Source organism: Roseivivax marinus (genome assembly GCF_900109705.1).
Lineage (GTDB): Bacteria > Pseudomonadota > Alphaproteobacteria > Rhodobacterales > Rhodobacteraceae > Roseivivax > Roseivivax marinus.
Window position 1 is genome coordinate 109,833 of sequence record NZ_FOAI01000008.1, and the last position, 56,046, is coordinate 165,878.

The following is a 56,046-nucleotide window of genomic DNA, read 5'->3' on the forward strand; positions in this document are numbered from 1 at the left end:
GCGAGGTTGTCTTCCACGTCGACTTCGAGTTCAAGAACGCGATGCTGCGTTCGATCATCGGTGTGGTGTTCAACGACGCCATGCAGCGCATCGTCCGCGCTTTTGAGCGCCGGGCCGACGCGCTCTACGGGCCGCGCCGCTGATCCTCCTTCGCTAACCCTTCGTTCGGAAATCCCGCCCCGCGCCCCATGCGCGCCGGAATCGCGCGCGATCCGACCTGTGCGGGGGCGCAACCGAACGGGGGTGAACGACGATGTCACCGATGAGCAAGGCCGGGACGGGACCGGTCACGAGGCCTTCGCCGCAGGTGGAGACCGGCGCGATCCAGCGCCATGACCGGAACATGAAAGCGAGCGAGGCCGCGGCCTCCGAGCGGCGGCGGGACACGCAGGCGATTGTCGCGGCCCATGCCGGCGAGGGCGCGGCGTCGAGCGCCTACCGCATGGCGCAGATCCTCGGGATGCCGCCCGAGCATGTCTCGATGCTGAAGCCGAAGGGCTGAGCTCGGCGCGGCGACCGGTCAGTCCGCCTCGACACCGAGCGCGGAGGCGAGAAGCCCCAGGGCATGATCCCGCGCCGCTTCGCGGACCTGCGCGCGGCCGAGCGCGCCGAATTCGACCGTCTCGGTCGTCACGCCCACCGGGCCGGCAAGCCCGAAGCAGACGCGCCCCTCGGGCTTCGTCTCGGACCCGCCGGGGCCTGCGATCCCGCTGATCGACACCGCGATGTCGGCCCGCGCCGCGTCGCGCGCGCCGACAGCCATCTCGTGGACGACCGGTTCGGACACAGCGCCGTTCGCCTCCAGGGTGGCCGGTGAAACGCCCAGCATCTCGGCCTTCGCAGCGTTGGAGTAGGTGACGAAGCCGCGCTCGAAGACGGCCGAGCTGCCCGCCACGTCCGTCAGCGCCGCCGCGACCATGCCGCCGGTGCAGGACTCGGCGGTGGTCACCGTCAGTCCGCGGGCCGTGGCGGCCTTGCGGATCGCCTCTGCGAGGTTCGCGCTCACATGAACACCACGTGCCAGACGGCGCCGAGAAAGAACGTCGCCAGCGCCGCGAAGGCGCCCGCCACCAGGTCGTCGAGCATCACGCCCCAGGCTCCGCCCATGCGGTCGGCCCGGCCCACCAGCCAAGGCTTCCAGATGTCGAAGAGGCGGAAGAAGACAAATCCCGCGACCCAGCCCGGCCACAGCGCGAGAACGTCCACGCCCGCGAAGCTCGCCCCGTAAGCCACTGGAAACAGGGCGATCCACTGGCCCGCCACCTCGTCGATGACGATTTCACCCGGGTCCTTCTCAGCCGACCCGGCAGTCGCCGCGCGGATCACCGGGACGCCCCCCAGGGCCACGAGGACGGTCGCGAGAGAGGTCAGCCAGACGTCCCCCGCGACGTAGAGGCACCAGAACAGCGGCAGCGCCGCCAGCGATCCCCATGTGCCGGGGGCGGGGCGGATGAGCCCCACGCCGAACAATGTCGCGACGAACCGGCTCATGCCGACACCAGCGCGCACGTGGCCAGCGCGGCGATGCCCTCGGACCGGCCGGTGAAGCCCAGCCGCTCGGAGGTCGTGGCCTTGACCGACAGCCGGTCGAGGTCGCAGCCCACGATCCCGGCCATGACCTTGCGCATCCGTGCCGCGTGGGGACCGATCTTGGGGGCCTCGCAGACGATGGTCACGTCGATATTGGAGATGCTGTAGCCGCGCGCCTGCGCCATTTCGGCCGCGTGACGCAGGAAGACGTGGCTCTCTGCGCCCTTCCATTGCGGGTCCGAGGGCGGAAAATGCGTGCCGATGTCGCCCTCGGCGAGCGCGCCGTAGATGGCGTCCGTCGCGGCGTGCATCGCCACGTCGGCGTCCGAATGACCGACGAGTCCCGCGTCGTGCGCCACGTGCACGCCGCAGAGCGTCACCCCGTCGCCCGGCCCGAAGGCGTGGACGTCAAATCCGTTGCCGAAGCGTATGTCCATCCATGGTCTCCAGAATGCGTGCGGCACGGTCGAAATCGTCCGGGCCGGTAATCTTCAGATTGTCCTCGGCGCCCGCGACGATCGCCACGTCGATGCCGGCCATGCGCGCGACCTCCACGTCGTCGGCGGCGCCGCCGGGGTGCGCGAGATGCGCGTCGAGGATCGCGCGAAAGCGGAAGCCCTGCGGGGTCTGCGCGCGGAACAGCCCCTCGCGTCGTGCCGTTCCGCCGACTCGGCCCTCGGGCGTCGCCTGCCAGAGGGCGTCGGTCACCGGAAGGCCCGGCGCGGCGCCCGGCACGGTCTCCAGCGCTGCGACCACCCGGTCGATGACCGCACGGGGCACGCAAGGACGTGCGACGTCGTGGATCAGCACCACGTCCGGGGCCGCAGCCGTCAGCGCCTCGAGACCCGCGCGCACCGATGCCGCACGGTCCGCCCCCCCAGCGATCAGGCGGACGGGCAGGGCGCCGATGGCCTCCTCCGCCGCCGCGCGATCATCGGGGTGGATCACGAGCGCGATCTCGTCCATGTGGGAAAACCGCGACAGGGTCCATTCGGTCACCGTGCGTCCGGCCACCGGGCGCCACTGCTTGGGCAGGTCGCCCCCGGCGCGCGTGCCGCGTCCGGCGGCGACGATGAGGGCGGCCTGTCGCATCACGGATCCCGCTGTCGTCGTTCGCCATTTCTGTAGGCGCTGGCCCGCGGGGGTGCAATGCGAGGCGGCGATATGATTAAAAATTGGGCGTTCGCCAAGAAAGCGGTCGCTTATGCCCCGCCGGAGAATTGAATGCCGCCCGAACGCGCGGTAGCGGAAACTTAATGCACAAGGAATGATTGCTTGAGCGCCACCCTCGACACCCTCCGCCTGAACGATCCGGTGCTGCTCGCGCCGCTCGCCGGCATCACCGACCTACCGTTCCGCACGCTCGTGTCGCGGTTCGGAGCAGGGCTCGTGGTGTCGGAGATGATAGCGAGCCAGGAGATGGTCGAAGGCAAGTGGGCCGTGCGCGAGAAGGCCGAGTTGGGCCTCGGCGCGGCGCGGACATCGGTGCAGCTCGCGGGGCGGGATCCCCACTGGATGGCCGAGGCCGCACGCATGGTCGAGGCGAACGGCGCCGCGATCATCGACATCAACATGGGCTGCCCGGCCAAGAAGGTGGTCGGCGGCTATTCGGGTTCGGCGCTGCTGCGCGATCTCGACCACGCCCAGCGGCTGATCGAGGCGGTGGCCGGTGCGGTATCCGTGCCGGTCACCCTCAAGACGCGGCTCGGATGGGACGCCGATTGCCTGAACGCCCCGGACCTCGCGCGACGCGCGGAAGGCGCGGGCGTCGCGATGATCGTGATCCACGGCCGGACCCGCTGCCAGTTCTACAAGGGCCGGGCCGATTGGGCTGCGATCCGGAACGTGAAGGATGCCGTGCAAATCCCAGTCATTGCGAACGGAGATATCGTAGACGCGGCTTCTGCCCGGACCGCCCTCGCAACCTCGGGCGCGGATGGCGTGATGATCGGCCGCGGCGCGCAGGGCCGCCCATGGGAACTGGCGCGCGTCGCCGCGGCGCTCTGCGGCCGACCGGTTCCGGACGCACCCGAAGGAAACGAATTTCTGGACGTGGTATCAGAGCATTACGAAGCGATGCTAAGCTTTTATGGCGCCGATCTCGGCATCCGCGTCGCACGCAAGCACCTGGGCTGGTACATGGACGGCCGCGGTGTGTCGGGCGATCTGCGCCGCCGGATCCTGACCGAACGCGCCCCGTTGGAGGTCCGCGCCATGCTGCCCGACGCGCTTCTCGTGCCCGAGAGGGCCGCAGCATGAACGAAGCCACCGAGGGCGCGATCTGGTCGTCGCTGCCGATCCCGGCCATCCTCATCGACGCGCGCGACCGCATCGCGGACATGAACCCGGCGGCCGAGGACTTCATGAACAACTCGGCCAAATGGCTGCTTGGCCAGCCGGTGTGGGACAGGCTTGCCGTGGATGCGCCGCTGGAAGGAAGCCTCGAACGCGCTCGGGCGCAGGGCACGCCGCTCTTCGTCAACGACGTGGACGTGGGTACCGGCGCGCGGCCGCCGCTCGTGGCCTCGCTGCACATCGCGCCGGTCTCGGGCAGCCCGGGCTGGATGGTCATGCTGATTTCGCCGCGCGAACTGGCGGGCCGGATGACCCAGAGCCATTCGGTGAAGTCCGCGGCCAAGTCCGCCATCGGCATGGCCGAGATGCTGGCCCACGAGATCAAGAATCCGCTCGCCGGGATCGCAGGGGCGGCGCAACTGCTGTCGATGAACCTCGGCAAGGAGGACCTCGAGCTTACCGACCTGATCGTCGCCGAGACCCGGCGGATCGTGAAGCTTCTCGAGCAGGTCGAGCAGTTCGGGAATCTCTCGCCACCCGAGAAGCGCGCCGTGAACCTGCACGACGTCCTGGACCGGGCGCGGCGTTCGGCGCAGCTGGGCTTTGGCGCTCACATGAAGTTCGTCGAGGACTACGACCCCTCGCTACCGTTGGCCTGGGGCGACCCGGACCAGATGCTTCAGGTTGTGCTGAACCTAGTGAAGAACGCCTCGGAAGCCGCTGATCCGAAAGCCGGTGGAACGATCCGCTTGCGGACGTTCTACGAACACAGCTTCCGCCTGCGCCGGGCCGACGGCACCGGCCAGGTGGTGCCGCTTCAGGTCGAGATCGTCGACGACGGTCCCGGCCTGCCGCCCGATATCAAGGGCGACATCTTCGATCCGTTCGTCTCGGGCAAGGAGAATGGCACGGGGCTCGGCCTCGCGCTGGTCTCCAAGATCGTGTCCGACCACGACGGCTGGATCGCCGTAGATTCTGTGCCGGGACAGACGCGCTTTCGCATTTCGCTGCCGCGCGCCCCCCGCGATGCCAAGGAGACTGACTGATGGACGGCACGGTTCTTGTCGCCGACGACGACCGCACGATCCGCACGGTGCTGACGCAAGCACTGACCCGTGCGGGCTGCAAGGTTCACGCGACCTCGTCACTGACCACGCTGATGCGCTGGGTCGGCGAGGGAAAGGGCGACGTGGTGATCTCGGACGTGGTCATGCCGGACGGCAACGGCCTGGAAATGCTGCCGAAGATCCAGCATGACCGGCCCGATCTGCCGGTCATCGTGATCTCGGCCCAGAACACGATCATGACGGCGATCCAGGCGGCCGAGGCGGAGGCCTACGACTACCTGCCGAAGCCTTTCGATCTGCCGGACCTTATGAAGCGTACCGCCCGGGCGCTGGAGAACCGCAACCGCGCCCCCCGGCGCGAGGAACCCGCCCTTGGCGCCGACGCCCCGGACGAGTTGCCGCTTGTCGGCAAGACGCCGGCAATGCAGGCGCTGTACCGGCTCGTCGCGAAAGTGATGAACACGGATTTGCCGGTGCTGGTCTGTGGTGAAAGCGGGACCGGCAAGTCATTGATCGCGAAAACCATTCACGATTTCTCGGACCGCCGCACGCTGCCCTTCATCACCGCCACCGCGGCGGACCTGTCCGACATCGAGGGTCCGGCGCGGGTTCTGGCGCGCGTCAAGGGCGGCACGCTTCTGATCGACGAGATCGCCGACATCGACGAAGAGGTGCAGGCCCGGATCGTGCGGATGATGGATGGCCCCGGCGATCACGTGCCACGCTTCATGGCGACCTCGCAGACCGACCTCGCCCACGCGATGGAGGAGGGCAGGGTGCGCCGGGATCTCTACTACCGTCTGTCCGGCGCCACGATTCTCGTGCCGTCGCTGCGGGAACGGGTGGAGGACATCGCGCTCCTGACCGACCATTTCCTCGCTCGTGTGGAACGGGAGGGCGGACCGAAGCGCTGGCTGTCCGACGACGCGGCCGAGCTTTTCCGCGCCTATTCCTGGCCGGGCAACGTGCGCCAGCTCGAGAACTCGGTGCGGCGCCTGTCGTTGACCAGCCGCGCCGACGAGATCACCCGCAACGAGGTCGAAGCGGTTCTGGGGAACCAGCCCGAGACCGGCCCGATCCTCAAGGGCGGAGATGCCGAGAAGCTGTCGACCTCGGTCGCGCGGCACCTGCGGCGCTACTTCGACCTGCACGGCGCGATGCTGCCACCGCCGGGGCTTTACGCGCGTATCCTGCGCGAGGTGGAGGCGCCGCTGATCGAGATCGCGCTCGATGCCACGGGCGGAAACCAGGCCAAGTGCGCCGACCTTCTGGGCATCAACCGGAATACGCTTCGCAAGAAAATCACCGATCTCGATATTCGCGTGACACGACGCCGGAAGTTGATGTAAAACCGCAACAGAACCGTGGCCCCATCGCTTCAGGCGATGGAGAGACCACAACATAAGGCGGTTGGCCGCGTCACGCGGCCCAAAAGGGCGGGGGTGGTTGTGGCCACTCGGGCACGAGGTATCGACTGGTCGCGTCTCAGCAGACTGCGCCGCAAGCGGCGCGTGCAGAACGCGGCGACCATGGGACTGGTCCTTCTGGGCCCCGTTCTCGCCATCGCGACCTACGCGGTGCTGGGGCCGCTGGACCACGGGTCGGCCCAGTCGACGCCGCTGCGCCTGATCCTTCTGGCCGATCTGGTCTACGTCCTGCTGCTGGCGGCGCTGGTGCTGAACCGGGTGGCCAAGATGGTCTCGGCCCGGCGCGCCCAATCCGCCGGCTCGCGCCTGCACCTGCGGCTGACCGGGGTCTTCGCGCTGATGGCGCTGCTCCCGACGATCACGGTGGCGGTGTTCGGCGTCCTCACGATCAACTTTGGCCTGGAGACGTGGTTCTCGACCCGTGTGCAGAACGTGGTCGGCGCATCGCTGGAAGCCGCCGAGAGCTATGAAAGCGAACACCGCGCCGACCTCGCGCAGGATGCTCGCGCGCTGGCCCAGTTCCTCGACGCCAACCGGCGGGCCGCGCCGCTCCTGGCAGAGGACGGATTGCGACAACTTCTGGCCTCGGGACAAACGCAGATCCAGCGCGGCCTGTCCGAGGCTTACATTATCGACGGTGCAGGCGAGATCGTGGCGCGCGGGGAGGAATCCTACCGGTTCTACTACGAAGAGCCGGACGCGACCCAGTTCTCGGCTGCCGAGGCAGACGGCATCGCGCTGATCCCCGACTGGGACAATGACGAGTTCCGAGCGCTGGTCCCTCTGGAGGCGTTCTTCGACCGCTACCTTTACGTGACGCGGGCAGTGGACGGCGGAATCCTCAACCTGCTCGACAACACGCAGGAGACTGCACGTTTCTACCAGCAACAGGAAAGCGAGCGGGGCCGGAGGCTGTTCGACTTCGCTCTGCTCTACCTCGGCTTCGCGGTCCTGCTGATCCTCGCGGCCACCTGGCTGGGCCTGTGGTTCGCAGAGCGCCTGGCCCGTCCCGTGGGACGGCTCGCCGGGGCCGCGCAGCAGGTGGGCAACGGCGATCTGGACGTGCAGGTGAAGGAGGACGAGGGCGATGACGAGATCGCCATGCTCGGCCGCTACTTCAACCAGATGACTCGCCAGCTGAAGGGCCAGCGCGACCGGCTGCTGGAGAACACCCGCCAGATCGAGCGGCGCCAGCGCCTCTTCGACTCGGTGCTGTCGTCGGTCACCTCCGGCGTGGCGGGGCTGGATTCTCGCGGTCGCGTGTCCTTCGTGAACCGCTCGGCCGAACGGCTGCTCGAGTGGCAGGAGGAGAACGAGAATCTCCCGATCCACGTGGCGGTGCCCGAGTTCGGCGCGCTTTTCGACCGCCTGCAGGACACCGGCGCCGAGGTCGTTCAGGAAGAGGTGAAGGTCAGTCGAGAGGGCCGGCTCGAGCATCTGCTGGTTCGCATGGCGACCCGGCGGCGCGAGAGCGGCAGCCTCGAGGGATACGTGATCGCCTTCGACGACGTGACCGACCTCGTCTCGGCGCAGCGTCTCGCGGCCTGGGGCGACGTCGCCCGTCGCATCGCCCACGAGATCAAGAACCCGTTGACGCCGATCCAGCTTTCGGCCGAGCGCATCAACCGGCGCTATCGCCGCGGTCTCGACGAAGAAGATGCGGCGCGACTCGACCAGCTGACCGAGGTGATCGTGCGCCAGACCAACGACCTGCGCCGGATCGTCGACGAGTTCTCCAAGTTCGCGCGGATGCCCGAACCGCAGCGGCGCGACGAGGACCTCGTGGCTCTCCTGCGCGGCACGGCGCTGCTGCAGGAAAGCGGCCAGCCGGACGTGAGCTTCGACATCGAGTTGCCCGACACGGAGGTCTCCGCGTCGCTCGACGGCACGATGATAAGCCAGGCGCTGACCAACCTCATCAAGAACGCGGGCGAGGCCATCGAGAGTCTGACCGAGCGCGGCGACGCCCCCGAGGGCCACGTCCCCACGATTCGCGTTGCCATGAGCATCGACGAGGGCATGGCCGAGATCCGGATCATCGACAACGGCGTGGGCCTTCCCGAGGACCGCGCGCGGCTCTTCGAGCCCTACGTGACGACCCGCGACAAGGGCACCGGCCTCGGCCTGCCCATCGTCAAGAAGATCATCGAGGAACACGGCGGCACCCTGTCGCTGGAAGACGCGCCCGCGCCGGTGACCGGCCAGCGGGGCGCGATGGCTCTGGTGCGTCTGCCTGTGGACCCGTCGGCATCCCCGACGGCGCGGGCCGCCGAGCGAGAAGAAGAAACGGTTTGAGCAGAGGAGACGGGCGATGGGCGACATCCTGATCGTCGACGACGAACGCGACATCCGAGAGCTGATCGGTGACATCCTGGAGGACGAGGGATTCACCACCCGTCTGGCCGGGAACTCCGGCGAGGCGATGGCCGAGATCAATGGCGAACCGCCGGCGCTCATCATCCTCGACATCTGGCTGAAGGACAGCAAGATGGACGGGATCGACATCCTCAAGACGGTGAAGCGCGACAACCCGGACATTCCGGTGGTCATCATCTCGGGACACGGCAACATCGAGATCGCGGTGGCCGCGATCAAGCAGGGCGCCTACGACTTCATCGAGAAGCCGTTCAACATCGACCAGCTCCTGGTGGTGATCCGCCGTGCGATGGAGACCGCGCGCCTGCGCCGCGAGAACCACTCTCTGAAGCGGCGAGAGACCCAGGCGGCCGAGATGATTGGCGACAGCCACGCCTTCCGCGCCCTGGCGAGCCAGCTCGACAAGGTCACGCGCTCGAACGGGCGGGTGATGCTGACCGGTCCCGCGGGCGCCGGCAAGGAAGTCGCCGCCCGCTACATCCACGCCCGTTCGAACCGGGCGCAGGGGCCGTTCATCACGGTGAACTGCGCAGGCGTCACGCCCGAGACGATGGAAGAGACGCTGTTCGGCCGCGAAACCGCCGAACGCGGGGTGGAGCCGGGCCTTCTGGAGCAGGGCCACGGCGGCATCGTCTACTTCGACGAGGTTGCGGACATGCCGCACGGCACTCAGTCCAAGATCCTTCGCGTGCTGGTCGACCAGCAGTTCCAGCGTGTTGGCGGCTCGGACAAGGTGCGGGTGGACCTGCGCGTGATCTCATCCACCAACCGCGACCTCGAGGCCGAAATCGCCGCAGGCCGCTTCCGGCAGGAGCTCTTTCACCGCCTGAACGTGGTGCCGATCGCGGTGCCGTCGCTCGAGGACCGGCGCGACGACATTCCCCGCCTTGCGCGGCACTTCGTCGAGCAATGCCACAAGACCCAGGGCCTGCCGATGCGCGAGTTCAGCGAAGACGCGGTGGCGCTACTGCAGACGATGGTGTGGCCGGGCAACGTCCGTCAGCTCAAGAACCTCGTGGAGCGGGTGCTGATCCTCGGGGAAGGCTCCGACGACATCGAGGCCCGCGAGTTGCCGCAGGACGGTCCGCGCGACACCGAGGAGGGCCGGGTGGTCCTGTCCGGCACGCTGGCCACCCTTCCGCTGCGCGAGGCCCGCGAGGCGTTCGAGCGCGAATACCTGCTGACCCAGATCAACCGCTTTGGCGGAAACATCTCGCGCACGGCGAGCTTCGTCGGCATGGAGCGCTCGGCGCTGCACCGCAAGCTGAAGTCGCTGGGCGTCGTGACCTCTGCGAAGGGTGGCGCGCGTCTGGCGCAGGTGGACGAAGAAGAGGACGAGGCCGAACGGCAGGTCGGCTGAACCGCCAGCCGCCGGTCCATGCGGGGCGGGCGGTGGCGCCTAAGCCTCCGTGCGGTCGGACGCGCCGTTGCGACGGTGCCCGGGGATCTCGGGGTGCCGCTCGCCCGGTGCTTCCCCTTCGGGCGTCCGGGCCGCCGCAGTGCCTTCACCACTCGTGTCCGCCGCCGCCCGAGATTGACCATCGTCGGGCAAGCTGTCAGACCACTCAGCCGGAACCCCTCGAAAAGGCGATCCATGAAGGTCATCATCTGCGGCGCGGGCCAGGTCGGCTGGCAGATCGCCCGCCACCTCTCGGGCGAACGCAACGACGTCACCGTCGTCGACAACAACCCCGATCTCGTGCGGCGCGCGACCGACACGCTAGACGTGCAGGGGATCGCGGGCTTCGCGTCCTATCCCGACGTGCTCGAACGGGCCGGCGCCAAGGACGCCGACATGGTGATCGCGGCGACCTATTCCGACGAGGTCAACATGGTCACCTGCCAGGTGGCCCACTCGGTCTTTGCCGTGCCGCGCAAGATCGCGCGGCTGCGGGCCAAGTCCTACCTGACGGCGATCTACTCGGACCTCTACCGCCGCGACCACATGCCCATCGACGTGGTGATCTCGCCCGAGCGAGAGGTGGCGGATGCCGCGCTTCAGCGGCTGGCGATCCCGGCGGCCTTCGACACCGAAACATTCCTCGGCGGTCACGCCAAGCTGCTCGGGCTGACCATCGACGCGGGCTGTCCGATCGTGAACACGCCGCTGCGGCAACTCACCGACCTGTTCTCGACGCTGCGCGCGGTCGTGGTGGGTGTCAGCCGGGACGGGCGGCTCTTCGCGCCCGAGGCACGCGACCAGCTCTTCCCGGGCGACTCGGCCTATTTCATGTGCCACCGCGACGACGTGCGCCGCCTGCTCGAGATCCTCGGAAAGTCCATGCGGCAGCAGGAACGCGTCGTTCTCGTCGGCGGCGGCAATGTCGGCCTCATGGTCGCGCGCGAGTTGGAGGGCCGCGAAGAGCGCATCCGCGCCAAGGTCATCGAGAAGAACCGCAAGTGCGCCGAACGCGCGGCGGAGGCGCTGGAGAAGACCATCGTGCTCAACGGCGACGGCCTCGACGCGAGCCTGCTGTCCGAGGCCAATATCGAACGCGCCGACGCCGTGCTGTGCGTCACCGACGACGACAAGACCAACATGCTCGCGGCCGTGCGCGCCAAGGCCGCCGGGGCGAAGATGGCGATCACGCTCATCAACGACCCGACGCTGGTGCCGCTCATGGGCCCGCTTGGCATCGACGCCTTCATCAACCCGCGCGCCACCACGGTCAGCTCGATCCTGCGTCACATCCGCCACGGGCGGGTGCGGGCGGTCTATTCCATCGGTGACGGCGAGGCCGAGGTGATCGAGGCCGAGGTTCTGTCGACCTCGCCGATCTCGGGCACGCGGATCCGCGACATCGACTTCCCCGAGGGCGTTCTGGTCGGCGCCGTGCTGCGCGGCGAGAAGGTGATGAAGATCACCGGCGGCCTGCGCATCGAGGAGGGCGATCTGATCGTGATGTTCGCGATGTCCAAGGACGTCCCCGAGGTGGAGCGGCTGCTCCAGGTCTCGATCGACTTCTTCTGATCCATGCGCGCCATCACCGCCCTGCCGCTGCTTCTTCTGCTTACGGGGCTGTTCTCGGCCTCGATGATGGTGCCCGCCGCCGTGGCCCTGTCGCAGGAGGCGTTCCACGACGCGCGCAGCTTCTTCTACTCGGGGCTGACGGGCATGGTCGTGGTGGCGCTGATCGGCGTTGCGGTCGCCGGTCGCGCGCACAACCGCAACCCCATGCGGCAGCTGTTGGCGCTGGCGGTCGGCTACCTGATGCTGCCCGCGATCCTCGCCGTGCCGTTCCACGAGGCGGTAAGCAACACCACCTTCGTGAACGCCTATGTCGAGATGACGTCGAGCCTGACCACCACCGGCGCCACGCTCTTCGCGCCGGGGCGACTGTCGATGGCCGAGCACCTGTGGCGCGCGCAGGTCGGCTGGATGGGCGGCGCGCTTCTGTGGGTCTCGGCGGCTGCGATCCTCGCCCCCCTGACCCTGGGCGGCTTCGAGGTGACAGCGGCGAGCGAGCCCGGTCAGACCCCGGCGCCGGGGGCGGCCCACCGTGACCATGCCGACCCGCGCCAGCGCCTGACCCGCGCGGCGGTCGCGCTCCTGCCGATCTACATCGGCCTGACCGTGATCCTCTGGACGCTGCTCTACGCCAGTGGCGACGATGCCTTCGTGGCGCTCTGCCATGCCATGGCGACGCTCGCCACCTCGGGCATCTCGCCGGTGGGCGGGCTGTCGGGCGGCGAAGCGGGCATCGCGGGCGAGATCGCGGTTCTGGGCTTCATGCTTTTCGGCCTGTCTCGCCTGACCTTTTCGAACGACACCAGCGCGGCGCGGCGCGCCGGTCTGCTCTACGATCCCGAGTTCCGGCTCGGCCTCATCATCGTGGTAGGGGTTCCGACGCTGCTTTTCCTGCGCCACTGGCTCGCCTCGTTCGACGTGGGCGAGGAAGAGGACTTTCTCGCCGCTGCCCGCGCGTTCTGGGGCGGGCTCTTCACCACCCTGTCCTTCCTGACGACCACAGGCTTCGAAAGCGGTGAGTGGCTTCGGGCGCAGGGCTGGTCGGGCCTCGAGACCCCGGGGCTGATCCTCATGGGCCTCGCGATCCTTGGGGGAGGCGTCGCAACGACCGCCGGCGGCGTGAAGCTCTTGCGGGTGTTCATCCTCTATCTAGCCGGTCGACGGGAGCTCGAGAAGCTGATCCACCCCAACTCGATCGGACGCTCGGGCCTTCTGAGCCGGCGCACCCGCCGTGAGGGCGCCTTCATCGCGTGGGTGTTCTTCATGATCTTCGCGGTGACGCTCATGGCCACTGTGCTGGGTCTCGCCGCCACGGGCCTTCGGTTCGAGCCCGCCTTCGTCGTGGCCATCGCGGCGCTGACGAACACCGGGCCGCTGGTCGTCTTTGCGACCGAGATGCCGGTGGTGATCGCGCAGTACGGCGTCCCGGCCAAGATGATATTTTCCATCGCCATGGTGCTTGGTCGGCTCGAGGTGCTGGCGCTTGTCGTCATGGTCACGCCGGACCTGTGGCGCGACTGAATAATCGGAACATGGTTCCCGATGCGTTCCAGATTCCCCCTTTAAGTCCGCCCGGGCTCACGACATACTCCCCCGGAGCGAGGTGACTGCCGCCAGAAGGCGTCAAAAAGAAAAAAGGCATTCTTAAATGGCTTCCGACAGACAGAACCTTCAGGACGCATTTCTCAATCACGTCCGCAAGACCAAGGTTCCGGTGACGATTTTCCTGATCAACGGGGTGAAGCTCCAGGGCGTGATTACCTGGTTCGACAATTTCTGCGTCCTGCTGCGCCGCGACGGCCAGTCGCAACTGGTCTACAAGCACGCGATTTCGACGATCATGCCCGCGCAGCCGATCAATCTGTACGATTCCAGCGAATCGAACGGGGACTCGTGAACGAGACCGAAGAGGTTCCGACCCGCGCCTGGGTCCTTCATCCCGACATCAAGAGCGACCGGGACCGCCGCGATCCGGCGGTGGCCCTCGACGAGGCCGTGGCGCTCGCCGCGGCCCTGCCGGGGATCGAGGTCGTCGGCTCCGAGATCGTGCCGCTGCCGCAGCCGCACCCGAACGCACTGTTCGGGTCGGGCAAGATCGAGGAACTGGGTGCCCGGCTCAAGGCCGAAGAGGTCGAACTGGTTCTTGTGGACGGCCCCGTCACGCCGGTGCAGCAGCGAAACCTCGAGCGGGACTGGAAGGTCAAGCTGCTCGACCGCACGGGCCTGATACTCGAGATCTTCTCGGACCGGGCCGCCACGCGTGAGGGCGTCTTGCAGGTCGAGATGGCGCACCTGTCGTACCAGCGCACGCGCTTGGTGCGGGCGTGGACCCACCTCGAACGTCAGCGGGGCGGGCTCGGCTTCGTCGGCGGCCCCGGCGAGACCCAGATCGAAGCGGACCGCCGCGCCATCGACGAACAGCTCGTTCGCCTGCGCCGGCAACTCGAGAAGGTGGTGAAGACCCGCGCGCTGCACCGCAAGGCGCGGGCCAAGGTGCCTTATCCCATCGTCGCGCTGGTGGGCTACACCAACGCCGGCAAGTCGACGCTGTTCAACCGGCTCACCGGGGCCGAGGTGATGGCCAAGGACATGCTTTTCGCGACGCTCGACCCGACCATGCGGGGCGTGAAGCTGGAAAACGGTCCCGAGGTCATCCTGTCGGACACGGTGGGTTTCATCTCGGACCTGCCGACCGAACTGGTCGCGGCCTTCCGCGCCACGCTGGAAGAGGTGCTCGAGGCGGACCTGATCGTGCACGTCCGCGACATCTCGCACCCCAACGCGCAGGAGCAGGCCGACGACGTGCATGCAATCCTCGCCTCGTTGGGCGTGGCCGAAAGCACGCCGCAGATCGAGGTCTGGAACAAGATCGACCAGCTGCCCCCGGACGCGCACGAGGCAGCACTCACGCGGGCCGAGCGGGTGGACTCGATCTATGCCCTCTCGGCGTGGACCGGCGAGGGAATGGAGCCGCTTCTGAATGGCATCGCGCGGGCGATCGAGGGCGAGAAGATGCACACCGATCTCCACCTCGGCTTCGACGAGGGCCGCAAGCGCGCGTGGCTGTTCGAGCGCGGCCTGATCGTGGACGAGAGCCAGACCGAGGAGGGCTACGACCTCTCGGTGCGCTGGACCGCCAAGGAAGCCGCGCAGTTCGACAAGGTCTGAACGCGGGTGGCGCCCGGCCTTGGCCGGCGCCCCCCGCGCCCCCATATCTGGCGCGCCACGATCAACGGAGTGGGCGCTATGGGTTACGTGAAGACCGCCATGCTGATGGCCGCGATGACGGCCTTGTTCCTCGGCATCGGCTACCTGCTGGGCGGAAGCGGCGGCGCGGTGATCGCGTTCGTGGTCGCGGCCGGCATGAACGCATGGACATGGTGGAACTCGGACAAGGCGGTGCTTCGAATGCACAACGCCCGTCCGGTGGGCGCACAGGATCCCTCGGGACTGTCCGCGATGGTCCGCGATCTCGCCTCGAACGCCGGGATGCCGATGCCCGCGGTCTACGTGATCGACACGCCGCAACCCAACGCTTTCGCCACCGGGCGCAACCCGGCGAACGCCGCCGTCGCCGTGACCACCGGGCTCATGCGCTCGCTCAGTCGTGAGGAGTTATCGGGTGTGGTCGCGCACGAGCTGGCCCACATCCGCAACCACGACACCGCGATCATGACGGTGACCGCGACCTTCGCCGGTGCCATCTCGATGCTGGCGAACTTCGCGCTGTTCTTCGGCGGGCGGCGCGAGGGCGGCCTCGGCATCCTCGGCACGCTGGCGATGATGATCGTGGCGCCGCTGGCCGCCGCGCTGGTGCAGATGGCGATCAGCCGGACGCGGGAATACGCCGCCGACAAAGCCGGATCCGAGATTTGCGGCAACCCGATGTGGCTGGCGTCGGCGCTGGCCCGGATCCAGGAGGGCGCCGCTCGGATCGACAACGACACCGCCGAGCGGAACCCGGCGACGGCACACATGTTCATCATCAATCCGCTGCACGCCCACAAGCACGACAGCCTGTTCTCGACCCATCCGGCGACCGAAAACCGCATCGCCGCGCTGCGTGAGCTGGCCGGGCAGGATGCTGCGACGCCAGCGCGGCGCGAGCCCCCGCGCACGCCCGAGATGCGTGCGAGCAACGTTCCCAACACGCGGGGGCGGTCGTCGTCGGGGTCCGGCCCGTCTGGCCCCTGGGGCTGAGGCACGCCCGGCGTGCCCGACCCGTCGGGGCACTGTCCGATTAACCAATGAAAAAGGCGCGCGAGGTTGCCCCCGCGCGCCTTTGTTAGTTGGATCGGACCGCGATCAGGCGATGTCGAAGCGATCCGCGTTCATCACCTTGGTCCAGGCCTTCACGAAGTCCGCAACGAAGGTCGCCTTCGCGTCCTGTGCGCCGTAGACCTCGGCCAGCGCCCGCAGCTGCGAGTTCGAGCCGAACACCAGGTCGACCCGCGAGCCGGTCCACTTGGCCTCGCCGGTCGCCCGGTCGTGGCCTTCGAAGACACGGTCGTCCTCGATCGCTTTCCACTCCGTACCCATGTCGAGCAGGTTGACGAAGTAGTCGTTGGTCAACTGGCCCGGACGGTCGGTGAAGACGCCGTGCGCCGTACCGCCGTGGTTCGCACCAAGAGCCCGCATACCGCCCACGAGCACCGTCATCTCGGGCGCGGTCAGCGTCAGCAGCTGGGCCCGGTCGATGAGCAGCTTCTCGGTCGGAACGGTGTAGTCCGCCTTCACGTAGTTGCGGAAACCGTCCGCCTGCGGCTCGAGAGGCTCGAAGCTTTCGGCATCGGTCATCTCCTGCGTGGCGTCGGTGCGGCCGGGGGTGAACGGCACAAGCACGTTCTGACCGGCATCCTTCGCGGCCTTCTCCACCCCGGCGTTGCCGCCGAGCACGATCAGGTCGGCCAGCGACACCTTCTTGCCATCGGCCGCAGCCGCGTCGAAGTCCGCCTTGATGCCCTCGTAGACCTTCAGCACCTTGGCGAGCTGTTCGGGCTCGTTGACCTCCCAGTCCTTCTGGGGCGCCAGCCGGATCCGCGCGCCGTTGGCACCGCCGCGCTTGTCCGAGCCGCGGAAGGTCGCCGCCGCGGACCACGCGGTGTAGACGAGTTCGCGCACCGACAGGCCGCTGTCGAGGATCTTCGACTTGAGGTCGGCCACGTCGCGATCATCGACCAGCGGGTGGTCGACGGCCGGAACCGGATCCTGCCAGATCAGGTCCTCGGACGGGACTTCCTTGCCGAGGTAGCGAACCTTGGGGCCCATGTCGCGGTGGGTCAGCTTGAACCACGCGCGGGCGAAGGCGTCTGCGAACTCTTCGGGGTTCTTGTGGAACCGCTCCGAGATCTCGCGGTAGGACGGATCGACCTTCATCGCCATGTCGGCGGTGGTCATCATCGGCACGACCTTCTCGTCCGAGCCGTCCACCTGCGGTGCCTTGTCTTCGTCGCGGATGTTCACCGGGGTCCACTGGTGTGCGCCCGCGGGCGATTTGGTCAGCTCCCACTCGTAGCCCAGGAGCATGTCGAAGTAGCTCATGTCCCAGGTGGTGGGCGTCGGCGTCCACGGACCCTCGAGGCCCGACGTGATCGCGTGCTTGCCCTTGCCGCTCTCGAAGGTCGAGGTCCAGCCGAAGCCCATGGCCTCGATGCTGCCGCCCTCGGGCTCGGAACCGACATGCGCCGCGTCACCCGCGCCGTGGGTCTTGCCGAAGGTGTGGCCGCCCGCGGTCAGCGCGACGGTTTCCTCGTCGTTCATCGCCATCCGGGCGAAGGTCTCGCGGATGTCGTTCGCCGACGCCTGCGGATCCGGATGCCCGTCCGGGCCTTCGGGGTTCACATAGATCAGACCCATCTGGACAGCCGCCAGCGGGTTCTCGAGCGCCCGGCCCTCGGCGTAGCGCGTGCCCTCCTTGTCGGAGGTGGCGAGCCATTCCTGCTCGGAGCCCCAGTAGATGTCCTCTTCCGGCTCCCAGATGTCCTCGCGACCGCCGCCGAAGCCGAAGGTCTTGAAGCCCATGGTCTCGAGCGCGACGTTGCCGGTGAGGATGAACAGGTCCGCCCACGACAGTGCGCGGCCGTACTTCTGCTTCACGGGCCACAGCAGGCGGCGGGCTTTGTCGAGGTTGCCGTTGTCCGGCCAGGAGTTCAGCGGAGCAAAGCGCTGGCTGCCCGAGGACGACCCGCCGCGGCCGTCACCGGTGCGGTAGGTGCCCGCCGAGTGCCACGCCATGCGGATCATGAACGGGCCATAGTTGCCGTAATCGGCCGGCCACCAGTCCTGGCTGTCCTTGAGGGTGTGGGCGATGTCCGCCTTCACCGCGTCGAGGTCGAGCGCCTTGAACGCCTCGGCATAGTCGAACTCCTCGCCCATCGGATCGCCGAGCGGCGAATTCTGGTGGAGGATCTTGAGGTTGAGCTGGTTCGGCCACCAATCCTTGTTGGTGCGCGCCTTGAAGGTCGTGTGCGCGAAGTTTCCGTGAATGACCGGGCAACCGCCGTTTCCGGGCTGATCGTTTCCGTCCATCGTCCTCTCCTTTGAAAGTCGCATGTCGACGCGTGGCTGCGCCGACTCTGGTGACAGGATAGCAGGCGCAGGCGATAGGGAAAAATTGCAAAAGCAGATCGGACCGATTGGCGGATATTATCAAGGTAGTCGCCGAGGTGGCTTTGCATTTGGCGCGCACCGAGGTAAGCACCGCGCTTGGCAAGCAGACGCGCACCTCCCAGATGAAGGCCACCGCCTGACGGTAAGACGCACAGGAGCCCCGTATCATGGATCGCGACAGGATCGAGACCGTCCGCCACGCCGCGCGCCTATCGGTCGCGCCGATGATGGACTGGACTGGTTGATGATAAAAATCAGTAGGTTGAGAGCCGTCTTGTGCAATATTTGTGCAACTTAAAATCGGCTTCTGGCGTGCTCTGTCGGGTGTTCTGCGGTTCAAATAATTTGATCCAATTGCGGCTCGTCCGACAGGGCAAAACCCACATTCGCCTGAAGACAATCAAAATGGGCTAACTCCGTACTTGGGAGATGCAGCGCAAAAATTTTAGGTGGGATCAGGGCCGACTTGGGGGTAGTGGTGGTCAGGAAACCGATCCTCCAAGACTCAAAAGCGCGCCGATGCCAATTTTTTTTGCAGCTTCTTCTTTGAGATATTCTGCTTTCCGTTGATCTCATCAATGGTACCCGCGGTCTTTACCCGGCTTCCATAACGCCCGGAAATCAAGCGCAATGTATAGCCCGCTACATGCCAATCTCCGGTGAAATTCTGGAGGCATTAATCGCTGGAGTAAGACTCTAACAGGGTCATGAAAATCAATCGTTCGCATTCAAAAGTGTCATGGATAAAGGACCGTTTACAAACGAATGCAAGCAAGTGTTTTCTCATTGTGCCGATGCACAATCCCCTGGTTTCCTTGCATTGATCGCGATCTGAAAGGTTCCGTCGGCAGTCGCGCGCACGTAATGTGTAAAGAGCATTGTCGACGGTCACAAAACAGCTTGGGTAATGTGCAAATATTCTGTATTTTGCACATATGATGCCACAATCGACTATTATTCCTGAAGATTTCGACGAACCCCTCGACATCGGAGAGGGGGATGAGGATGCTTCGGAAGAAGTTCTCTGGTACCTGCCGGGCCCGATCGAAGAGGAACCGGATTACCGGCCTCCCGGACCTCGGGCGGGACAGCCGGAAAAGGGCCTCATTGATGACTGGGCAAGGGCCGAAGCGGATCAGGCTGCGCTTCTGGCAAGGGTGGCCGGGCGCTTGGGTGCGCTCGATGACCGATTGGCTCGCGCGCCCAAAGGCTGGCTGCATAGGTTGGCACTGATCGAGGCGGCAGACCTGAGCTGGTTTGCAGGAGATCGCGTAGGCCCGGATCGTCTGGCGCTATGGATTTCTATGCGCCTGTCAGGCGCACAAGATGACCCAAATGCCTTGGCGCGAATTGGATGGGCCGTTCGGCGACTGACAGGCGGTCCTGACCCGATAGTCGATATCGCAGCCTTCCTCGACCGCCGCGATCCTGAAAACATCGATGAAAATGCCGAGCGCTTCGACGATCGCGCGAGCGGTTGGCTGGATTTGATGAAACAGGCCGCCGATCTTCATCCGATCACCCGCGCCTGCATGGGGTTTCATCTCTGGAGTCTTGCGGGCCTTGGGCAGCAGGGCGATCGGGTGGAAGCAGCGGTCACGGCCGCGCGCATCGCGGCTAGCGAGGGAAACGGGGCAATTTTCGCACCGTTGGCAATGGGCGGGGCAGGGGGCCTGCGCGCGAGTGGGCCATCGGCAGAGCGCCTTAAACAATGGCTCGAGGGGATGCAGACAGCTATCCTCATGGCGATGCGGCGCCTCGACGATATCCAATCATGGTCAGCGAAGGCCAAAGCAGAGATGTCAACGCTCTCAGGCAAGACACCGCCGGTCCTGAGCGCCCTGCTGACCGAATGGCCCCTCGTTTCCGCCCCGATGGCCGAAATGTGGATCGGTGCTAGCCGCGCCACCGCTCAACGCAATCTCGCCTGGATGGAAGCGAAGGGTCTAATCCGTGAAGTGACGGGGCAGGGACGGTTTCGGATGTGGAGTATTGCGATTTAGGCCGACCAGCGGCCAGTCGAAATCTGTTCCAGTTTCGAGCGCTCTGATTACAGATTATCCTTTATTGCATCACCCCAAAGTCAGCACCATCTCCTCCGAGAGCGACAAGTCCGGAATATGCAGGTTCTCAGGTGCCGGGCCTTTGCGAATGCGCCCAGCCGCGTCATAATGGGAACCGTGACAGGGGCAGAACCAACCCCCGAAATCCCCCGCCCCATCCCCCAGAGGGACACAGCCCAGATGGGTACAGACACCGATCATGACCAGATATGCCTCGTGACCCGCAATGGCCCGGTTCTCATCGCTTGCCAGCGCATCGTCGGGCAGATTTGGGTTGCGCGCCGAGCTGTCAGGCAGGTCAGAGACCGCCTGTGCCCGAGCCTGAGCCATTTCTGCCTCCGTTCGATGACGGATAAAGACAGGTTTTCCGCGCCAGTTGACGGTCAATTGCGTTCCGGGCGCGAGATCGGAAATATCAACAGTGATCTGTGCCAAGGCGCGGACATCGGCGGAGGGGTTCATCTGGTTCACCAGTGGCCAGAGCGCAGCCCCTGTTGCCACGACCCCTGCCCCGGCCGTTGCGTAATACAGGAAATCCCTGCGGGCGGTATTCTCTGACGCTTCCATCATCGGGCATGTGTCCGTGCCTCCCGCGCTGGAAGGTCAACACGCGAGATGTAACGTTTTGTCAGCGCACCTCTCTACGGATCATCAAACAGGCCTTGTCGGCGCATTAATGGTGCGGGCCCGCGCCTTTTGCCATCATGAGGTGGTGCTCCTGGTGATGCGCCCCGATGGTCATCAGACCAAAGAAACCAAGTCCCTGAATCTGCGCGGCATCGCCATCGACACTGAGCGCCACGCCATCTTCTAAGTCCTCTGTCACAACGTCCCAGCCGGTCTCGGCCGCGAGAAAGGGCGCATGAGCGGGCACCATGGCGCGGATGGCCTCGAGAACACGGGGGGTGCCCCGAATCTCGAACCGGGCCCCTTCCGGCCGCAGGGTGCGGGCGACCACGGCCTCTTGGGTCAGAAGGTCCATATCGACCAGATGGCGGCGCAATCCGTCAATATCGACCCGCTCCCAATCCGTCTCGGGATCGGCCTGCAGGATCGTTACGATTTCCGCCAAGGCGGCAAAGGCCGATTGCCCGGTTTCCTGCGGTCCGCCCATGTCGTGACCAGCCGCGGAATTGGCGTGCTGCGCGGCCACGGGTGCGGCCATCACTATGGCAAGGACGAAGGGAATGAGACGCATGGACAGGTCCTTCAATGGGGTGGTGTCATGTTTACGCTAGCAGGGGCGGATGCATCGTAATATGATTTCAATCATATGTTGCCAAACCCCTATGATCATATCCCGAGCTCAGCCCTGCGCCCAATCTCCGGCGCGGTTGGAGATACCGTATTTCACCAAGGCGACCCCACCCACGGTCTCTATGTCGTGCAAACCGGGCGCGTGCATCTCGAGCGGGTCGGTCCAGATGGCGAGCGGTTCATCATCCACCGTGCCCAAGCCGGAACAAGCTTTGCCGAAGCTTCGGTGTTTTCGGAGGTCTATCATTGCGACGCAGTCATTGTTGAGGCCGGGGCGCTGATCCGGATCGACAAGGCTTCCGTATTGGCCGCTTTTGCCGACCCGGCATTTGCCCGCGCCTATGGCCGTCAGGCGGCTCAACAGATACAGGCGCAGCGACAGATGCTGGAGATCGTCGGCATTCGGCGCGCAGAGGACCGGGTGATGGCAGGGTTGATCGCAGGCTTGCTCGAAGGCTCCATCGTCGAGTTTGCCGCTCGGTTACAATTGAGCCATGAGGCGACCTACAGGGCGCTGCGAAAGCTTGTGCAAGACGGACGGGTCATGAACCCGTCCCGCGGGATCTATCACCTGCACCCATGACCTGATCAGCTGTGGCTCGCGAAGACCGAGGTCGCGCCGTCGGAGCCAACAAGCAAGGTGTCAAAAGCGTCACCGGCCCCGGAACCGCCCATGCCGGGCGAACTCATCGGCATGCGGGGGACAGTCAAACCGCGCGCCATCGGTTGCTCTGCTAGCAGCCGCGTGATGTCCGCGGCAGGCACGTGGCCCTCGATAAAATAGTCGCCCACGACCGCCGTGTGACATCCAGCAAGTTCCGGTGCAATTTGCAGCCGATCTTTGAACGCATAAAGCGCATCCTGATCGACGTCCTGCGCCTCGACCGCGAAGCCCGCTTGCCGGACATGATCGGCCCAAGCGGTGCAGCATCCGCAGGTGGGGCTTTTCAGGACTTTAATGACCGGTTCCGTGTTGGCCAGTGCTCGCAGGGGGAGTGTGGCAGCCGCTCCGGCCAGCAAGAACGTACGTCGTTTCATCATGTGTTCCTTTTTGAGTTACCCGAGACCCTAGAACTGTGTTTTCGAGAGTCCGTAGGCTGTTCCTGCTTGTCGGCGTGAGGGCGGATGTATCCAGGGCGTGTCCGCTTGCTGGCCCGCGAAGGGGCTGGATCAACATCCTGTCGACCCAGAGGTCGCGCGTCGTGCGAAACTGCTCGATACCGATCGTCATTCCCTCGTGGCCCTTCGCGGGCTGGGCTACGTAAGTACCCATGAGGCGGTCCCATCACGGCAGGTTGAAGCCGTAGTTTGAGTTGGTTTCGCGCGGATCGACAGAATAATGCACGCGGTGCATGTCGGGTGTGACGACGATCCATCTGAGCCACCGGTCGACCGGTCTCGGCAGGTTGATGTTGGCATGGTTGAAGAGGGCAGTGGCGTTGAGGATGATCTCGAACAACAAAACCGCGACGGCGGGCGGACCAAGCGCTGCCACCAGGGCGAGCTTGATCGCCATCGAGATGAGGATCTCAATCGGATGGAAGCGTAATCCAGTGGTTGCGTCGAAGTCGAGATCCGCATGGTGCATCCGGTGCAGGCGCCACAGGGCCGGGACGGCGTGGAACATGACATGTTGCAGATAGATCGCCAGATCGAGCAGCAGCATGGACAGGATCACAGCCAACCCGAAAGGAGCCTCGATAATGTTGAACAGGCCCCAGCCCCGCTCCTCGGCCAGGACCGCCAGACCGACGGCCAGGATTGGGAAAGACAACCGGAGGATCGCGGTATCGATCACGACAAGTGCCAGGTTGTTCGACCAACGGATGACACGCGGAATGTCACGCCGCCGACGCGGGGCGGCGAGTTCCCAAAGCGCCATGGCGGCCAGCACACTCAAAAACGCCGTCAGACGAATCTCCGGCTCTGCGGCTAGTATTATGTCCATCACAGTCTACGGCCCTTCTGTGTTAGGGCTTGGGTGCGGATGCGCATCTCGCACATCAGTCTTTTCTTGCGCAGCCTTTGCAGCCGCTATCTGGACTATATCAAGATCCCGCGCGTGGCGCTCGTCGAGACACTCTGTTTCGAGCTGCAGCGTGACCATGTGAAACCCATGCTGTTCCGTCAGCCGCCGATAGGCCCTGTTCAGCAAATCCGCGGCCTCGGCGGGTGACTGATGGCGGATATGGGCGGAAAACGCGTGTTTGCCGCTGGTCAGCGTCCAGGCATGCACATGGTGAACATCCAGAACCCCGTCCTGCCCGTTCAGGTCCGCTGTTACAGCGTCGAGATCCGTTCCCTCGGGCGTGCCTTCCATGAGAATGTGGACCGCTTCCTTGATTACGCCCACAGAGGCCCAGAGGAGAACCACCCCGAACGCCATGCCGAGAATCGGGTCAATCGCCAGAAAGCCGGTGAACTCGATCACAAGGGCGGTGACGATGATCAGGAGGCTGCCGACAAAGGTCTGGATGATGTGCCAGAGCGCGCCACGGGCATTCAGATCGTCCTTGCTCGATTGCCACATCAGCGCCAGAGAGACCACTTCCGTGACCAGGCCCCCGAAGGCGACCCAAAGCATGGGGCCTGTGGCCAGGTGGATCGGGTCTCCGAGCCGCATCGCGCCCATCCAGATCACCAGAAGCGCCATGCCGAGAAGAAAGCCGCCATTCACCAGCGCCCCGATGATTTCGGCGCGGTACCATCCGAAACTGCGCGTCGAATCCGCTGGACGGCGCGCAATCCGCTGCGCGGTGATGGCCACGAGAACGCCGCCAACCGCCGACAGGGTGTGAAACGCATCCGACAGGACGGCAATCGAGCCAGTCCAGAGCCCGACGGCCAGTTCAATCACGAAGTAGACGCCGGTGAGCCAGGCCGAAATCACAAGGGCCTTGCCGGAACTCGGCATGTGCCCGGCGTGAGAATGACTGGCCATATCAGCTCTCCTCCCCTTGTGTACCGGTCTTTCGCGTCGCGGCGAAGAGAACCGACAGGCCGGTAAAGCCACCGAGCGCAAGCGCGGTCCATGTGGCAGTGCGGGCATCTCCGTTCATCGCCTGGTTGCCCATGTGAGCGAGCAAAAAACTCGCTGGAATAATCCCGGCCATCGTGGCCAGCGCGAACCTCCAAAGATGCAGCTTGCTCAGACCTGCGGCGTAACTGATCATATCGAAGGACAGAAACGGCAGCAGGCGACTGCCGAAGACCAAGAAGGTCAGAGTGTTCTGCGATCCGAACAGGCCTGTGTTAATCTTCTGACCGAGATGACGCTCAACGAAGGGACGACCGAGACCGCGGGCCAGACCAAAAGCGGCAAGCGCACCGAGTTCCGCGCCAAGAACGACAAAGAGTGTCCCGAACGTGTGCCCATAAGCCGCTCCGGCGGCGAGTGCGATCGGCGCCGAGGGCAGGGGGCTTGCGACGATAGCGATTGTCATAAGCGCCACGATAACAATTGGTCCGGCAAGACCTGCCGCCTCGATCCAGCGGTCAATTTCCGCGCGATCAGGCAGGCGAATGTCAACGCCAAGGACGTCCGGGAAGGCCAATGCGACGACTCCCATCAGGAACACCGCAATAAGAAGGATGCGCATCATCATGGATCAAAACACGGCATAGAGCAGAACGAAAAACGTCGCTGCCAAAAGGTCAAAGGCCACGCAGAATGGAATATACCAGTTCGGAATCCGGGCGAGACGATAAGAATTGTGGTGTGACATGTCCCAAAGGGCGTGCAGGGCCAAGCCCAAGGGAAGGAAAGCCCAATGCCATATCAGCCCCAAAAAGGCTGCCGAGCCGAACAAAAGGGCGACGGCGAGCTCTGCCCAGAACACGCGCGCTCTGCCGTCCGCGGCGCCAAAGCCGATATAGGCACCGCCAATCAAAGCAAGCGTGATCGAAGCAAGAGCTATCGAGCTCTTTTCATCCAAAAAACAGGTGAGCCGGCATTGTGAGCAAGACAAACAACACACCAACCCATACGGGAGATTTCAAGATATCCCCGTGTCGATGGTGCGATACGTGATCGCCTGTCTTTTCGAAAATCTGTGCCATGGCTTTGTACCTAGGGATTCCAGCAACTGGAAGGTCAAGGGCTATCCATCCACGCGCGCAACGCAGCGCTCACTCAACCGTTCCACGGTGAGGTCAAAGGACCGATATCAGGACGTATTTGACGCTGACGCCAAGCTCATGTCCGACGCGCGTGGCGATTTTCAGTCATCTTTCGCCTTCTGCCAGACTTGCTGGCAGGCTGAGTAAAGAAACGTCGCTGACCAGGTCAGCAACATGAAGCCCAAAAGCGATTGCAGCATCAGCAACAGTCGAAAGGGCCCGACCACCTCTATGGACGAATAGCCAAGGGTCGAGAACGAGATGCCCGTAACATAGAGAACATCCTGAAACATCGGCGGGCTGTTGCTGAACGATTGCGGCAGAACGCTTGTCACCACCATCGTATTGAACACGGCGAGCGTCACAAGTTCCAATACGTGCAGCAACAGCAACGCGGAAAACGTCAGGATGATCCGAAAGCCGGAGCCATCCGACCGCTGCGGGGAAAACTTCAGAATGCCCGATAACGCATAATGATGGACAATTCCCATCACGATCGCCGCGCATATTCCGACAAACATAGCCATCAACTCGGTCATACACCCAAACCCGTCTTCCTGTTCAAACAGGTCAATTTGACCATACATCAGGCTTTTAGCACAACGGGACCAATTGATTCTTCACTGGTCAGGCCAACGCGGGGGGCAACCCGTTCAGGGCGACATCCACCGGAACGGTCGGCAAGTTCGATGCGATCCACCCAGGCCCTTCGCCTGATCCCAACATCCCTTCCGAGATATCGGCGTAGCCCGAATAACCAGCTTGTCTCAACGCTCGAAGCAGCGATGCGGAGCGTCCGCCAGTGGCGCAGATCAGTCCAACAGTGCGATCACCGCTCAGTTCCTTGGCCCTGAACAATCGGTCCGGAAAACCGGACGCGTGCATGCTTATCGGCCATACACCAGCACCTACGCCGGTTTCTTGCCACTCTTTGTGCGTTCTGACATCGATGATCCGCGCCGTATCCGATAGAAGCGCGTCAAAGGCATTCTCTGCCGACCAGACAGATCGGCTCTGCGCCAACAGCGGTGACGCCGCGACGGTCAGCACCGTCATATGAGCACCCAGAACGAAACGGCGCCGGTTCAAATCAAGAGACATATTCGAAAACTTCATCCTTTGATCGGTTGCGATCCCAAAGGTCACATAACATACGCGCGACGCTACCCGGGAGCACGACACGGTGCAGGCACAGATTTGTATCCATCTGTAGCAAGGGACTGACCTGATACAAACGGCTACAATTCTGCCCATGAAACAGAATGCAACGATGATCTAGGAAGGACGCCATGGGACCGCCACCTCATATCCTTATCGTGGACGACCACGCTCAGATACGCGAAAGCGTCGCGCGCTTCCTGGAGAAGAACGGAATGCGCACGACCGTCGCCAGGGATGCCGTGGAGATGGATGCCAAGCTGGCCACCGGTCACTTCGACCTCCTCGTGCTCGATGTCATGATGCCGGGCGAGGACGGTTTGTCGGTTTGCCGCAGACTTGCGCCAGAGGGTGATCTTCCGATCATCATGCTGACGGCGCTTGGTGAGGAAACGGATCGGATCGTGGGTCTGGAAATCGGTGCGGACGATTATCTCGCCAAGCCGTTCAATCCACGAGAACTGCTCGCCCGCATCAAGTCGGTTCTTCGGAGAAGCAACCGCGACGAACCTGTGGCCGGAAGCCTCGCTGGGAGGAAAGTCTCTTTTGCGCACTGGATACTGGATACCGACCGGCAGGTGCTGATTGACGAGTCCACCACCGAGACCCCATTGACGACCTCCGAGTTCAAATTGCTGGCGGTCCTGCTGGAACGCGCGAGGATGGTGCTCAGCCGTGACCAGTTGCTTGACCTGACCGCTGGGCGGACGGCAGGCCCGATGGATCGAACCATCGACAATCAGATCAGCCGTCTCCGCCGCAAAATCGAGCCGGATGTACTTAGGCCCAGTGTCATCAAAACGGTGCGGAACGGCGGATACTGTCTGGCTGCCGATGTCGAGGATGCGCCGTGATGCGCCGTGCGATGAGGTCTCTGAGCGGCCAGTTGATCCTGCTTGTGGTCGCGGCACTTGTCGTGGCCCAGGCGATCAGCCTGTTCCTGTTCGCTGACGAGCGCACCCTTGCGATTCGTGCCGCATTGGGGTTCGAGGCCGCCGGTCGCGCAGCAAATGTCGCGCGGTTGATCGAGGAGGCCCCGCCGAAGTTGCAGGACTCGATCCTCCGCGCGGCGAATTCGCCATTGATCCGGTTTGATCTGTCGGACGTTCCGAGCGTGGAACACACCGGTCATTCGGATGGCGGCATCGTGGAAGGACGCATACGCGCGCTTCTGGGCGATAGCTACAGCCGGGATATTCGCGTTGAACTGCACGAGGTCGAGGGCGCGTTGCGGCCCCTTCCCAATCTCTCGGACGAGATGACGGAAATGCATCTCGCGATGATGCGCGGAGAGTTGACGGCGGTTGAGATGAACCTGTCGATCGCCATCAAGGGAGCGCGTTGGCTGAATGTCGGAACGCGGTTCGAGCGTCCGCCAATCCAATGGCCTTTCTATTCGATGCTGACCTTTGGAATTTCCGCCGGACTGCTTCTGGTGGCGATCTTCTGGTTTGTCATGACGCGCCTGACGCGTCCTTTGCGGCACCTCTCCAAGGCCGCGGACCATCTTGGCCGGGGCGAGGATGTGGGTGAATTGACCGTCGCGGGGCCGACCGAGGTCAAGGATCTGACCGTCGCCTTCAACCGCATGCAACGACGGCTGACCCGGTTTGTCAGCGATCGGACACGGATGCTCGCAGCGCTTGGTCACGATTTGCGCTCGCCGTTGACTGCTATGCGTGTCCGCGCGGAGCTGGTTGACGAAGAAGAGACGCGGGACAGCCTCATCGCATCGGTCGAAGAGATGCAGAGCATGGTCGAAGCGACGCTCACCTTTGCACGGGGCCTTACCGGATCCGAAGGTGCCGAAGTGGTCGATCTGCGCAATTTTCTGGACAGCTTGTGCAGCGATATGGCGGCACACTGCACCTTTGCCCCGAGTGATGATGTTGCCGTGCGGCTTCGACCCAACGCGTTCCGAAGGGCGCTGAGGAACCTGCTTGAGAACGCCGTTCGCTACGGTGGTGCCGCAAAAGTCAGCTGGGCGACCCACGGTTCGAACCTCGTACTCAACATCGATGACAATGGGCCCGGCATTCCCGTCGACCAGTTGGAAAAGGTCTTCGATCCCTTCTATCGCCTCGAGCAATCGAGGTCTCTGGAAACGGGCGGTTATGGGCTTGGGCTCTCGATCGCGAGGACAATCGTCCAATCCCATGGCGGCGATATCCAGCTGGTCAACCATAACAGCGCGGGTTTGCGCGCTGTTGTCACCATCCCACTGGATGAAAGCGAACTAATCGAAGGAGAAACAGATGAAACTGAAAACGCTCATTCCAACGTTGCTGGCCAGCTTGCCCGCCAGCATGGCGCGAGCTGATGGTCCAGGCTCCTGGACAGGTCACATGTGGGGCGGAGGCTATGGCTTTATGGGCGGCTTCATGATGCTCGCCTTCTGGGGCGCCGTGATCGCATTGATCGTGTTTCTGGTGCTCAGGCTGCGGGACAATGGCACCCGTCCCCCGGACTCGGACGCGCAGGAAGCGCTCCGGCGCCGCTTTGCGAATGGGGAAATCGACGAAGAAGAGTTCCGTCGCCGCAAAGCAACGCTCGACGAATAGACCCCGCCGCGGACGCCAAAGCCGTCCGACGCGACGCCCACCGACACTGGATAGGAAAGAACGCCATGGTCCCGGAAATTGGTCACTTCGCACTGGCCCTCGCGCTTGCGCTTGCGCTTGTTCAAAGCGTTCTGCCGATTGCAGGTGCGTCGCGTGGAAACGCCGTCTGGATGAAATCCGCCCAGGCGACGGCAATAGGACAAGTGCTGTTTGTGGCCATAGCCTTCGCAGCGCTGATGCAGGCCTTCATCGTCAGCGACTTCACCGTCAGGAACGTCGTCGAGAATTCCCATTCGCTCAAGCCGATGCTCTACAAGGTGGCCGGGACCTGGGGCAGCCATGAGGGTTCGCTGCTGCTCTGGATTCTGATCCTCGCGGTGTTCGGCGCGGGCGTCGCCTGGTTCGGATCGAACATCCCCGCCGAGACCAAGGCGCGCACCTTGTCGGTGCAGGCGTGGATCAGTGTCGGCTTCCTGTCCTTCCTGCTGCTGACGTCGAACCCCTTCGAGCGGGTGTTTCCGCCGCCGCTCGACGGCAATGACCTGAACCCGTTGCTTCAGGACATGGGTCTCGCCATGCACCCGCCGCTCTTGTATTTCGGGTATGTCGGCTTCTCCATCGTGTTTTCCTTCGCCGTTGCGGCTCTTATAGAGGGTCGCGTCGATCCGGCCTGGGCCAGATGGGTCCGGCCATGGACATTGGCCGCCTGGATCAGCCTGACGGCGGGTATCGCCCTCGGGTCTTGGTGGGCCTATTATGAACTGGGCTGGGGCGGCTGGTGGTTCTGGGATCCGGTCGAGAATGTAAGCTTCATGCCTTGGCTTCTGGGCACAGCGCTGTTGCATTCGGCCATCGTCACGGAAAAGCGCGATGCGTTCAAAAGCTGGACCATCCTGCTTGCCATCCTGACTTTCTCGCTTTCACTTCTCGGGACGTTCATCGTCCGGTCAGGCCTGCTTACATCCGTACACGCGTTCGCCGTCGATCCAGAGCGCGGAGTTTACATTCTGGGTTTACTCGCGGTGTCCATCGGTGGGTCGCTGGCGCTCTACGCCTGGCGGGCGCCCGAAATGGAGCCGGGTGGTTTGTTTCGCCCGATCAGCCGCGAAGCCGGGCTGCTCGTGAACAACCTCATTCTGGCCGCCGCTACGGGAACCGTTCTGTTCGGGACGCTTTATCCACTGATCCTGGAGGCTGTCACCGGGGACAAGATCTCGGTCGGTCCACCTTTCTTCAACGCGGCCTTCATTCCGATGATGCTGGCACTGGTCGTGTTCATGGGTCTTGGTCCATTCCTGTCGTGGAAGCGGGCTGATATCGCCGGTTTGCTCGATCGCATCCAATTCGTGGCCGTGCTGGCGGTCATTGCAGCCTTGGCCGCATGGTATCTTCTGAACGGTGGGCCGATCATGGCCTATCTTGCCATCCTCGGCGCAGCGTGGCTGCTTTTTGCGACCCTGCGGGAATGGGCGCTACGCATCCGTCTGTTCGAGGTTTCCCTTGCAGAGAGCGCGAGACGCGTGCGCAACCTGCCACGCGCCTCTCACGGTATGACGCTTGCCCATGCCGGCGTCGCTGTGTTGATGATGGGGATGATCGGCTCGACCGGATGGAAGAGTGAGGAGATCGTCTTTGCCGCCCCCGGGACCGAAGTCACGATCGCCGGGTTCGACATCACCTTCGAAGGGGCCGCAAAGGTTCAAGGGCCGAACTACATCGCGGATCGCGGCACCCTTGTGGTGCGTCGGGATGGCGAATTGGTCACGACACTTTTCCCGGAACGGCGGTATTACCCGGTCGCGGAAAGCCAGACGACGGAGTCGGCCATCCGCTCCACATTGGCGGGTGATCTCTATACGTCGATTGCAACGCCAGCCTCCGATCAAGTGAACAACGCCGGAGCATGGACCCTTCGGATCCTCTATGAACCGCTCGTCAACCTGATCTGGATCGGCTCGATCCTGCTGGTGATCGGTGGCTGTTTGTCCTTGTCGGATCGCCGTTTGAGGGTCGGGGCGCCGCGCCGTGCCAAACAGCCAGCCACCGATGCCGTTCCTGCCGAGTAGGAGAGAAGATGAAACGTCTCATTGCCGGGCTGCCGTTTATTGCGGCGGTCATATTCGGTGGGTTTTTTCTCTGGGGGCTCAATCCCGACCGGGATCCCAACGAGATCCCTTCCGTCCTGATCTCGCAACCGGCCCCGGCGTTCGACCTCGATCCCGTGCCGGGGTTGGAGACACCCGGCCTGGCCCGAAGCGATCTTGTCGGCAACGAACGACCGGTCGTGGTCAATGTCTTTGCGTCCTGGTGCGTGCCCTGCCGCGCGGAACATGCCGTGTTGACAAGATTTGTCGAACGAGACGGCATGCGGTTGTTCGGAATAAACTACAAAGACAAACCTGAGGATGCCGTGAAGTGGCTCAATGACCTCGGCAATCCCTACGAGCGGATCGGGTCCGACCTGTCGGGCCGGACCGGGATCGAATGGGGCCTGTCGGGCGTGCCGGAAACCTTCATCGTCGATAGCGATGGCACCGTTTTGTTTCGCTATGTCGGGCCGGTCGTGGGTCCGGACGCCGTCGAACGGTTCACGCAAGCCCTGAAGCAGGCAGGCGCACTGCCAAATGGAGCAGGTTCATGAGACAGTTGATTTTCGCATTTTGCATCGGGCTCCTTCCCTTTGCCGCCAATGCGGTGGAACCGGACGAAATGCTGACCGACCCGGTATTGGAACAGCGTGCGCGGGAGATTTCCAAGGATCTACGATGCGTCGTCTGTCAGAACCAGGACATCGACAGTTCGAACGCGGGTGTGGCGCGGGACTTGCGTCTGCTCGTACGCGAGCGCCTGGTCGTTGGAGACAGCGACGCGGAGGTGATCGAATACATACGGGCGCGGTACGGGGATTACGTGCTGCTGAAACCGCCTCTGGAGCCTGCGACCTACGCGCTTTGGTTCGCTCCGATCGCTTTCGTTCTGATCGGGGTTTTCGTTGGTGGCGGGCTACTGATGAGTCGGCGAAAGCAAGAGGCATTTGAAGACTTGGGCTCGGAGGATGAGAACACCGTGTCCGAAATTCTCAGGCAAAACGAAGCGGGGGATGCGTCATGATCTGGGGTATTTTCGTTCTTTTGACGCTGGTCGCAATCGGAATTGTCCTCTACCCGCTGCTGCTGTCCAAATCGAACACTCTCACCAGAGGGGATGCGGTACCGGCGATCCTCGCCGATCAGATGCGGGAAATCCAACGAGACATGGACCGCGGTTTGATTTCTGAACAGGAAGCTCAAGCAGCCAGACTCGAGATCAAGAAACGGATCCTCGCGACGACCCGCAATTCGGAAGAAAAAGTCGGATCATCCCGTAATGGTGGCAGAGTCACTCTCGTTGTCGCGGCGGTCCTCGCGCCGGTTATTGCCGCGGGCTACTATCTGACGATGGGATCGCCGGAGGTTCCTTCAATGGCCTTCGCTGCCCGTGCAGAGGAGCGGGCACAGACTGATGAAGTGACGGCGCTGGCAATACAACTTCGCGAAAGGCTTGTGTCCGATCCGACCGGCGGCCCTAGCGAAGGGTGGATGCTGTTGGGCCAGACCTATCAGCGCATGGGCAGAGCAGCCGATGCCGTCGAAGCCTTCGAAGTCGTTGCCGAACGGGAGGATGCCACCTCCGCGACATTCTCCATGCTGGCAGAGGCTGTCGCGGTTGCCAATGACGGCGTTGTTATTCCACGGGCGAAATTGGCCATTGATCGCGCTTTGGACCTTGACCCATCCAATCCTGCGGCAACCTACTTCGAGTCTCTGTATTACCTTCAGCAAGAAGAGACGCGTAAGGCCTACGATCTGCTTGTTTCACGGCTGAATCAGGAAGAGGCTTACGTTCCCTGGATGGAGACCTATGCAGCGCAGATCAACCGGATTGCAGCGGCAGCTGACCTTCCGGTCGTCAATCTACCCAGCGGGCCGACGTCGCAACCAGGCCCGAGTGCCGCAGATGTCGCGGCGGCGTCGGAGATGAATGACGCGGATCGCGCGGAGTTCATCCGATCGATGGTCTCGCGGCTGGCCGAGCGTCTTGAGGATGAACCGGACGATCTGGATGGTTGGATGCGGCTGGCAAATGCCTATACCGTCCTTCAGGAGCCCGATCGCGCCGTTGAGGCCTACCGCAAGGCTGAAGCGCTGTTGGAGCAGCAGCCCGCCAGTGATCCTCGGCGTGCGGCGGTCCGTGCCGCGCTTGAGCGGCTCGGCGGCTGACTACTGCTCGGTGTCCCGGTCGAGCAGGTCACTCCTGTCCGGCAACCTTTGCGGAAACATCCCGACCACTGGCTTGCGCCAAGGCGTTCATCACGTCCTCGGTTTTTAGCAATTCGGACAGCACAATGCCGTTCGGTGCCGATGGTCCGTAGACGGCATTGAAGGGGATGCCGTATCTGCCGAAACTCTCAAGGTAGCGGGAAATGCGCGTGTCCGGGCGTGTCCAATCTGCCTGCATCGCCGTGACTCCAGGCGCTTCAAGCGCGCTCCGGACTGGCTCCCGATCGATGATAAGTGTCTTGTTCGCTTTGCAAGTCAGACACCAGTCAGCGGTCACATCGACAAAAACGACCTCTCCTGCGGACACGCGTTTCGCTATTTCCGAACGATCAAATGCGATCCAAGCCATTGCCAACTGCGGCGTCGAACGCGCAGGTGCTGATTGCTGCAAGAGAGGACCTGCGGCAATGGCCAGGACAAGGCTGGCTATGGCAATAGACCACCTGAATTGGGACTGCACATTCGGGAGAGATAGTATCAGAACGGCGAGACCGGACAACGCCGCGACCGCGATGACAGACGCAAGCCCGGCGACACCGTCGAGCACCCAGAACAGCCACACGGCGGTTGCAAGCAACAAAACCCCCATGACGCTTTTGATGATCAGCATCCATCGACCAGGCTTGGGCATGAATGCGACCAGACGCGGGAACGCGGCGATGACGAGATAGGGCAGGGCGAGGCCGAGCCCGAGGCTCGTAAAGACGATGAGGATGTCCACGCCACGCCCGGCCAAAGCAAAGGCCACCGCGGTGCCGAGGAACGGTGCCGAACAAGGCGTCGCCATGACGGCACCGAACATGCCAGTGAAAAAGTCGGCAGAATACCCGTTGCGTCCTCCGGCCCCTGCAAGCCGCGTCTGCATGCCGTGTGGAAGGGCGAACTCGAACGCTCCGAACAGATTTGCCGAAAAGACGAGCAGGACAGCGATCATCGCCGCAAGAAACAGCGGGCTTTGAAACTGCAAACCCCACCCGACGCTGAGGCCTGCCGTCTGGAGCGCCCAGAGGACGAGCGCCAGACCCCACATGAACGTCATGATGCCGGCGCTGGCAGCGACGAAACCGAACCGGACACGGGTAGTGTCGTGATCGGTGTGTTTGAGCACAGACGACACCTTGATGGACAGCACCGGCAGCACGCAGGGCATCACATTCAGGATCAATCCGCCCAGCAGCGCGATCGCGGCAATCCAGATCAGTTCCATCATGTCCGGTGTCGTGGCGGCCAGTTCAAAGGGTGGTGCTATTCCTTGCGCCACGCGATCCGCGATGATCGTGAAGGCCCGGTTCTCGCCGTCGGTGACGGTAATCGACGGAGCCACTGTCACATCCGTATTCGACGAGAGGATCGGCAAGCGCGCCCAAAGCAAACGATCCTCTTCTCCCAAACGGATATCGGGTTTGCCAAGCGCAACACCCATACCCAGTTCGGGAAACACATCCGGCGACTGGAGTGGTTCATCGACGCGAAGGCTGACGATCAACTCCGTGAGGTCTTCGTCGATGAAGGCATTTGCCTCGCTGACGCCGCTCGTCTCGGCCCCTTCGGGGACGCGCTCGGAAAACGTACCGATCAGCCCAGCCGAAGTGCTGTCGATGACGTTGCCCCGTCCGAGGCGAAGTGACAGGTCAAACTCTTCCGGGACACAGACATTGGAGCACACCAGCAGTTTGACCTGCGCGGAAAGAGTCACAGGTGCGCCGGGATCTTTGAGCGTTATGCGCAGCGGAAAGACGACTTCACCCGCATAACCAAAATTTTCGATGCCGAAGGCGGTGAAGCGCGTCGGGGCGGGCCACATGAATTCGACATCTGCGACGTTTTCGGAACCGCTCCATTCGACCGAAGGCGGTATTCCCACCTCGCCCGCCGACCGCCAATAGGTCTTCCAGTTTTCGTTCAGTTGAAGGTGAAGCCCGGCTGACAGAGTCTGTGTGTTCTCGGGAACGCCGTCCTGTACACTAATGAGATGCGCGGTGAGTGGCGCGCTCTGGTATTCAGCAGAGGTTGCTGCCGCGACACTTCCAGAGACAACGGCCAGGAGCACGAAGGGAATAAGCAAAACCCGTCGCAGGATCAAAAGGCAATCGATCAAGATACCTGCTTCCTTCCCATATTTTCCGCAGATTTCGCCAGGACGGCGGAAATTGCGTCAAAGTCCACCTGTGGCAAAACCCTGACGACCGTCCGCACAGACAATTCGCGCAACGCCAGTCGCAGAAGATGAAAGGGTTCGACACCCATCCGGCAGAAGGTCTGACGCTTGCTTCGTGGACACGATAGCGCCGCGATCCGAGCAGTATTCAAGACTTCCTGCACATCCCCCAAGCATGAAACCCGACAACAGCAACGCGCCTACGCGTACCTTCCCGCGCACATCACGGCCTGTCGCGGACCACGACTGGAATCGCGGAGGTTATGGGCTCGGTCGTTTCCTCGATAGTATCCTTTGCCTTGTCGGAATGGCACGATTTTCCCATGAACTTGTGCATCACGAGATGCGCCCCAACGCACAGCAGGAGCGGGGCGAAAGCCGCTGCATTGCCCCACATGCCCGCCAATGTGCCGCCGGCAAGAAAAAACCCCGCAACGGGCAGCAGCATGACGACGCAACACGCCATCATACCATAATGCATGAGCCTGTCCGTGATCGGCTTTTTTCTGTGGCTGTGGTGGTCCATGACACCCTCTTTGTCTCGTTCCCGGCGTCATTTGCGACCCTCCAGCAGGGTAAGGTCAAGGATACAAATGGATACACTTCTCGCGGCCTTGTCAGGTTGCCTGATGCCGGGTCTCCCGTAAAAGACATGTACAAACCGTAGGCTAGGAGTGTGTCATGACGACATCGCGAAACAACAAGATCAATCGACGAAGCCTGTTGGGGTATGCGGCTGTCGCTTTGGTTGCACCAAGCGTGGTTCGAGCCGAAACCATTCGCCGCAACATTTCTTCTTTCCGAGTTCATGACTGGCAAGACCATTTCGACACGCTCGGCAAAGGGATCATCATCTCAGACACCGTGACGATGGCGCTCCAGCATTGGACATCAGATGGCGAAATGCGGATTTACCCAACGTCCGTTCCGCTGACCGACGAACTCACCAAACGCGGTTACACCGAAGTGGTGGAAAAACGCAAAAACCCCAGCTGGGCGCCAACGCCCTCCATGCGGGAACGCAATCCGGAATGGCCGGCTCGTGTCGAGGGGGGTGATCCGGACAACCCATTGGGTACTCGTGCACTGTACCTGTCGTGGCAGTACTACCGTATTCACGGGACACAGGATACGCGCAAGATCGGCCGCCGGTCGTCAAACGGCTGCATCGGCCTGTTCAACGCACAGATCGAGGAAGTCTACGAGCGGGCACCTGTCGGCACTCAAGTCAAACTCATCTGACCCAACGGGCAAGGCGGAAGATACAGGCATGGACAAATTGACTGCGCTGATTGGTGCCGTTTTTGTTATCGGCGGGGGTTTTGCCGTTTGGCAGTTCGTTGGAGCGGAAGATACAGCGGTTGGCCACTCCATGACGCCACCCGACACAAGTGAGATCGCTGAAGGCGGCCCGATCGTTCAGGTCCAGCTGCCTTCCCAACTCTCGCAACAGGCGGCGCTTGGAAAGAGCATATTCGAGGCAAAGTGTTCTGAGTGTCACGGTGAAAATGCTGCCGGTCAAAACGGTGTTGCGCCGCCTCTCGTGCACAAGATCTACGAACCGAGCCACCATTCGGACATGGCTTTTGTTCTGGCAGCTCAAAACGGCGTCCGTGCACATCACTGGAATTTCGGTAATATGCCTAAGATCGAGGGATTGACCCAAGGAGACGTCAAGATGGTGGCCGCCTATGTCCGCGAATTGCAGCGGGCCAACGGGATCAACTGATGCGTTGGTCGAAGACGAACCGATGGATTCTGTCGGTCGTTTTCGGCCTTTTCCTTGTAGTTCTCGGGGTGCCAGAGGCGCCGGTATATCATGGTGAAACGTCGTTGGGGCAGGAATACCATGGTCACGAAGACGCAGGGCCATCGACCGAGGCCTCTGGCCACTGCCATCCAGGCCTCGATTGTTCTGTCCCGGCAGCGTTATTGCTTCAGCCGAACATGGCGTACGAGCCTTCTTTTCTGAAAGCCGTCATGCAAGACGGCGCGATCCAACGAACCGAATTGCGCCCGATCAGCGATCCTCCACCGCCCCGACGGTGGGTCTGATTTCACATCGCTCGAAAAGCAGACCCAAAGAAGGATCGAAGACATGAAAAAGACGACTATCGTAGCGGCAGTGTTGATTGCAGGTACTGCGGTCACGGCATTCGCGCATAGCGGTGCCACCGGCATCGTGAAAGAGCGCATGGACGCCATGCTTGCAATGGGGAAGGCGGTCAAGACCGTGGCCCCGATGATGAGGGGCGAAACGGCCTATGACGCAGAAACAGTGCGCGATGCCGCGCGCCTGTTCCAGCAGCACGCCGGTGAGAGCATGACGAACCTGTTCCCTGAGGGCACAGGGGGCATGCCCTCGGAAGCCAAAGACGAGGTGTGGACCGACTGGGACCGCTTCGCAGCATTGGCGAGTCAGCTGGAAGAATATTCCGAAGGCCTGGAACGCGCAGCCGACAATGGATTGGGCGGCATGGGCGGCAATACCTCCATGGGTGGCACCTCGATGATGGGCGGTGGGTCCATGATGGGCGGGAGCACGATGATGGGCGGAGGCGACATGATGGATGCGGCCGCCATTGCCGAAATGCCCGCCGACGCAGCATTCGCGATGACGACCCAGGTCTGTTCCGCATGCCATGAACGCTTCCGGGCGGAAGAAGACTGACCATGCGCCGGTTCTTGACACTCGTCAGCGGGGCCGCCGTGCTGGGCGCGGCCAGCCTCGGCGTCGTGATTGCATGGCCTGTCGGCAGTGCAGTGACTCCGATTGCAATAGAGGGCAATGTCGACCGGGGCGCATATCTGGCGCGCGCCAGTGGGTGCATTGCCTGTCATACCAATTTTGAAGCGGGCGGCGCACCACTTGCCGGAGGGGCGCCGCTCGAAACCCCGTTCGGAACGTTCTACCCGCCCAACCTGACGACAGACCCGGAACATGGCATGGGCGAATGGACGGCAGAACAGTTCGCAAAAGCCATGCGGCAAGGCATCGGCCCCGATGGAACGCCGTACTATCCGTCTTTCCCGTACACCTTCTATGCGGATTTTTCTGATCAGGATATCGCTGACCTCTGGGCGGCGTTTCAAACCGTGCCGCCCGTGGACGAGCCTGCACCAGAAAATGATGTCAGCTTCCCATTCGACCAACGATGGGGGCTGAAGCTCTGGCGAGCGGCGTTCTTCTACGATCCGGATACCGAACCGATTGAAGGGCGAAGCGACGCATGGAATCGAGGACGGGAATTGGTGCGCGGTGCGGCACATTGCGGAGCCTGCCATACGCCGCGCAATCTTGCGGGAGGCCGCGATATCGGTGCTTCCTTTGCAGGCAACGCCCAGCTTCCCGGTGGCAGCAAGGCCCCCGCGATACGGCCAAAAGACCTGGTCAAAAATGACTGGACGGTTTCAAACCTCGCTTATGCGCTCCAGACCGGCATCACCCCTTCGGGCGATGCTTTCGGCGGCAGCATGGCGGAAGTGGTTCGCGAGGGAACTCGGTTTCTGACACCTGCCGATCGCGAAGCGATGGCGCTTTTCCTGCTGAACAAGGACACGGTCGAGGCGGAGAACCCCGCGTCGAACTAACACCACGCGGGGGCAACACGCCCCCGCTTTCTCGAGGATCGAAATGAGACAAACACGTCGGGATTTCTTGCGCCATGCAACACTGGCGGCCTGCGCGGCGGCCATCCCGCAGTCGGCTTTTGCCGCGACCCCGTTCGAGGACCTGATTGCCAAGGTTGCACGTCGACAGCTTCTTCCGGACACCTACCCGGAAACAGAGATCTGGGGCTATGACGGCCTCGTTCCGGCCCCGGAAATCAGGGTCACACAAGGCGATCGGGTGCGTCGCAGGTTTCGCAACGAGGTACCCGATCCCAGTTCGGTTCACTGGCACGGAATCCGGATCGATAACGCGATGGATGGCGTTTCAGGACTGACCCAGAAAGCCGTGGCACCAGGTGAAACCTTTGACTACGACTTCGTCGTACCGGACGCGGGCACCTATTGGTATCACGCGCATAATCGCTCATACGAGCAAGTCGCGCGTGGTTTGCGCGGTGCCTTGATCGTCGAAGAGGTCGATGGACCGGACATAGACCGCGAGGAAGTCATCGTTCTGGAGGACTGGTTGCTCGACCCTGAGAGCGGGCAGCTGTTCGACAATTTCGAACAGCCTATGATGATGAGCCACGGTGGACGCATCGGCAACTTTATCACGACCAATGGGCGCTATGACCTGACCTTGCCCGCGAAGCGCAACGAACGCATTCGCTTGCGGATCATCAACGCAGCAAGCGCTCGAATTTTCCCGCTGAGGCTCTCTGGATTCAGTGGCTGGACGGTGGCCGTGGATGGAATGCCAACCGGCCAACCCCAGTCGGTTGACGGCGAGTTGATCCTCGGCCCGGCACAGCGCGTCGACTTAATTGTGGATGTGACCGAAGGCGAAGGCGGCACCGCCCAATTGCTTCGCATCGGCGATGATGATCAACTGACCCCGTTGGTGAGTTTTCTGGTCAACGGCACAGCCAGTTCAGTACCAAGAGGCAAGCCACTGCCGTTGCCGCCGAACCCCGCGGCACACGCCCCGGACCTTGCCGATGCGCGTGATTTGCAACTGGTCATGTCCGGCGGGGCAATGGGGCGAATGCAGTCCGCATTGCTTGGCGGGGAACGTCTTGGATTCCGTCAGCTTGCCCAAGCGGGCAAATTCTGGGCCCTGAATGATGTCGCCGAAATGACCTACACGCCACTGGCCGATCTATCCCTGAACGAGCCGGTGCGCCTGAAGATCGAGAACCAGACCGTTTTCCCACATGCGATGCACCTGCACGGGATGCATTTCCGCGAGCTGCGCCCCGACGGCGCGTTCGGGCCGATGCGGGACACGATCCTGTTGGCCGGCAACGAGTCCCGGGAGATCGCCTTTACGGCAGACAATCCCGGCAAGTGGCTGTTCCATTGCCACATGCTCAGCCACGCCGCATCTGGCATGACAACCTGGATACGGGTCACATGAGATATCTCGTTTGGTCCCTTCCGATCACTGTCGCAGCAGCCGCCTTCACGTATTGGCTCTCGACCAGTGCATCCTCGGATGTCGGCAGCGCGTCCAGGGCGGAGAGCTACGACATCGAAGAAGGCGCGTTGCTTTACGCAGAAAACTGTGCGTCTTGTCATGGCGCGGGTCTGGAAGGCCAGCCGGAATGGCGAACGCCCGGCGCGGATGGGCGCCTGCCAGCACCACCACATGATGAGACGGGTCACACCTGGCATCATCCTGACAGCCTGCTCTTCGATTACACAAAACTGGGGGGTGCGGCGCTTCTGGCGCGTCAGGGCGTCGAATTCGACAGTGGCATGCCCGGTTTCGCAGACGTGCTGACCGACCAGCAAATTCACAACATCCTGGCCTTCATCCGGTCCACCTGGCCAGACCGCATCCGCGAAGTCCAAGCCGCGCGGACAGAAGCCGACGAACAACGGGGAGAGAACTAAAATGCGTTTCAGACAAGCCTTCACGACGGTCGCGATAGCTGCCTTGCTTCCGATACCGGCACTCGCGGACGAACTGTCAGAGTCGCGGGTCAAGGAACTTGTGCTCGAGGCAATCCGCGAGAACCCGGAGATTGTCATGGAGGCCGTCGCCATCCTTGAACAAAGGCAGGCGCAAGCGCAGGAGCTCAGTCAGGCCCAAGTTCTGAATGACCAGCGCGATCTGATCGAGAACGATCCGAATGCGCCGGTTCTCGGCAACCTGGAAGGGGACGTCACTGTTGTGGAATTTTTCGACTACAACTGTCCCTATTGTCGGCGGGTCAAACCCGAGGTGCGGGCTTTGATCGAAGACGATCCCAACATTCGCCTCGTCTATCGTGAATGGCCCATTCTCGGAGACGGATCGGTGTTTGCCGCGAAAGCGGCTTTGGCAGCGCGCAAGCAGGACAAATACGAAGAGTTTCACTGGGCAATGATGGGGCTGGAAGGCCGCGCGGAAGAGGCCTCCGTGCTGCGCGTGGCCGAGGAGATCGGCCTGGATATCGCGCAGTTGCGCAAGGACATGGAGGCCCCCGAGGTCGAAGAGCACATTGCGACCTCCATGCAACTGACCCAAGCTCTGGGCTTTAACGGCACGCCGTCTTTCGTGATCGGGGATGCGCTGGTCCCGGGCTTCGTCGAAAAGGCGCAGCTTGCCGACTTGGTCGAGGAAGCCCGCAAAGTCGAAGACTGAAATTCTGTGCCCGGACCACCCTTGGGTGGTCCAGGCACTGCATCAAGCGGCCGCAGGTTCCACGTTGTAGCCCGCATCCCGAATGATCGCTTGGACCTGATCGGCTGGTAACACGCTGTCGACATGCACCTGTCGGGCAGAAAGGTCACATTCTACGCCTGCATTCGGATCTGCGCTCTTCACCGCGCTTTCGATTGCTGCGGTGCAATGCCCACAGCTCATGTCCGGAACGCTGAACTTCATCGGAACCACTCCTTGATCTGATTTCTATCGGTGACATGGGGCTTCCCCCCGCTGGAAGGTCAAGTGAAGAAATTTATTTGGCGCCCTCCCATTGACCCTCCAGTAACTGGAAGCCTCATATTCCACTTCGAATGGAAAAACAGGTGACACATATGCCCGAACCCAAACAGATCAGCCTGCCGATCGAAGGCATGTCATGCGCGTCCTGCGTTGGCAGGGTCGATCGCGCATTGAATGCAATCGACGGCGTAGAGGATGTGTCGGTGAACCTTGCCTCGGAAACTGCTCGCATGAGCGTGGACGCGCTCAAGCGCATTCCCGACATCATCGAATCCCTTCGCGAGCTGGGCTACCCCGCGCGGAAGGCCAGGGCTGAACTCACGATTGCAGCGATGTCCTGTGCCTCTTGCGTCGGGCGGGTCGATAAGGCGCTTGCCGCGGTGCCCGGGGTGGTCGAGGTGAACGTCAACCTCGCCTCAGAGACGGCGACGGTCGTTTACGTCGAAGGTCTTGTCACGACATCCGATCTGATCGAATCAAGCGGCGCGGCAGGGTATCCAGCAACCGTGGCAACGGCCCAGGCCGGTGACGACAGAGTTGCGCGCAAGGAGGAAGAGGCTCAGGCGCTTGCCAAACGGGTCACCTTTGCGGCCATCCTCGCCTTGCCGGTCTTCCTGATCGAAATGGGTGGCCACGTCATTCCGGCCGTTCATATGCTGATCGAGACCACGATTGGCCAGCAGACGAGTTGGCTTCTTCAGTTCGTGCTGACGACAATCGTTCTCTTCGGCCCGGGCCGGACGTTTTACACCAAGGGTTTCCCGGCCTTGTTCCGGGGTGCCCCCGATATGAACAGCCTCGTCGCGGTCGGCACCGGGGCGGCTTACCTTTATTCCGTGGTTGCGACATTCGTACCGTCGGTCCTGCCTGACACGCTGCGCACCGTCTATTTCGAGGCGGCAGCGGTCATCGTCGTTCTGATCCTTCTGGGGCGGTTTCTTGAAGCGCGCGCCAAGGGGAGAACGGGCGCGGCCATCCAGAAGCTATTAGGGCTTCAGGCGCGGACTGCACGCGTGATGCGGGACGGAGAAAGCGTCGAGATCGAGATCGATGCGCTGGTTCAGGGTGACATCGTCATCGTGCGCCCTGGTGAACGCATCGCGGTCGATGGCGAGGTCATCGAGGGGACCAGCCGCGTCGACGAAAGCATGCTGACAGGCGAGCCGATCCCCGCTGAAAAAGGTGCCGGAGATACGGTGACCGGCGGGACGGTCAACGGCGCCGGAAGCCTGCAGTTCCTCGCCACGCGGGTCGGCGCCGACACGACCCTGGCGCAGATTATTCGCATGGTCGAAGAGGCCCAGGGCGCCAAACTGCCGATCCAGGGATTGGTCGACCGGATCACCTTGTGGTTCGTGCCTACCGTGATGGCGATCGCGGCGGCGACCGTGCTGGTCTGGCTGTTTTTCGGGCCTGATCCGGCCCTGACGATGGCGCTGGTCGCCGGTGTGTCGGTGCTCATCATCGCGTGCCCCTGCGCGATGGGGCTTGCGACGCCGACCTCGATCATGGTCGGGACGGGACGTGCTGCGGAAATGGGTGTCCTGTTCCGTAAAGGTGACGCCTTGCAGCAACTTGATTCCGTTGATGTGGTCGCCCTCGACAAAACAGGCACGGTGACCGAGGGGCGACCCGCACTGACTGACCTTGTGCTGGCGGAAGGGTTCGATCGCCCAACAACGCTCTCGAAGATCGCTGCCGTGGAGTCGCTCTCCGAGCATCCTGTCGCGGACGCCATCGTGCGGGCCGCGCGGGCCGAGGGCGCACCTCTTGTGGCGGCCGAAGGCTTTCAATCGGTCACAGGTTACGGCGTGCGCGCCGTGGTCGAAGACGTGGAGGTGTTGGTTGGGGCCGACCGCTACATGGCGCGCGAAGGCATTGACGTCTCGGCATTGGCTCCAGAGGAAACGAAGATCGCAAGCAAGGGTCGCACGGCGCTTTACGCTGCCATAGATGGGCGTGTCGCCGCCGTGATCGGCGTGGCCGATCCGGTCAAACCGGCAAGCCGCGCAGCCATCGCAGCGCTGCACGAAAAGGGTCTTGCGGTTGCGATGATCACCGGCGACAAACGCGAAACCGCCGAAGCCATCGCCCGCGAAACCGGTATCGACCACGTCATCGCCGGCGTCCTGCCGGACGGCAAGGTTGCGGCGCTCGACAGTTTGCGCCAAGGGAACAAGCGCATCGCCTTTGTCGGCGACGGGATCAACGACGCCCCGGCGCTGGCGCATGCCGATGTGGGCATCGCCATTGGAACCGGCACCGATGTGGCCATCGAATCTGCGGATGTCGTCCTGATGTCGGGCGATTTGCGCGGCGTGGTGAACGCCTTCGAAGTATCGCGGCGGACCATGCGCAACATCCGGCAGAACCTGTTCTGGGCCTTTGCCTACAACGTGGCACTTATTCCGGTCGCTGCCGGGGTGCTTTATCCCGCCTTTGGGTTGCTCCTGTCACCAATCCTTGCGGCGGGTGCGATGGCGTTGTCCTCGGTGTTTGTCCTGACCAATGCCCTGCGGCTGCGGCGCATCGCGCCTGCGATGGACGAGCAGCGCGCAATCCCGGCAGAGCTGGCAGCCGCCACTCCTGCTCCAGCAGAATAACGGAGGTCCGACATGAACATCGGAGACGTTGCCCGACAATCGGGTGTGCCCCCAAAAACAATCCGCTACTACGAGGACATCGGGCTGATCCGCCCGAACCGTAGCGAGAACGGCTACCGCGCGTTCACCGAGAGCCACATTCACAAGCTGGCGTTTCTGGGTCGCGCACGGGCCTTGGGGTTCACCATCGAAGATTGCAGGACGCTCCTGTCGCTCTACGAGGATGAAAACCGCGAAAGCATGCAAGTGAAGGCGGTTGCGGAAGACCATCTGCGCCAGATCGAGGAAAAGATCGCGAAACTGCAATCCATGCGCGCGACGCTCGCCGAACTGGTGGAAAAATGTGCCGGGGATCACCGGCCCGACTGCCCCATCATCGAGGATCTGTCGCCGGAGCGGTTGGCCAAGTGACAGGCAAGAAGGGGCTGTACCTCAGAACCAGATCGCGCGGACCGGCATCCAGATACCCATGAAGATCATCATCAGGTTTTCCGTCAGCGAAATGAACCCCAGCGGGACGGAACTGTCACCGCCGACGCAGGCGCATTTCAGCTCTCTCTTGTCGATATAAACAGCCTTGAACACGCTGACAGCGCCGACCGTGCCGATAAACAGGGCGACAGGCGCCGAGAGCCACAGCAGCGCGCCGGCAGTCATCAGGACACCTGCCAACGCTTCGCCGAACGGGTAGACCTTGCCGTATCGCACCCATTTGCGCGCCAGCAGATCGTAGTTGAGGAACATCGTCGAAAACCCTTCGACATCCTGCAATTTCTGGATCGCGAGAATGGTCATGGACAGCGAAATGAACCATTCGAACCCCCGCAAGGTAAGGACCGACCCGTACTGGTGCCAAGACAGGCCCAATGCCAACAGCGCGGCAACGGAAAAGATCGCGATGACCGGCTGGTAGGTCGTGTCGCTTTGCTCTTCCTCGGGTGGGTCAATGTCGAAAAACACCCTGAGATCATCGTAACCGCCGATCCGTTCGTCCCCGATGAAAGTCTGCGGCGTCGTCTCGACCCCGTGCTTCTCCATGAAAGCATCGGTGTCTTCACGGGTGTCAAGCGGATGGTCTTCCACCTCGAAGCCTTGCCGCTCCAGCAGGTCTTTCGATTTCAGACCGTAGGGGCAGACATGGCCCGGCATGACCATGCGATAAAGCTGCGCGGATTTACTGTCTGTGTCGCGGGGCATGTCCTTTCCTCCTTATCCGCTGCACGTAAGTTGACCACGGAACCCGGCTTCGTAGTCGGTTCCCGCGCTGACGATCAGATCGGTCAGGTCACCGTTCGTCTCTGCGATCTCGGCCGACAGCGGGCCTTCAGAAAATGCATTTTCGCCCTGCGCATTCAGGCGCACCAGATCACCGCTGATCTTCATTGCGGCGGCAGACCCTTCGCCGGTTTCACCAGTCACCAGTACAGCCGGACTGTCCGAGGTGTAAGCAAAGCGACAATTTCCGCCATTCGGGAACACCGCAGCGATTTCGTCTTCCGTCAGAAACTCAGGATCGACCTTCGACACGACCTCCGTTTGAAGCGCCTGTTGCGCATCCACAACCTGCGCCGGCGTTTCGCTTCGCGTGGCCGATGCTTCGCCGTTTGCTCCAATGTCAGCAATAAGGTAGCGCATTTCGGCGATTTCCTTGTCCTGCGCATAGATAATGTCGTCTGCGAGCCCCCGGACGCGCGGGTCGGTGATCTCGGCACGAGTCGACGTCATGATGGCGATCGAGTGGTGCGGGATCATGGCGCGCATGTAGGACCTGTCCTGCACCGTGAATTGCCCGCGAACCAGCCAGAGGCTCGCCGCGAAAAGGACTATTGCGCCAACGAAAATCGCGATGTTGGCTTTGGTGTTCTGATACATGGACAACATGTACGCCAACATGATCACGGCCATGGTCGCCCCCATCAGGATGGCCATGTAAAGGCGTGTCTCCGAAAAGAAGATATGGCCCCAAAGATAGGTGTTCAGGTACATCAGAACGAACATGACCACGGTCGATGTTCCGATCATCATAAAGAATCGTGAGTAGTGCATTTCCAGTCACCTCCTTGCAGTTCTCTGTAAAACAACAACATTCCAGCGCTGGAGAGTTCCAAAAGCACGAATTTTCGTAGTTTCAAGGCAACAAAGGCGCGTCGTTTGCCCCGGTTCACGGCTTCTTTTCTTTGCCCCTGACGCGCACTGAATTTTCATGGGTCCGAGGAGATCGCGCCATGCAGAATTTCACGAGACGAGAATTGATTTGTGCCGGAGCGATGGGTTGCTTTCTGCCCACAACTGCCTGGGCCCACAAAGTCAAATTGCCCGAACGGTTCGAACCACAATTGGTAAACACCCGTCGTGGTGACTGGGTTAAAGGCGATGTCCACGTCGTTCCCGACGATTTTTTCCTTTATTTCATGCTCGAGGACGGGATGGCGATCCGCTACGGGGTCGGGGTAGGGCGCAAAGGTTTGTACGAACCCGGAGAGTTCACGGTAGCGCGCAAGGCCAAATGGCCATGGTGGCGGCCAACGAACGCCATGATCCGGCGCGAGCCACGCAAATACGCAAAGTACAAGGATGGACTGAAAGGCGGGCCAAACAACCCGCTCGGGGCCCGCGCGCTCTATCTCTACGATGCCGAGGGACGCGATACCTATCTTCGCATTCATGGAACGAACGCCCCGGAGACAATTGGGTCTGCCGTGTCGAATGGATGCGCGCGGTTGACGAATGAACATGTGAAGGATCTGTACGAACGCGTTGAAATCGGCGCCCGCGTCTTCCTGTATCCCAAAGTGACAACGGCGTGAGGAGTGTTCTGTCGCCTTGAAGTTCCTCTTCCGGAAATGGCACAAGTGCGGCAGTTGGCGAAAGCCAGTCTATCATTCATGAGGTGACGGAATCGTCTTTGAGCCGGAGGTCTTTCCTTGGCGGGATGACCGTTGCGCTGGCTGGTACCCGCTTGCCAGCAGCGACACACGAGTTGATCCTCGCGCCCCAATCGATCAAGGCGCACCTTGCTGGGTACGACGTGTCGATGTTGGGCTTCAACGGTGGTCTGCCGGGCCCAGAAGTCAGAATGCGACAAGGACAAACCGCCCGCATTACCCTCGATAACCGATTGGAGGAGGGCGCTCTCGTTCACTGGCATGGGTTGCGGGTTCCAAATCGGATGGATGGTGTCAACGTCCTCACTCAGGATGTGGTCATTCCGGGCGACTCGTATCGTTATCAATTCGGCGTCCCGGATGCCGGCACGTATTGGTATCACTCGCATTACCTGTCTTACGATCAGGTCAGCCGCGGTCTTTTCGGCGCCTTCATCGTCGAGGAGCAAAATGCGCCGGCTGTCGACCATGACATCGTTGTTCAGTTCTTCGATGTCTTGCTGGATCAGTCCGGGCAGTACGACGAAGCGTTCAACCCGGCCCACTTCGCAACCGAGGGCCGTATCGGCAATACGGTCACGGCACTTGTTTTCAATGGAACCGGCAAGACTGTGAAACGAGGCGACCGTCTGCGACTGCGTCTCATAAATCCCTCTATCGACAGGGTGTACCGTGTCGGCCTGGATGGTTTGATAGGCAAGATCGTTGCACTGGATGGCATGCCTCTGGCGCATCCTCGGACGCTCGAACCGATCCTTCTCGCTCCGGGGCAAAGATGCGATGTGATTGGTGATGCGACCGGGCCTATTAGATTCGACGACAGCTTTGGAGAACAGACGTTGAGCCTTGGCGAAATCGCTGTTTCCGGTTCCCGTGAGCCCGCGAAAGCGCCCATCACCGCATTGCCCGCCAACCGAATGCCCGCCCCGAAAGACCCCGGCCAAACCGCGGAGCTGGTGCTCCAGGGAGGTGCGGGAAGCGCGTCCCACAACGGCACAGGGACATGGGCGCTCAATGACGTATCCGGCCTGCCTCGAAGGCCTTTCCTATCCGCCGCGCAGGGGACGACCGCGCGCATTTCGATCCGCAACGAAACCGGCTTCCCACACGTCATGCATCTGCATGGCCACCATTTCTGGGAACTCGATGCGGCGGGTGAAGCCGGTCCATACCGGGACTCGACCTATCTGGATACCGGCGAGACGCGGGATATTCTCGTCGTCCTGGACAATCCGGGATCGTGGATGCTGCATTGCCACATGTTGAGCCACCAAGCCGACGGTATGGCAACGTGGATCAGAGTCGGCTGAGGGTCGAGACGGATACATACCGTTACAAATCTCTGAATGATAACAGGCCTTTCGCCGTCTACGTAACCTGACAAGCGAGAAACAGGTCCATCGACTGCCAATGGGAGCGTTCATTGACCCTGACACCAAAATCTCTGGGTATGCTTGCGGCGGCAGGATCAGCTGCCTTGCTGCTTGGGGCCCTCGTTTTCCAGGCTCTTGGCTACGCGCCGTGCGCAATGTGCATCTGGCAACGCTACCCACACGCAATCGCCATTGGAATGGGCGCTATGTTGCTCTTTGCTCTGCCGATCCTGCCAATCCTGATAATCGGTGCCCTGTCGGCACTCAGCACATCCGCGTTGGGAGTGTTTCATACCGGTGTCGAGCGCGGCTGGTGGGAGGGACCGACTTCTTGCACAGGATCCGGCCTCGATATCTCCCAAATGTCGGTATCGGAATTACTGCCCTCTGCCAGCTCAAGTGCTTCGACTCTTGTTCTGTGCGATGAGGTTGTCTGGGAATTACTGACGTTGTCCATGGCCAGTTGGAACGCAATCCTAAGCGGTGTCCTTGCTTGCCTTTGGTTGGTCGCAATCGCAAAAAGTCTTAAGGTTCGATGGCGTGGGGTCGCGGACGTTTTTTGAATCGCCTCACACTCAATAAAAACAGAAGGCTCCGCTTCATGGTTACAAGACGACACTTCCTTGCACTCTCCGGTTCGCTGTTTTCAGCGTCTCTGAGTTTCCCTGTGTTCGCAAAGACCTGGCCGACGAAAGCCGAAAAAGCGGCGTGGGATGCGCAGGTCACGCCCGCCAACTATGACCCAGCAACAACCAACCCATGGGGGCTGCATCCCAGGCTGCTGCCGCAACGCGTGTTGGCGAATGAAGGTTTGCGCCCGGGTGACATTCACGTCGATGCGATCGCGCGCTATCTGTACCATATCGAGGAAGGTGGCACTGCGATGCGCTACGGGGTCGCGATTGCCAAGGGCGATCTCTACGAGCCCGGCACCTACACGATCCGCCGAAAGGTCGAATGGCCGCACTGGACGCCAACGCAGTCAATGATCGAACGCGATCCGGAGGCTTACGAGCGGTTTGCCGACGGTATGGAGCCCGGCCCCAACAATGCCTTGGGCAGCAGGGCTTTGTATCTATTCGTCGGAGAGCGGGATACGTACCTTCGAATTCACGGAACGCCGAGCCCTCGCAGCATTGGCGGCCGGGCCAGTTCGGGATGCGTGCGCATGGTGATGGCCCACATCAATGATCTCTATCCGAATGTCGCTGTCGGATCGACGGCGTTCCTTTACTCGGCCGAAGACAGCGTTACCGCTCGAAGCTAACCTATTGCATCTTTGGCTCACACGCCGAGGACTGCGTCGTGCAGGGACATCTTCCAATGAATTGTTGGACGAACACTCACGGCTGTGTCGCAAGTGAACTTTCGAACTGTGCGATCGCTACGGATTTGTCGTCCTCATCGTTCTCGAACAGCTTTGTGGTTCGCACGCCCGGCAACTTGCCAAAATCCGCCATCAGGCGCTTTGGAAAAAATGTGCGTCCGATGGATTCAAATCCTGGTAATTGTCTGAGTACCGCGGAGGTACTGGCACTACAAAAACCGGAAGCGGCTGGGCCGCTGGCAATTGCAAGCCGCAAGGCCTGCTCCGCGACTTCGGGGGACACATCGATCTCTTGTATGACGACGTGGTAGGTCTCCCGTGCATGAGCCCGTGCGTAAAAATCGGCCACTTGTGGAGTAATGCCATAAAGCACATCTCCCCGTTCCGGTACCGCGCTCAGCCGGACCGTTCCTGCCGGATCGAAGATAACGCGCTGCGACCCATTGATCATGACGCTGCTATGCGCACCCGCCCCGGATCTGTTGCTGATCATGGTGTACAGCGTCAGCGCAGCCGGTCCGTCGTGACGGTAGGATGCACTACTGATGACTTCGGCTGAAGCATCAGGGCGCATGTCGTTTCCTGCACCGCACCCCGCCAAAATCACCACGGTTAGAACTGAGAAAATGCGATTGGAAAAGCGCACCTTGCAGCCTCCTGCCATGAGTTGAATGACTGAATTTTCGGGATATTCAGGGCCTCTAGCAATCTCGACATCAACTCTTCCGGATTTCACCTCTACCGAAACATGGGTTCGGTTTCGGTTGGTATACGGATCCTCGACACATTTTTTTCTGGATATCGCATGTTTCAGATGAAGAGGAGCGTTCGCCCCGAATTGATTTGTCGCAATTTGTAACAGACCCCGCCTTTGTGACCTCGCGATACAAAACACCGGCTCGCGTGGCATTCCGCATCTGCAGGTGCCCCCCATATGCTGGGTATCGCAACACTGACACGAGGTGATCGAAATGAAACGCAACACTTTACTCGCTGCAATGACCCTGGCTGCAACCGCCCTTGGCGGTGCCGCATTCGCGGACGCCAACCACGGGCGTGGGGGACAATTTGGCGCCCAGAGCGGACCAGGCATGATGCAGAACGGTGGTCCCGGTATGATGGGGAACATGGGCGGAATGATGGACATGATGAAGCGCATGCACGGAAACATGATGGGCGCAGGCATGATGGGCGCAGGCATGGGCAGTGGTATGATGAGCCCAGGCATGGCTGGCGGCATGATGCAAATGTTCGACACTGATGGAGACGGCACAACGACGCCGGAAGAAATGCGCACGCTGCTGGAGGCCAAGCTTTCCGAGTTTGACAGCGACGGGGATGGAAGCCTCTCGATTACTGAATTTGAAGCTCTCCACAGCGCGATGATCCGCGAAATGATGGTGGATCGCTTCCAACACCTCGATGCCGATGGCGACGGCGCGGTGACGCCGGAAGAGATGGCCGCTCCTGCCGATAGGATGGAGCGGATGCAGATGATGCGGTCGAATATGGCAGATGCGCCTGCGCGGCCTGGCAACGGTCAGGGCATGGGCAACGGCTCCATGATGCAGGACAACTGAGCCAATGGGTGCCGGTTTTTTTCCGGCACCCGTCCTCACAACCCCAAAACCATTCGCGGTCGGGACATTGAACCGAACCGCGACCTGAACCGTTTAGCCTCGGTATGCCAACAAATAGAGACACGGAAAGGAAAATTCCCATGGCCTATACCTATGATCGCGTCCTGAAAGACACCAAAATCGATGACGCAGAGATGCGTGTTCGGGATGCTTTGGCAGACAAGGGCTTCGGCGTTCTGACTGAGATTGACGTCAAAGCGACGATGAAAAAGAAACTTGATGCGGACATGCCGCCTTACCGCATCTTGGGGGCCTGTAATCCGGGCATGGCGCACAAAGCCATCGAGATAGAGCCTCGCATCGGTGCGATGCTTCCCTGCAATGTTATCCTGCGGCAACTGGACGGCGACACCGAGGTCAGCGCGGTCGATCCTGTCGCTTCGATGCAGGCGGTGCAGAACCAAGACCTGGACGCGGTCGCCGGCGAAGTCCGCGATCTCCTTCGGGACGCCCTCGACACCGCGTGATGGCGGGATGGGCGTTGGATGCCCTGTCGCAGATCGAGCGCCTTTAGCGGTGCTCGATCAATGCCATCTAATCCCCACGTAAATTCCTGATGAGGAACTCAACCAGTGCTGCCAGCGGGATTGCCATTTCCGGATATTGGAACCGACCTCTTCTCCTTCGACATCGGGGGGGTCACATTCGCACTCCGCTGGTACGCGCTAGCCTATATCTTCGGTATCCTGATTGGCTGGCGCATTTGTTCGAGTGCCATAAGCCGTCCCGCGCTCTGGACGTCAGCTGGACCGCCGCTTGACCGAACGCAGATCGAAGATCTTCTGACGTGGATCATCATCGGCGTGATTGCTGGTGGTCGCCTGGGCTTTGTACTGTTCTACCAGCCCGCATATTATCTCGCCAATCCCTTGGAAATTCTGATGGTCTGGCAAGGCGGCATGTCTTTCCACGGGGGGTTCGCGGGAGTTGTCATCGCGGCCTTGCTGTTCTGCCTTAGACAGAACGCGTCATTGCTCAGCACTGGCGACTTGCTGGCTTTGGCAACACCACCAGGCTTGTTTCTTGGAAGGCTGGCGAACTTCACCAACAATGAGTTGTGGGGGCGTCCAACGGACGTTCCCTGGGCGGTGATCTTTCCCGGCGAAGTCGCGCAGGCCTGCCCAGGGGTTAGCGGCCTCTGCGCCCGACACCCGTCCCAGCTGTACGAGGCGGTATTGGAGGGGCTCATTCTTGGAATACTGCTCATTTATCTCGCTTGGGGCCGGGGCTGGCTGAAAATGCCCGGTGCCTTGGCTGGCGTGTTTCTGACCGGCTATGGTCTTGCCCGAAATTTCGTCGAGATGTTCCGGCAACCGGACCAGCAGTTCGTGACGGAAGATAACCCAATTGGCCATGCGCTCCACTTTGGTGAGTGGGGTTTGACCATGGGCCAGTTGCTCTCCATGCCAATGGTGCTGGTCGGGCTGGCGTTGATCGTGTTCGCCCGGCGGGAACGGGGCCGGACAGCGCCACCCCGCAGAGCCGCAATGTAATCGCCGTACTGATCTCTCTTGACCCTCCTGTGGATGGAAGCCCCAAGCAAGAGAAGCATTCTCGGAAAGGACCGCAAAATGAGCACCCCCGACAGTTCTGAAACCACAGCAGCTTCCTCGGTATTCGTTTGCCCCATGCACCCTGAGGTGCGGCAGTTTGAGCCCGGCAAATGTCCGAAATGCGGGATGCACCTCGTGCCGGAATCGGAGCTCGAGGTCCATTCAGCACATGATCATCAAGAACACCACGCGGGTGCCACGCCGGCCGATGGCCGATATGATCTGGTTCCTACAGGACATGATGGTCCCATTTTCACCTGCCCGATGCACCCTCAGGTGCGGCAGCCTGATCCGGGCGCGTGTCCGATCTGTGGTATGGGATTGGAACTGGAATCCGGTGTGCCGGGCGATGAAGGTCCAAATCCCGAACTGGTGGATTTCACACGGCGGTTCTGGGTCGGCACAGTCCTGACGATCCCGCTCCTTGTCCTCACGATGGGGCCATTCGTCGGTTTCCCCGCAGTCCGGACTTTTTTTGGCGAAAGCACCACACAATGGATCGAATTGATCCTGGCAACGCCAGTGGTCTTGTGGTGCGGCTGGCCGTTTCTGGAACGCGGATGGATTTCGTTCCGCACATTGAACCTCAACATGTTCTCCCTGATCGGCATGGGCGTTCTTGCCGCCTGGCTCTTCAGCGTCGTTGCCGTTCTCGCACCGGACATATTCCCTGATGGGTTCCGAGACTCCGAAGGCCATGTCGGCGTCTATTTCGAGGCGGCGGCGGTGATCGTGACGCTGGTGCTGCTCGGCCAGGTGATGGAACTACGCGCCCGCGAGGGGACCGGCAAGGCGATCCGCGCGCTTCTCGACATGGCGGCAAAGACCGCGCGGGTCATCCGGGACGACGGATCCGAGGAGGAAATCCCGCTGGAGGACGTGCAAGTCGGGGACCGGCTGCGCGTGCGGCCCGGTCACAAGGTGCCGGTCGATGGCGTGGTTCTGGACGGCCGGTCCTCGGTCGACGAAAGCATGATCTCCGGTGAACCCGTGCCGGTCGAGAAGACCGAGGGCGACCCGCTGACCGGCGCGACGATCAATGGCACCGGCAGTCTGGTGATGGAGGCGACGCGTGTCGGGTCCGACACGATGCTGGCTCAAATTGTCGAGATGGTGTCGAACGCGCAGCGCTCGCGCGCCCCGATCCAGAAATACGCCGACAAGGTGGCGGGATATTTCGTTCCGGCCGTCATCGGTATCGCGGTCCTGTCCTTCATCGCCTGGGCGATCTGGGGGCCCGCGCCTGCGCTTTCCTACGCATTGATTTCGGCGGTGGCGGTTCTGATCATCGCCTGTCCTTGTGCGCTTGGCCTGGCGACACCGATGTCGATCATGACAGCGACAGGACGGGGCGCTCAGGCAGGGGTGCTGATCAAGAACGCCGAGGCGCTGGAGCGGTTCGAGAAAGTCGATACCCTGATCGTCGACAAGACCGGCACGTTGACCGAAGGCAAGCCGCGGCTTGTCGACGTACTCCCGCAACCCGGCCACGACGAAGCCGAGGTCTTGCGTCTCGCCGCATCGCTTGAGCGCGGATCGGAGCACCCCTTGGCCGAAGCGATCGTCAGGGGTGCGGAGGAGCGAGATGTCAAAATGGACGAGGCACGGGACTTCGAGGCGGTCACTGGCAAGGGCGTCAAGGGGGTCGTTGACGGCAAAGCGGTCGCGCTCGGCAATTTGGCGATGATCCGCGAATTGGGGCTCGAGGCGGGCGCGTTGACCGCCAAGGCCAATGCCCGCCGCGACGAAGGCGAGACGGTCATGTTCGTTGTGCTGGATGGCGAGATCGCCGGTCTAGTTGCTGTCGCCGACCCAGTGAAGGAGACCACGCCAGAAGCCATCGAGGATCTGCATGAACTGGGGTTCCGCGTCATCATGGCGACCGGCGACAACGAACGCACGGCCAAGGCCATCGGCACGCGGCTCGGAATCGATGAGATCCGGGCCGACGTGCTGCCGGAGGACAAGGCGCGGATCATCCTTGAGTTGCAAGAGGCGGGCCACAAGGTCGCCATGGCCGGGGATGGCGTCAACGACGCCCCCGCGCTCGCGCAGGCCGATGTCGGCATCGCCATGGGCACCGGCGCCGATGTGGCCATCGAAAGCGCGGGCGTCACGCTGGTCAAGGGCAACCTTGATGGTATCGTGCGTGCGCGGCGGCTCGCCCGGGCCACGATGCGCAACATCCGCCAGAACCTGTTCTTCGCGCTGATC

General features: G+C 62.2%; 58 protein-coding genes (2 of these 58 running past the window's edge). 38 read left to right on the forward strand and 20 right to left on the reverse strand.

Features of this window, described 5'->3' with window-relative positions; genetic code table 11:
* Both BMX29_RS11615 and BMX29_RS11620 read left to right on the forward strand, forming a co-directional pair.
* Window positions 1-143, forward strand: partial view of a type II toxin-antitoxin system RatA family toxin gene (locus tag BMX29_RS11615; protein WP_092813015.1) — the end only. Its footprint begins 313 nt before the window's first position; the window shows 143 of its 456 coding nt (coding positions 314-456); its start codon lies off the left edge, out of view; its stop codon occupies window positions 141-143.
* Window positions 144-262: 119 nt separating this feature from the next.
* Complete coding sequence (locus tag BMX29_RS11620) at window positions 263-502, forward strand: hypothetical protein (protein ID WP_092813018.1); 240 nt, start codon at window positions 263-265, stop codon at window positions 500-502.
* A gap of 18 nt (window positions 503-520) precedes the next feature.
* On the opposite strand, the gene BMX29_RS11625 is transcribed toward BMX29_RS11620, so the two are convergent.
* Genes BMX29_RS11625 through ispD form a run of 4 tightly spaced genes read right to left on the reverse strand, consistent with a single transcriptional unit; the run spans window position 521 to window position 2,622 of the window.
* The gene (locus BMX29_RS11625; protein ID WP_092813021.1) at window positions 521-1,006 is read right to left on the reverse strand and encodes a CinA family protein; all 486 of its coding nucleotides are present in this window, start codon (window positions 1,004-1,006) and stop codon (window positions 521-523) included.
* Window positions 1,003-1,491, reverse strand: a complete 489-nt coding sequence (locus BMX29_RS11630) for a phosphatidylglycerophosphatase A family protein (protein ID WP_092813024.1) — start codon at window positions 1,489-1,491, stop codon at window positions 1,003-1,005. Before BMX29_RS11630 ends, BMX29_RS11625 begins: the two co-directional genes overlap by 4 nt.
* A complete protein-coding gene (gene ispF, locus BMX29_RS19230; RefSeq protein WP_043841291.1) occupies window positions 1,488-1,967 on the reverse strand; it encodes a 2-C-methyl-D-erythritol 2,4-cyclodiphosphate synthase in 480 nt (159 codons plus the stop codon). Before ispF ends, BMX29_RS11630 begins: the two co-directional genes overlap by 4 nt.
* The gene (ispD, locus tag BMX29_RS19235) at window positions 1,939-2,622 is read right to left on the reverse strand and encodes a 2-C-methyl-D-erythritol 4-phosphate cytidylyltransferase (RefSeq protein WP_175471182.1); all 684 of its coding nucleotides are present in this window, start codon (window positions 2,620-2,622) and stop codon (window positions 1,939-1,941) included. The genes ispF and ispD overlap by 29 nt, the downstream gene beginning before the upstream one ends.
* Before the next feature lie 183 nt (window positions 2,623-2,805).
* Between ispD and dusB the strand changes: the two genes are divergently transcribed.
* The 10 genes from dusB to htpX all read left to right on the forward strand — a co-directional run bounded on the left by dusB (window position 2,806) and on the right by htpX (window position 15,863).
* Window positions 2,806-3,789: a tRNA dihydrouridine synthase DusB gene (gene dusB, locus BMX29_RS11640; protein ID WP_244889218.1), complete on the forward strand. Its 984-nt coding sequence runs from the start codon at window positions 2,806-2,808 to the stop codon at window positions 3,787-3,789.
* The gene (locus BMX29_RS11645) at window positions 3,786-4,871 is read left to right on the forward strand and encodes a two-component system sensor histidine kinase NtrB (RefSeq protein WP_043841288.1); all 1,086 of its coding nucleotides are present in this window, start codon (window positions 3,786-3,788) and stop codon (window positions 4,869-4,871) included. The genes dusB and BMX29_RS11645 overlap by 4 nt, the downstream gene beginning before the upstream one ends.
* Entirely contained in the window at window positions 4,871-6,241 is a 1,371-nt protein-coding gene (locus BMX29_RS11650; RefSeq protein ID WP_043841286.1) for a sigma-54-dependent Fis family transcriptional regulator, read from the forward strand. The genes BMX29_RS11645 and BMX29_RS11650 overlap by 1 nt, the downstream gene beginning before the upstream one ends.
* Before the next feature lie 180 nt (window positions 6,242-6,421).
* The gene (locus BMX29_RS11655) at window positions 6,422-8,614 is read left to right on the forward strand and encodes a sensor histidine kinase NtrY-like (RefSeq protein WP_051487345.1); all 2,193 of its coding nucleotides are present in this window, start codon (window positions 6,422-6,424) and stop codon (window positions 8,612-8,614) included.
* A 16-nt stretch (window positions 8,615-8,630) separates the two neighbouring features.
* Window positions 8,631-10,055, forward strand: a complete 1,425-nt coding sequence (gene ntrX / locus BMX29_RS11660) for a nitrogen assimilation response regulator NtrX (protein WP_043841284.1) — start codon at window positions 8,631-8,633, stop codon at window positions 10,053-10,055.
* Window positions 10,056-10,289: 234 nt separating this feature from the next.
* A complete protein-coding gene (trkA, locus tag BMX29_RS11665; RefSeq protein WP_043841283.1) occupies window positions 10,290-11,666 on the forward strand; it encodes a Trk system potassium transporter TrkA in 1,377 nt (458 codons plus the stop codon).
* Between the two features lie 3 nt (window positions 11,667-11,669).
* Entirely contained in the window at window positions 11,670-13,184 is a 1,515-nt protein-coding gene (locus BMX29_RS11670; protein ID WP_043841281.1) for a TrkH family potassium uptake protein, read from the forward strand.
* 127 nt (window positions 13,185-13,311) lie between these two features.
* Entirely contained in the window at window positions 13,312-13,560 is a 249-nt protein-coding gene (gene hfq / locus BMX29_RS11675) for an RNA chaperone Hfq (protein ID WP_043841279.1), read from the forward strand.
* Window positions 13,557-14,831, forward strand: a complete 1,275-nt coding sequence (gene hflX, locus BMX29_RS11680; protein WP_043841277.1) for a GTPase HflX — start codon at window positions 13,557-13,559, stop codon at window positions 14,829-14,831. Before hfq ends, hflX begins: the two co-directional genes overlap by 4 nt.
* A gap of 78 nt (window positions 14,832-14,909) precedes the next feature.
* Window positions 14,910-15,863 carry a zinc metalloprotease HtpX gene (gene htpX / locus BMX29_RS11685; RefSeq protein ID WP_092813028.1) on the forward strand — a complete coding sequence of 318 codons (954 nt, stop codon included), beginning with the start codon at window positions 14,910-14,912 and terminating at the stop codon, window positions 15,861-15,863.
* Between the two features lie 105 nt (window positions 15,864-15,968).
* Here the strand turns inward: htpX and katG are convergent, their stop codons facing one another.
* The gene (katG, locus tag BMX29_RS11690) at window positions 15,969-18,191 is read right to left on the reverse strand and encodes a catalase/peroxidase HPI (protein WP_092813031.1); all 2,223 of its coding nucleotides are present in this window, start codon (window positions 18,189-18,191) and stop codon (window positions 15,969-15,971) included.
* A gap of 1,016 nt (window positions 18,192-19,207) precedes the next feature.
* Between katG and BMX29_RS11695 the strand changes: the two genes are divergently transcribed.
* A complete protein-coding gene (locus BMX29_RS11695; protein ID WP_043754533.1) occupies window positions 19,208-20,275 on the forward strand; it encodes a helix-turn-helix domain-containing protein in 1,068 nt (355 codons plus the stop codon).
* Window positions 20,276-20,344: 69 nt separating this feature from the next.
* Here BMX29_RS11695 and petA read toward each other — a convergent pair whose 3' ends face one another.
* Window positions 20,345-20,905: a ubiquinol-cytochrome c reductase iron-sulfur subunit gene (petA, locus tag BMX29_RS11700; protein ID WP_088652793.1), complete on the reverse strand. Its 561-nt coding sequence runs from the start codon at window positions 20,903-20,905 to the stop codon at window positions 20,345-20,347.
* Window positions 20,906-21,008: 103 nt separating this feature from the next.
* The gene (locus BMX29_RS11705) at window positions 21,009-21,548 is read right to left on the reverse strand and encodes a hypothetical protein (protein WP_244889219.1); all 540 of its coding nucleotides are present in this window, start codon (window positions 21,546-21,548) and stop codon (window positions 21,009-21,011) included.
* 60 nt (window positions 21,549-21,608) lie between these two features.
* Here BMX29_RS11705 and BMX29_RS11710 point away from each other — a divergent pair, with 60 nt between their 5' ends.
* Window positions 21,609-22,175 (forward strand): Crp/Fnr family transcriptional regulator, encoded by a 567-nt coding sequence (locus BMX29_RS11710; RefSeq protein ID WP_012187046.1) that lies wholly within the window; start codon window positions 21,609-21,611, stop codon window positions 22,173-22,175.
* 5 nt (window positions 22,176-22,180) lie between these two features.
* Here the strand turns inward: BMX29_RS11710 and BMX29_RS11715 are convergent, their stop codons facing one another.
* The 7 genes from BMX29_RS11715 to BMX29_RS11745 all read right to left on the reverse strand — a co-directional run bounded on the left by BMX29_RS11715 (window position 22,181) and on the right by BMX29_RS11745 (window position 26,827).
* The gene (locus BMX29_RS11715; protein WP_092813034.1) at window positions 22,181-22,633 is read right to left on the reverse strand and encodes a DUF411 domain-containing protein; all 453 of its coding nucleotides are present in this window, start codon (window positions 22,631-22,633) and stop codon (window positions 22,181-22,183) included.
* 244 nt (window positions 22,634-22,877) lie between these two features.
* On the reverse strand, window positions 22,878-23,540 hold the full coding sequence (locus tag BMX29_RS11720) for a sterol desaturase family protein (protein WP_244889220.1): 663 nt from the start codon (window positions 23,538-23,540) through the stop codon (window positions 22,878-22,880).
* Between the two features lie 6 nt (window positions 23,541-23,546).
* Window positions 23,547-24,533 carry a cation diffusion facilitator family transporter gene (locus BMX29_RS11725; protein WP_012187043.1) on the reverse strand — a complete coding sequence of 329 codons (987 nt, stop codon included), beginning with the start codon at window positions 24,531-24,533 and terminating at the stop codon, window positions 23,547-23,549.
* Between the two features lies 1 nt (window position 24,534).
* Window positions 24,535-25,197 carry a TVP38/TMEM64 family protein gene (locus BMX29_RS11730; protein WP_092813037.1) on the reverse strand — a complete coding sequence of 221 codons (663 nt, stop codon included), beginning with the start codon at window positions 25,195-25,197 and terminating at the stop codon, window positions 24,535-24,537.
* A 3-nt stretch (window positions 25,198-25,200) separates the two neighbouring features.
* Window positions 25,201-25,527 carry a DUF6010 family protein gene (locus BMX29_RS11735; protein WP_244889221.1) on the reverse strand — a complete coding sequence of 109 codons (327 nt, stop codon included), beginning with the start codon at window positions 25,525-25,527 and terminating at the stop codon, window positions 25,201-25,203.
* Window positions 25,528-25,812: 285 nt separating this feature from the next.
* The gene (locus BMX29_RS11740) at window positions 25,813-26,250 is read right to left on the reverse strand and encodes an ion channel (protein WP_244889222.1); all 438 of its coding nucleotides are present in this window, start codon (window positions 26,248-26,250) and stop codon (window positions 25,813-25,815) included.
* An 88-nt stretch (window positions 26,251-26,338) separates the two neighbouring features.
* Window positions 26,339-26,827: a rhodanese-like domain-containing protein gene (locus BMX29_RS11745; RefSeq protein ID WP_244889223.1), complete on the reverse strand. Its 489-nt coding sequence runs from the start codon at window positions 26,825-26,827 to the stop codon at window positions 26,339-26,341.
* 173 nt (window positions 26,828-27,000) lie between these two features.
* Here BMX29_RS11745 and BMX29_RS11750 point away from each other — a divergent pair, with 173 nt between their 5' ends.
* The 7 genes from BMX29_RS11750 (at window position 27,001) to ccmI (ending at window position 33,689) form a co-directional block, all read left to right on the forward strand.
* The gene (locus BMX29_RS11750; RefSeq protein WP_007803380.1) at window positions 27,001-27,723 is read left to right on the forward strand and encodes a response regulator; all 723 of its coding nucleotides are present in this window, start codon (window positions 27,001-27,003) and stop codon (window positions 27,721-27,723) included.
* The gene (locus BMX29_RS11755) at window positions 27,723-29,189 is read left to right on the forward strand and encodes an ATP-binding protein (protein WP_092813046.1); all 1,467 of its coding nucleotides are present in this window, start codon (window positions 27,723-27,725) and stop codon (window positions 29,187-29,189) included. Before BMX29_RS11750 ends, BMX29_RS11755 begins: the two co-directional genes overlap by 1 nt.
* The gene (locus BMX29_RS19625; RefSeq protein WP_239367986.1) at window positions 29,125-29,430 is read left to right on the forward strand and encodes an SHOCT domain-containing protein; all 306 of its coding nucleotides are present in this window, start codon (window positions 29,125-29,127) and stop codon (window positions 29,428-29,430) included. The genes BMX29_RS11755 and BMX29_RS19625 overlap by 65 nt, the downstream gene beginning before the upstream one ends.
* A 65-nt stretch (window positions 29,431-29,495) precedes the next feature.
* Window positions 29,496-31,496 carry a heme lyase CcmF/NrfE family subunit gene (locus BMX29_RS11765; RefSeq protein ID WP_092813053.1) on the forward strand — a complete coding sequence of 667 codons (2,001 nt, stop codon included), beginning with the start codon at window positions 29,496-29,498 and terminating at the stop codon, window positions 31,494-31,496.
* Between the two features lie 8 nt (window positions 31,497-31,504).
* Window positions 31,505-32,071, forward strand: a complete 567-nt coding sequence (locus BMX29_RS11770; protein WP_009807483.1) for a DsbE family thiol:disulfide interchange protein — start codon at window positions 31,505-31,507, stop codon at window positions 32,069-32,071.
* Entirely contained in the window at window positions 32,068-32,541 is a 474-nt protein-coding gene (locus BMX29_RS11775) for a cytochrome c-type biogenesis protein (protein ID WP_009807484.1), read from the forward strand. Before BMX29_RS11770 ends, BMX29_RS11775 begins: the two co-directional genes overlap by 4 nt.
* Window positions 32,538-33,689: a c-type cytochrome biogenesis protein CcmI gene (gene ccmI / locus BMX29_RS11780; protein ID WP_092813056.1), complete on the forward strand. Its 1,152-nt coding sequence runs from the start codon at window positions 32,538-32,540 to the stop codon at window positions 33,687-33,689. Before BMX29_RS11775 ends, ccmI begins: the two co-directional genes overlap by 4 nt.
* A gap of 28 nt (window positions 33,690-33,717) precedes the next feature.
* On the opposite strand, the gene BMX29_RS11785 is transcribed toward ccmI, so the two are convergent.
* Window positions 33,718-35,847: a protein-disulfide reductase DsbD family protein gene (locus BMX29_RS11785; RefSeq protein ID WP_092813059.1), complete on the reverse strand. Its 2,130-nt coding sequence runs from the start codon at window positions 35,845-35,847 to the stop codon at window positions 33,718-33,720.
* A gap of 283 nt (window positions 35,848-36,130) precedes the next feature.
* Window positions 36,131-36,433 (reverse strand): DUF2933 domain-containing protein, encoded by a 303-nt coding sequence (locus BMX29_RS11790; RefSeq protein WP_043754567.1) that lies wholly within the window; start codon window positions 36,431-36,433, stop codon window positions 36,131-36,133.
* Between the two features lie 155 nt (window positions 36,434-36,588).
* Here BMX29_RS11790 and BMX29_RS11795 point away from each other — a divergent pair, with 155 nt between their 5' ends.
* From BMX29_RS11795 to BMX29_RS11825, 7 genes are all read left to right on the forward strand, one after another.
* Complete coding sequence (locus tag BMX29_RS11795; RefSeq protein ID WP_092813062.1) at window positions 36,589-37,149, forward strand: L,D-transpeptidase; 561 nt, start codon at window positions 36,589-36,591, stop codon at window positions 37,147-37,149.
* Window positions 37,150-37,177: 28 nt separating this feature from the next.
* On the forward strand, window positions 37,178-37,636 hold the full coding sequence (locus BMX29_RS11800; RefSeq protein ID WP_092813065.1) for a c-type cytochrome: 459 nt from the start codon (window positions 37,178-37,180) through the stop codon (window positions 37,634-37,636).
* 369 nt (window positions 37,637-38,005) lie between these two features.
* Window positions 38,006-38,578 carry a c-type cytochrome gene (locus tag BMX29_RS11805; protein WP_092813068.1) on the forward strand — a complete coding sequence of 191 codons (573 nt, stop codon included), beginning with the start codon at window positions 38,006-38,008 and terminating at the stop codon, window positions 38,576-38,578.
* 2 nt (window positions 38,579-38,580) lie between these two features.
* Window positions 38,581-39,498, forward strand: coding sequence for a c-type cytochrome (locus tag BMX29_RS11810; protein ID WP_092813071.1), 918 nt, complete (start codon window positions 38,581-38,583; stop codon window positions 39,496-39,498).
* Between the two features lie 43 nt (window positions 39,499-39,541).
* The gene (locus tag BMX29_RS11815) at window positions 39,542-40,936 is read left to right on the forward strand and encodes a multicopper oxidase family protein (RefSeq protein ID WP_092813074.1); all 1,395 of its coding nucleotides are present in this window, start codon (window positions 39,542-39,544) and stop codon (window positions 40,934-40,936) included.
* Window positions 40,933-41,415, forward strand: a complete 483-nt coding sequence (locus tag BMX29_RS11820; protein ID WP_007803408.1) for a c-type cytochrome — start codon at window positions 40,933-40,935, stop codon at window positions 41,413-41,415. The genes BMX29_RS11815 and BMX29_RS11820 overlap by 4 nt, the downstream gene beginning before the upstream one ends.
* 1 nt (window position 41,416) lies before the next feature.
* Window positions 41,417-42,148, forward strand: a complete 732-nt coding sequence (locus BMX29_RS11825) for a DsbA family protein (protein ID WP_009807488.1) — start codon at window positions 41,417-41,419, stop codon at window positions 42,146-42,148.
* 42 nt (window positions 42,149-42,190) lie between these two features.
* Here BMX29_RS11825 and BMX29_RS11830 read toward each other — a convergent pair whose 3' ends face one another.
* Complete coding sequence (locus tag BMX29_RS11830) at window positions 42,191-42,391, reverse strand: heavy-metal-associated domain-containing protein (protein ID WP_007803412.1); 201 nt, start codon at window positions 42,389-42,391, stop codon at window positions 42,191-42,193.
* Window positions 42,392-42,543: 152 nt separating this feature from the next.
* Here BMX29_RS11830 and BMX29_RS11835 point away from each other — a divergent pair, with 152 nt between their 5' ends.
* Both BMX29_RS11835 and cueR read left to right on the forward strand, forming a co-directional pair.
* Window positions 42,544-45,054 carry a heavy metal translocating P-type ATPase gene (locus BMX29_RS11835; RefSeq protein ID WP_092813077.1) on the forward strand — a complete coding sequence of 837 codons (2,511 nt, stop codon included), beginning with the start codon at window positions 42,544-42,546 and terminating at the stop codon, window positions 45,052-45,054.
* Window positions 45,055-45,066: 12 nt separating this feature from the next.
* Window positions 45,067-45,465 carry a Cu(I)-responsive transcriptional regulator gene (gene cueR / locus BMX29_RS11840; protein ID WP_007803416.1) on the forward strand — a complete coding sequence of 133 codons (399 nt, stop codon included), beginning with the start codon at window positions 45,067-45,069 and terminating at the stop codon, window positions 45,463-45,465.
* A 21-nt stretch (window positions 45,466-45,486) separates the two neighbouring features.
* On the opposite strand, the gene BMX29_RS11845 is transcribed toward cueR, so the two are convergent.
* Complete coding sequence (locus BMX29_RS11845) at window positions 45,487-46,251, reverse strand: MauE/DoxX family redox-associated membrane protein (RefSeq protein WP_012187037.1); 765 nt, start codon at window positions 46,249-46,251, stop codon at window positions 45,487-45,489.
* Between the two features lie 12 nt (window positions 46,252-46,263).
* Entirely contained in the window at window positions 46,264-47,100 is an 837-nt protein-coding gene (locus BMX29_RS11850) for a DUF305 domain-containing protein (RefSeq protein ID WP_012187184.1), read from the reverse strand.
* Window positions 47,101-47,279: 179 nt separating this feature from the next.
* Here BMX29_RS11850 and BMX29_RS19755 point away from each other — a divergent pair, with 179 nt between their 5' ends.
* From BMX29_RS19755 to BMX29_RS11870, 4 genes are all read left to right on the forward strand, one after another.
* The gene (locus tag BMX29_RS19755) at window positions 47,280-47,861 is read left to right on the forward strand and encodes a L,D-transpeptidase (protein WP_012187183.1); all 582 of its coding nucleotides are present in this window, start codon (window positions 47,280-47,282) and stop codon (window positions 47,859-47,861) included.
* 173 nt (window positions 47,862-48,034) lie between these two features.
* A complete protein-coding gene (locus tag BMX29_RS11860; protein WP_244889224.1) occupies window positions 48,035-49,249 on the forward strand; it encodes a multicopper oxidase family protein in 1,215 nt (404 codons plus the stop codon).
* A 140-nt stretch (window positions 49,250-49,389) separates the two neighbouring features.
* On the forward strand, window positions 49,390-49,875 hold the full coding sequence (locus BMX29_RS11865) for a disulfide bond formation protein B (protein ID WP_092813080.1): 486 nt from the start codon (window positions 49,390-49,392) through the stop codon (window positions 49,873-49,875).
* Window positions 49,876-49,913: 38 nt separating this feature from the next.
* Complete coding sequence (locus BMX29_RS11870; protein ID WP_092813083.1) at window positions 49,914-50,579, forward strand: L,D-transpeptidase; 666 nt, start codon at window positions 49,914-49,916, stop codon at window positions 50,577-50,579.
* A gap of 76 nt (window positions 50,580-50,655) precedes the next feature.
* Here the strand turns inward: BMX29_RS11870 and BMX29_RS11875 are convergent, their stop codons facing one another.
* The gene (locus tag BMX29_RS11875) at window positions 50,656-51,267 is read right to left on the reverse strand and encodes a hypothetical protein (protein WP_054540624.1); all 612 of its coding nucleotides are present in this window, start codon (window positions 51,265-51,267) and stop codon (window positions 50,656-50,658) included.
* 343 nt (window positions 51,268-51,610) lie between these two features.
* On the opposite strand from BMX29_RS11875, the gene BMX29_RS11880 reads away from it, so the two are divergent.
* The 4 genes from BMX29_RS11880 to BMX29_RS11895 form a co-directional block, all read left to right on the forward strand.
* Window positions 51,611-52,219: an EF-hand domain-containing protein gene (locus tag BMX29_RS11880; RefSeq protein ID WP_244889225.1), complete on the forward strand. Its 609-nt coding sequence runs from the start codon at window positions 51,611-51,613 to the stop codon at window positions 52,217-52,219.
* A 140-nt stretch (window positions 52,220-52,359) separates the two neighbouring features.
* Complete coding sequence (locus tag BMX29_RS11885) at window positions 52,360-52,746, forward strand: DUF302 domain-containing protein (RefSeq protein ID WP_007803435.1); 387 nt, start codon at window positions 52,360-52,362, stop codon at window positions 52,744-52,746.
* Between the two features lie 105 nt (window positions 52,747-52,851).
* Window positions 52,852-53,772: a prolipoprotein diacylglyceryl transferase gene (lgt, locus tag BMX29_RS11890; protein ID WP_027238585.1), complete on the forward strand. Its 921-nt coding sequence runs from the start codon at window positions 52,852-52,854 to the stop codon at window positions 53,770-53,772.
* Window positions 53,773-53,850: 78 nt separating this feature from the next.
* Window positions 53,851-56,046 carry the 5' portion of a copper-transporting P-type ATPase gene (locus BMX29_RS11895; protein WP_175471183.1) on the forward strand. Its footprint extends 150 nt past the window's final position, so 2,196 of the gene's 2,346 nt are visible here — the first part of the coding sequence; the start codon lies at window positions 53,851-53,853; its stop codon lies beyond the right edge, outside the window.

Bases quoted from the DNA above. Each gene is read 5' to 3' on its own strand.
- BMX29_RS11620 (WP_092813018.1), top strand. From the start codon at position 263: ATGAGCAAGGCCGGGACGGGACCGGTCACGAGGCCTTCGCCGCAGGTG.
- BMX29_RS11630 (WP_092813024.1), bottom strand. From the start codon at position 1,491: ATGAGCCGGTTCGTCGCGACATTGTTCGGCGTGGGGCTCATCCGCCCC.
- ispF (WP_043841291.1), bottom strand. From the start codon at position 1,967: ATGGACATACGCTTCGGCAACGGATTTGACGTCCACGCCTTCGGGCCG.
- ispD (WP_175471182.1), bottom strand. From the start codon at position 2,622: ATGCGACAGGCCGCCCTCATCGTCGCCGCCGGACGCGGCACGCGCGCC.
- BMX29_RS11645 (WP_043841288.1), top strand. From the start codon at position 3,786: ATGAACGAAGCCACCGAGGGCGCGATCTGGTCGTCGCTGCCGATCCCG.
- BMX29_RS11650 (WP_043841286.1), top strand. From the start codon at position 4,871: ATGGACGGCACGGTTCTTGTCGCCGACGACGACCGCACGATCCGCACG.
- BMX29_RS11655 (WP_051487345.1), top strand. From the start codon at position 6,422: ATGGGACTGGTCCTTCTGGGCCCCGTTCTCGCCATCGCGACCTACGCG.
- ntrX (WP_043841284.1), top strand. From the start codon at position 8,631: ATGGGCGACATCCTGATCGTCGACGACGAACGCGACATCCGAGAGCTG.
- trkA (WP_043841283.1), top strand. From the start codon at position 10,290: ATGAAGGTCATCATCTGCGGCGCGGGCCAGGTCGGCTGGCAGATCGCC.
- BMX29_RS11670 (WP_043841281.1), top strand. From the start codon at position 11,670: ATGCGCGCCATCACCGCCCTGCCGCTGCTTCTTCTGCTTACGGGGCTG.
- hfq (WP_043841279.1), top strand. From the start codon at position 13,312: ATGGCTTCCGACAGACAGAACCTTCAGGACGCATTTCTCAATCACGTC.
- htpX (WP_092813028.1), top strand. From the start codon at position 14,910: ATGGGTTACGTGAAGACCGCCATGCTGATGGCCGCGATGACGGCCTTG.
- katG (WP_092813031.1), bottom strand. From the start codon at position 18,191: ATGGACGGAAACGATCAGCCCGGAAACGGCGGTTGCCCGGTCATTCAC.
- BMX29_RS11695 (WP_043754533.1), top strand. From the start codon at position 19,208: ATGATGCCACAATCGACTATTATTCCTGAAGATTTCGACGAACCCCTC.
- petA (WP_088652793.1), bottom strand. From the start codon at position 20,905: ATGATGGAAGCGTCAGAGAATACCGCCCGCAGGGATTTCCTGTATTAC.
- BMX29_RS11710 (WP_012187046.1), top strand. From the start codon at position 21,609: ATGTTGCCAAACCCCTATGATCATATCCCGAGCTCAGCCCTGCGCCCA.
- BMX29_RS11715 (WP_092813034.1), bottom strand. From the start codon at position 22,633: ATGATGAAACGACGTACGTTCTTGCTGGCCGGAGCGGCTGCCACACTC.
- BMX29_RS11720 (WP_244889220.1), bottom strand. From the start codon at position 23,540: ATGGACATAATACTAGCCGCAGAGCCGGAGATTCGTCTGACGGCGTTT.
- BMX29_RS11725 (WP_012187043.1), bottom strand. From the start codon at position 24,533: ATGGCCAGTCATTCTCACGCCGGGCACATGCCGAGTTCCGGCAAGGCC.
- BMX29_RS11730 (WP_092813037.1), bottom strand. From the start codon at position 25,197: ATGATGATGCGCATCCTTCTTATTGCGGTGTTCCTGATGGGAGTCGTC.
- BMX29_RS11740 (WP_244889222.1), bottom strand. From the start codon at position 26,250: ATGACCGAGTTGATGGCTATGTTTGTCGGAATATGCGCGGCGATCGTG.
- BMX29_RS11745 (WP_244889223.1), bottom strand. From the start codon at position 26,827: ATGAAGTTTTCGAATATGTCTCTTGATTTGAACCGGCGCCGTTTCGTT.
- BMX29_RS11750 (WP_007803380.1), top strand. From the start codon at position 27,001: ATGGGACCGCCACCTCATATCCTTATCGTGGACGACCACGCTCAGATA.
- BMX29_RS11755 (WP_092813046.1), top strand. From the start codon at position 27,723: ATGCGCCGTGCGATGAGGTCTCTGAGCGGCCAGTTGATCCTGCTTGTG.
- BMX29_RS19625 (WP_239367986.1), top strand. From the start codon at position 29,125: ATGAAACTGAAAACGCTCATTCCAACGTTGCTGGCCAGCTTGCCCGCC.
- BMX29_RS11765 (WP_092813053.1), top strand. From the start codon at position 29,496: ATGGTCCCGGAAATTGGTCACTTCGCACTGGCCCTCGCGCTTGCGCTT.
- BMX29_RS11770 (WP_009807483.1), top strand. From the start codon at position 31,505: ATGAAACGTCTCATTGCCGGGCTGCCGTTTATTGCGGCGGTCATATTC.
- BMX29_RS11775 (WP_009807484.1), top strand. From the start codon at position 32,068: ATGAGACAGTTGATTTTCGCATTTTGCATCGGGCTCCTTCCCTTTGCC.
- ccmI (WP_092813056.1), top strand. From the start codon at position 32,538: ATGATCTGGGGTATTTTCGTTCTTTTGACGCTGGTCGCAATCGGAATT.
- BMX29_RS11790 (WP_043754567.1), bottom strand. From the start codon at position 36,433: ATGGACCACCACAGCCACAGAAAAAAGCCGATCACGGACAGGCTCATG.
- BMX29_RS11795 (WP_092813062.1), top strand. From the start codon at position 36,589: ATGACGACATCGCGAAACAACAAGATCAATCGACGAAGCCTGTTGGGG.
- BMX29_RS11800 (WP_092813065.1), top strand. From the start codon at position 37,178: ATGGACAAATTGACTGCGCTGATTGGTGCCGTTTTTGTTATCGGCGGG.
- BMX29_RS11805 (WP_092813068.1), top strand. From the start codon at position 38,006: ATGAAAAAGACGACTATCGTAGCGGCAGTGTTGATTGCAGGTACTGCG.
- BMX29_RS11810 (WP_092813071.1), top strand. From the start codon at position 38,581: ATGCGCCGGTTCTTGACACTCGTCAGCGGGGCCGCCGTGCTGGGCGCG.
- BMX29_RS11815 (WP_092813074.1), top strand. From the start codon at position 39,542: ATGAGACAAACACGTCGGGATTTCTTGCGCCATGCAACACTGGCGGCC.
- BMX29_RS11820 (WP_007803408.1), top strand. From the start codon at position 40,933: ATGAGATATCTCGTTTGGTCCCTTCCGATCACTGTCGCAGCAGCCGCC.
- BMX29_RS11825 (WP_009807488.1), top strand. From the start codon at position 41,417: ATGCGTTTCAGACAAGCCTTCACGACGGTCGCGATAGCTGCCTTGCTT.
- BMX29_RS11830 (WP_007803412.1), bottom strand. From the start codon at position 42,391: ATGAAGTTCAGCGTTCCGGACATGAGCTGTGGGCATTGCACCGCAGCA.
- BMX29_RS11835 (WP_092813077.1), top strand. From the start codon at position 42,544: ATGCCCGAACCCAAACAGATCAGCCTGCCGATCGAAGGCATGTCATGC.
- cueR (WP_007803416.1), top strand. From the start codon at position 45,067: ATGAACATCGGAGACGTTGCCCGACAATCGGGTGTGCCCCCAAAAACA.
- BMX29_RS11845 (WP_012187037.1), bottom strand. From the start codon at position 46,251: ATGCCCCGCGACACAGACAGTAAATCCGCGCAGCTTTATCGCATGGTC.
- BMX29_RS11850 (WP_012187184.1), bottom strand. From the start codon at position 47,100: ATGCACTACTCACGATTCTTTATGATGATCGGAACATCGACCGTGGTC.
- BMX29_RS19755 (WP_012187183.1), top strand. From the start codon at position 47,280: ATGCAGAATTTCACGAGACGAGAATTGATTTGTGCCGGAGCGATGGGT.
- BMX29_RS11865 (WP_092813080.1), top strand. From the start codon at position 49,390: ATGCTTGCGGCGGCAGGATCAGCTGCCTTGCTGCTTGGGGCCCTCGTT.
- BMX29_RS11870 (WP_092813083.1), top strand. From the start codon at position 49,914: ATGGTTACAAGACGACACTTCCTTGCACTCTCCGGTTCGCTGTTTTCA.
- BMX29_RS11880 (WP_244889225.1), top strand. From the start codon at position 51,611: ATGAAACGCAACACTTTACTCGCTGCAATGACCCTGGCTGCAACCGCC.
- BMX29_RS11885 (WP_007803435.1), top strand. From the start codon at position 52,360: ATGGCCTATACCTATGATCGCGTCCTGAAAGACACCAAAATCGATGAC.